This window comes from Actinomyces respiraculi (assembly GCF_014595995.2).
Taxonomy (GTDB): Bacteria; Actinomycetota; Actinomycetes; order Actinomycetales; family Actinomycetaceae; genus Actinomyces; species Actinomyces respiraculi.
In genome coordinates this window covers 2,817,682-2,875,352 of the sequence record NZ_CP063989.1, presented here as the reverse complement: position 1 = coordinate 2,875,352, position 57,671 = coordinate 2,817,682, and the positions used below count along the sequence as shown (strand labels likewise).

At 69.6% G+C, this 57,671-nt stretch carries 48 protein-coding genes, 1 tRNA gene and 1 pseudogene (2 of these 50 only partly in view); 33 read left to right on the top strand and 17 right to left on the bottom strand.

The window, feature by feature from the left end:
* The 3 genes from ID810_RS12060 to ID810_RS12050 all read left to right on the top strand — a co-directional run.
* Window positions 1–801, top strand: partial view of a phosphoglycerate dehydrogenase gene (locus tag ID810_RS12060; protein ID WP_166858086.1) — the 3' portion only. It extends 387 nt beyond the left edge of the window; only the last 801 of its 1,188 coding nucleotides appear in the window; its start codon lies off the left edge, out of view; it ends in the stop codon at window positions 799–801.
* Window positions 802–896: 95 nt separating this feature from the next.
* Window positions 897–3,008, top strand: coding sequence for a beta-galactosidase (locus tag ID810_RS12055; protein ID WP_166858088.1), 2,112 nt, complete (start codon window positions 897–899; stop codon window positions 3,006–3,008).
* A 164-nt stretch (window positions 3,009–3,172) separates the two neighbouring features.
* Entirely contained in the window at window positions 3,173–4,561 is a 1,389-nt protein-coding gene (locus ID810_RS12050; RefSeq protein ID WP_166858090.1) for a glycoside hydrolase family 30 protein, read from the top strand.
* 20 nt (window positions 4,562–4,581) lie between these two features.
* Here ID810_RS12050 and ID810_RS12045 read toward each other — a convergent pair whose 3' ends face one another.
* Together ID810_RS12045 and ID810_RS12040 are read right to left on the bottom strand one after the other, a co-directional pair.
* Window positions 4,582–6,045: a DUF4832 domain-containing protein gene (locus ID810_RS12045; RefSeq protein WP_166858092.1), complete on the bottom strand. Its 1,464-nt coding sequence runs from the start codon at window positions 6,043–6,045 to the stop codon at window positions 4,582–4,584.
* 76 nt (window positions 6,046–6,121) lie between these two features.
* On the bottom strand, window positions 6,122–6,766 hold the full coding sequence (locus ID810_RS12040) for a TetR/AcrR family transcriptional regulator (protein WP_166858094.1): 645 nt from the start codon (window positions 6,764–6,766) through the stop codon (window positions 6,122–6,124).
* A 107-nt stretch (window positions 6,767–6,873) separates the two neighbouring features.
* Here ID810_RS12040 and ID810_RS12035 point away from each other — a divergent pair, with 107 nt between their 5' ends.
* The gene (locus ID810_RS12035; RefSeq protein WP_166858096.1) at window positions 6,874–8,214 is read left to right on the top strand and encodes an MFS transporter; all 1,341 of its coding nucleotides are present in this window, start codon (window positions 6,874–6,876) and stop codon (window positions 8,212–8,214) included.
* 113 nt (window positions 8,215–8,327) lie between these two features.
* Here ID810_RS12035 and ID810_RS12030 read toward each other — a convergent pair whose 3' ends face one another.
* Window positions 8,328–9,041 carry a DUF4352 domain-containing protein gene (locus ID810_RS12030; RefSeq protein WP_166858098.1) on the bottom strand — a complete coding sequence of 238 codons (714 nt, stop codon included), beginning with the start codon at window positions 9,039–9,041 and terminating at the stop codon, window positions 8,328–8,330.
* A gap of 400 nt (window positions 9,042–9,441) precedes the next feature.
* On the opposite strand from ID810_RS12030, the gene ID810_RS12025 reads away from it, so the two are divergent.
* Together ID810_RS12025 and ID810_RS12020 are read left to right on the top strand one after the other, a co-directional pair.
* Complete coding sequence (locus ID810_RS12025) at window positions 9,442–10,674, top strand: sensor histidine kinase (protein WP_235931537.1); 1,233 nt, start codon at window positions 9,442–9,444, stop codon at window positions 10,672–10,674.
* A gap of 28 nt (window positions 10,675–10,702) precedes the next feature.
* Complete coding sequence (locus tag ID810_RS12020) at window positions 10,703–11,470, top strand: response regulator (protein ID WP_235931536.1); 768 nt, start codon at window positions 10,703–10,705, stop codon at window positions 11,468–11,470.
* A 530-nt stretch (window positions 11,471–12,000) separates the two neighbouring features.
* Here ID810_RS12020 and ID810_RS12015 read toward each other — a convergent pair.
* On the bottom strand, window positions 12,001–14,892 hold the full coding sequence (locus ID810_RS12015) for a cation-translocating P-type ATPase (RefSeq protein WP_166858105.1): 2,892 nt from the start codon (window positions 14,890–14,892) through the stop codon (window positions 12,001–12,003).
* A 394-nt stretch (window positions 14,893–15,286) separates the two neighbouring features.
* On the opposite strand from ID810_RS12015, the gene ID810_RS12010 reads away from it, so the two are divergent.
* From ID810_RS12010 to rplI, 5 genes are all read left to right on the top strand, one after another.
* A complete protein-coding gene (locus ID810_RS12010) occupies window positions 15,287–17,359 on the top strand; it encodes a transglycosylase domain-containing protein (protein ID WP_413227876.1) in 2,073 nt (690 codons plus the stop codon).
* 207 nt (window positions 17,360–17,566) lie between these two features.
* On the top strand, window positions 17,567–17,854 hold the full coding sequence (gene rpsF / locus ID810_RS12005) for a 30S ribosomal protein S6 (RefSeq protein ID WP_166858109.1): 288 nt from the start codon (window positions 17,567–17,569) through the stop codon (window positions 17,852–17,854).
* A 27-nt stretch (window positions 17,855–17,881) separates the two neighbouring features.
* Entirely contained in the window at window positions 17,882–18,436 is a 555-nt protein-coding gene (locus tag ID810_RS12000; RefSeq protein ID WP_166858111.1) for a single-stranded DNA-binding protein, read from the top strand.
* An 87-nt stretch (window positions 18,437–18,523) separates the two neighbouring features.
* Window positions 18,524–18,760, top strand: coding sequence for a 30S ribosomal protein S18 (gene rpsR / locus ID810_RS11995; RefSeq protein WP_166858113.1), 237 nt, complete (start codon window positions 18,524–18,526; stop codon window positions 18,758–18,760).
* Window positions 18,761–18,775: 15 nt separating this feature from the next.
* Window positions 18,776–19,231, top strand: coding sequence for a 50S ribosomal protein L9 (gene rplI / locus ID810_RS11990; protein ID WP_166858114.1), 456 nt, complete (start codon window positions 18,776–18,778; stop codon window positions 19,229–19,231).
* A 544-nt stretch (window positions 19,232–19,775) separates the two neighbouring features.
* Here rplI and ID810_RS11985 read toward each other — a convergent pair.
* Together ID810_RS11985 and ID810_RS11980 are read right to left on the bottom strand one after the other, a co-directional pair.
* A complete protein-coding gene (locus ID810_RS11985; protein WP_235931535.1) occupies window positions 19,776–20,774 on the bottom strand; it encodes a hypothetical protein in 999 nt (332 codons plus the stop codon).
* Between the two features lie 576 nt (window positions 20,775–21,350).
* Window positions 21,351–22,817 (bottom strand): MATE family efflux transporter, encoded by a 1,467-nt coding sequence (locus ID810_RS11980; protein WP_166858225.1) that lies wholly within the window; start codon window positions 22,815–22,817, stop codon window positions 21,351–21,353.
* Between the two features lie 674 nt (window positions 22,818–23,491).
* Here ID810_RS11980 and dnaB point away from each other — a divergent pair.
* Window positions 23,492–25,021 carry a replicative DNA helicase gene (dnaB, locus tag ID810_RS11975; RefSeq protein WP_166858116.1) on the top strand — a complete coding sequence of 510 codons (1,530 nt, stop codon included), beginning with the start codon at window positions 23,492–23,494 and terminating at the stop codon, window positions 25,019–25,021.
* A 126-nt stretch (window positions 25,022–25,147) separates the two neighbouring features.
* On the opposite strand, the gene ID810_RS11970 is transcribed toward dnaB, so the two are convergent.
* On the bottom strand, window positions 25,148–25,966 hold the full coding sequence (locus ID810_RS11970; protein WP_166858118.1) for a bifunctional hydroxymethylpyrimidine kinase/phosphomethylpyrimidine kinase: 819 nt from the start codon (window positions 25,964–25,966) through the stop codon (window positions 25,148–25,150).
* Window positions 25,967–26,056: 90 nt separating this feature from the next.
* Here ID810_RS11970 and ID810_RS11965 point away from each other — a divergent pair, with 90 nt between their 5' ends.
* On the top strand, window positions 26,057–28,108 hold the full coding sequence (locus ID810_RS11965) for an alpha-amylase family protein (RefSeq protein WP_166858120.1): 2,052 nt from the start codon (window positions 26,057–26,059) through the stop codon (window positions 28,106–28,108).
* Between the two features lie 175 nt (window positions 28,109–28,283).
* On the opposite strand, the gene ID810_RS11960 is transcribed toward ID810_RS11965, so the two are convergent.
* Window positions 28,284–29,528 carry an MFS transporter gene (locus ID810_RS11960; protein ID WP_166858122.1) on the bottom strand — a complete coding sequence of 415 codons (1,245 nt, stop codon included), beginning with the start codon at window positions 29,526–29,528 and terminating at the stop codon, window positions 28,284–28,286.
* Window positions 29,529–29,612: 84 nt separating this feature from the next.
* Between ID810_RS11960 and ID810_RS11955 the strand changes: the two genes are divergently transcribed.
* Window positions 29,613–30,368, top strand: a complete 756-nt coding sequence (locus tag ID810_RS11955) for a TetR/AcrR family transcriptional regulator (RefSeq protein ID WP_166858124.1) — start codon at window positions 29,613–29,615, stop codon at window positions 30,366–30,368.
* Between the two features lie 95 nt (window positions 30,369–30,463).
* Window positions 30,464–32,164: an L-serine ammonia-lyase gene (locus ID810_RS11950; RefSeq protein ID WP_166858127.1), complete on the top strand. Its 1,701-nt coding sequence runs from the start codon at window positions 30,464–30,466 to the stop codon at window positions 32,162–32,164.
* Between the two features lie 136 nt (window positions 32,165–32,300).
* On the opposite strand, the gene ID810_RS11945 is transcribed toward ID810_RS11950, so the two are convergent.
* On the bottom strand, window positions 32,301–32,885 hold the full coding sequence (locus tag ID810_RS11945) for a PadR family transcriptional regulator (RefSeq protein WP_166858129.1): 585 nt from the start codon (window positions 32,883–32,885) through the stop codon (window positions 32,301–32,303).
* Between the two features lie 12 nt (window positions 32,886–32,897).
* Complete coding sequence (locus ID810_RS11940) at window positions 32,898–34,073, bottom strand: family 20 glycosylhydrolase (RefSeq protein ID WP_166858131.1); 1,176 nt, start codon at window positions 34,071–34,073, stop codon at window positions 32,898–32,900.
* 193 nt (window positions 34,074–34,266) lie between these two features.
* Here ID810_RS11940 and ID810_RS11935 point away from each other — a divergent pair, with 193 nt between their 5' ends.
* From ID810_RS11935 to ID810_RS11920, 4 genes are all read left to right on the top strand, one after another.
* Window positions 34,267–35,571 (top strand): extracellular solute-binding protein, encoded by a 1,305-nt coding sequence (locus ID810_RS11935; protein ID WP_235931534.1) that lies wholly within the window; start codon window positions 34,267–34,269, stop codon window positions 35,569–35,571.
* A gap of 52 nt (window positions 35,572–35,623) precedes the next feature.
* A complete protein-coding gene (locus ID810_RS11930) occupies window positions 35,624–36,547 on the top strand; it encodes a carbohydrate ABC transporter permease (protein ID WP_235931533.1) in 924 nt (307 codons plus the stop codon).
* The gene (locus tag ID810_RS11925) at window positions 36,547–37,380 is read left to right on the top strand and encodes a carbohydrate ABC transporter permease (protein ID WP_166858135.1); all 834 of its coding nucleotides are present in this window, start codon (window positions 36,547–36,549) and stop codon (window positions 37,378–37,380) included. The genes ID810_RS11930 and ID810_RS11925 overlap by 1 nt, the downstream gene beginning before the upstream one ends.
* Before the next feature lie 270 nt (window positions 37,381–37,650).
* Window positions 37,651–39,501 carry an alpha-amylase family glycosyl hydrolase gene (locus ID810_RS11920; protein ID WP_166858137.1) on the top strand — a complete coding sequence of 617 codons (1,851 nt, stop codon included), beginning with the start codon at window positions 37,651–37,653 and terminating at the stop codon, window positions 39,499–39,501.
* 75 nt (window positions 39,502–39,576) lie between these two features.
* Here the strand turns inward: ID810_RS11920 and ID810_RS11915 are convergent, their stop codons facing one another.
* The gene (locus tag ID810_RS11915) at window positions 39,577–40,656 is read right to left on the bottom strand and encodes a PTS sugar transporter subunit IIC (protein ID WP_235931532.1); all 1,080 of its coding nucleotides are present in this window, start codon (window positions 40,654–40,656) and stop codon (window positions 39,577–39,579) included.
* Window positions 40,657–40,724: 68 nt separating this feature from the next.
* Entirely contained in the window at window positions 40,725–41,234 is a 510-nt protein-coding gene (locus ID810_RS11910; RefSeq protein ID WP_166858139.1) for a transcription repressor NadR, read from the bottom strand.
* A gap of 632 nt (window positions 41,235–41,866) precedes the next feature.
* Here ID810_RS11910 and nrdH point away from each other — a divergent pair.
* The 6 genes from nrdH to ID810_RS11880 all read left to right on the top strand — a co-directional run bounded on the left by nrdH (window position 41,867) and on the right by ID810_RS11880 (window position 48,012).
* Entirely contained in the window at window positions 41,867–42,112 is a 246-nt protein-coding gene (gene nrdH / locus ID810_RS11905) for a glutaredoxin-like protein NrdH (RefSeq protein ID WP_166858141.1), read from the top strand.
* Window positions 42,113–42,126: 14 nt separating this feature from the next.
* Window positions 42,127–42,552 (top strand): class Ib ribonucleoside-diphosphate reductase assembly flavoprotein NrdI, encoded by a 426-nt coding sequence (gene nrdI, locus ID810_RS11900; protein ID WP_235931531.1) that lies wholly within the window; start codon window positions 42,127–42,129, stop codon window positions 42,550–42,552.
* Window positions 42,537–44,690 (top strand): class 1b ribonucleoside-diphosphate reductase subunit alpha, encoded by a 2,154-nt coding sequence (gene nrdE / locus ID810_RS11895; RefSeq protein WP_166858143.1) that lies wholly within the window; start codon window positions 42,537–42,539, stop codon window positions 44,688–44,690. Before nrdI ends, nrdE begins: the two co-directional genes overlap by 16 nt.
* Window positions 44,687–45,775 (top strand): hypothetical protein, encoded by a 1,089-nt coding sequence (locus ID810_RS11890; RefSeq protein WP_166858144.1) that lies wholly within the window; start codon window positions 44,687–44,689, stop codon window positions 45,773–45,775. Before nrdE ends, ID810_RS11890 begins: the two co-directional genes overlap by 4 nt.
* A gap of 174 nt (window positions 45,776–45,949) precedes the next feature.
* Complete coding sequence (locus ID810_RS11885; protein ID WP_166858146.1) at window positions 45,950–46,942, top strand: hypothetical protein; 993 nt, start codon at window positions 45,950–45,952, stop codon at window positions 46,940–46,942.
* Window positions 46,939–48,012 carry a hypothetical protein gene (locus tag ID810_RS11880; protein ID WP_166858148.1) on the top strand — a complete coding sequence of 358 codons (1,074 nt, stop codon included), beginning with the start codon at window positions 46,939–46,941 and terminating at the stop codon, window positions 48,010–48,012. The genes ID810_RS11885 and ID810_RS11880 overlap by 4 nt, the downstream gene beginning before the upstream one ends.
* A gap of 17 nt (window positions 48,013–48,029) precedes the next feature.
* Here ID810_RS11880 and ID810_RS12860 read toward each other — a convergent pair.
* Window positions 48,030–48,226, bottom strand: a pseudogene (locus ID810_RS12860) (phosphoribulokinase); the annotation flags it as partial.
* A gap of 75 nt (window positions 48,227–48,301) precedes the next feature.
* Here ID810_RS12860 and ID810_RS11875 point away from each other — a divergent pair.
* From ID810_RS11875 to ID810_RS11855, 5 genes are all read left to right on the top strand, one after another.
* The gene (locus tag ID810_RS11875; protein WP_166858150.1) at window positions 48,302–48,697 is read left to right on the top strand and encodes a rhodanese-like domain-containing protein; all 396 of its coding nucleotides are present in this window, start codon (window positions 48,302–48,304) and stop codon (window positions 48,695–48,697) included.
* A 165-nt stretch (window positions 48,698–48,862) separates the two neighbouring features.
* Complete coding sequence (gene nrdF, locus ID810_RS11870) at window positions 48,863–49,837, top strand: class 1b ribonucleoside-diphosphate reductase subunit beta (RefSeq protein ID WP_166858152.1); 975 nt, start codon at window positions 48,863–48,865, stop codon at window positions 49,835–49,837.
* A gap of 168 nt (window positions 49,838–50,005) precedes the next feature.
* Entirely contained in the window at window positions 50,006–51,205 is a 1,200-nt protein-coding gene (locus tag ID810_RS11865; RefSeq protein WP_243856696.1) for a Fic family protein, read from the top strand.
* Window positions 51,206–51,247: 42 nt separating this feature from the next.
* A complete protein-coding gene (locus tag ID810_RS11860; RefSeq protein WP_243856699.1) occupies window positions 51,248–52,111 on the top strand; it encodes a hypothetical protein in 864 nt (287 codons plus the stop codon).
* Between the two features lie 69 nt (window positions 52,112–52,180).
* Window positions 52,181–53,005: a formate/nitrite transporter family protein gene (locus tag ID810_RS11855; RefSeq protein ID WP_166858154.1), complete on the top strand. Its 825-nt coding sequence runs from the start codon at window positions 52,181–52,183 to the stop codon at window positions 53,003–53,005.
* Between the two features lie 135 nt (window positions 53,006–53,140).
* Here the strand turns inward: ID810_RS11855 and ID810_RS11850 are convergent.
* Window positions 53,141–53,229 (bottom strand) — tRNA-Ser (locus tag ID810_RS11850).
* Between the two features lie 70 nt (window positions 53,230–53,299).
* Window positions 53,300–53,893: a DapH/DapD/GlmU-related protein gene (locus tag ID810_RS11845; protein ID WP_243856701.1), complete on the bottom strand. Its 594-nt coding sequence runs from the start codon at window positions 53,891–53,893 to the stop codon at window positions 53,300–53,302.
* A 155-nt stretch (window positions 53,894–54,048) separates the two neighbouring features.
* On the opposite strand from ID810_RS11845, the gene ID810_RS11840 reads away from it, so the two are divergent.
* The 3 genes from ID810_RS11840 (at window position 54,049) to ID810_RS11830 (ending at window position 56,573) form a co-directional block, all read left to right on the top strand.
* Window positions 54,049–54,480 (top strand): nucleoside deaminase, encoded by a 432-nt coding sequence (locus tag ID810_RS11840; RefSeq protein ID WP_235931542.1) that lies wholly within the window; start codon window positions 54,049–54,051, stop codon window positions 54,478–54,480.
* A gap of 61 nt (window positions 54,481–54,541) precedes the next feature.
* Complete coding sequence (upp, locus tag ID810_RS11835) at window positions 54,542–55,180, top strand: uracil phosphoribosyltransferase (protein ID WP_166858158.1); 639 nt, start codon at window positions 54,542–54,544, stop codon at window positions 55,178–55,180.
* Window positions 55,181–55,238: 58 nt separating this feature from the next.
* Entirely contained in the window at window positions 55,239–56,573 is a 1,335-nt protein-coding gene (locus tag ID810_RS11830; protein WP_166858160.1) for a hypothetical protein, read from the top strand.
* Between the two features lie 86 nt (window positions 56,574–56,659).
* Here ID810_RS11830 and ID810_RS11825 read toward each other — a convergent pair whose 3' ends face one another.
* Both ID810_RS11825 and ID810_RS11820 read right to left on the bottom strand, forming a co-directional pair.
* Window positions 56,660–57,538 carry a MetQ/NlpA family ABC transporter substrate-binding protein gene (locus ID810_RS11825; protein ID WP_166858162.1) on the bottom strand — a complete coding sequence of 293 codons (879 nt, stop codon included), beginning with the start codon at window positions 57,536–57,538 and terminating at the stop codon, window positions 56,660–56,662.
* Between the two features lie 60 nt (window positions 57,539–57,598).
* Window positions 57,599–57,671 carry the 3' end of a methionine ABC transporter permease gene (locus ID810_RS11820; RefSeq protein ID WP_166858163.1) on the bottom strand. Its footprint extends 683 nt past the window's final position, so only the last 73 of its 756 coding nucleotides appear in the window; the start codon falls outside the window, past its right edge; the stop codon is at window positions 57,599–57,601.

Here is a 57,671-nt window from a genome sequence, read left to right as displayed (position 1 = left end):
AAGAAGCAGTTCGTCGGCTTCGAGCTGCCCGGCAAGACCCTCGGCGTCATCGGCCTGGGGGCCATCGGCGTCCAGGTCGCCAACGCCGCCCTGGGACTGGGCCTCAAGGTCATCGGCTTCGACCCGGCCATCAGCGTGGACCACGCCTGGAACCTGTCGTCGGAGGTCGAGCGCGCCCGCACCATCGAGGACGTTTTCCGGCAGGCGGACATCCTGACCGTCCACGTGCCCCTCATTGAGGCGACCCGGGGCCTCGTGTCCACCCAGCACCTGGCGATGATGAAGCACTCCGCCGTCATCCTGAACTTCGCCCGTGCCGAGATCGTTGACGAGGCCGCCGTCGTCTCCGCCCTCGACCAGGGATACCTGCGCGGCTACGTCTGCGACTTCCCGTCGACGGCGGTGCACAAGCACCCCCGGTGCATCTCCCTGCCGCACCTGGGTGCCTCGACGAAGGAGGCGGAGCGCAACTGCGCGGTCATGGCCGTCGACGAGCTGCGCGGCTTCCTCGAGGACGGGCAGGTGCGCAACTCGGTCAACTTCCCCGAGGCCGTCATGGAGCGTGAGTCGGGCACGCACCGCCTCGTCATCGTCAACCGCAACGTGCCGAACATGGTCGGTCAGGTCTCGACCATCGTCGCGCAGGCCGGCCTCAACATCGCCAACCTCCTCAACCGCTCGCGCGGTGAGATCGCGGTGACGCTCGCCGACATCGACGGTGAGGTGGCCGGCCGCGTCCTGGAGCAGCTGACCGCCATCGAGGGCGTCATCTCCGCGCGGGCCATCCCGTCGAAGGCCTGAGGCCGCCTCGCCCTGCCCCTTCCCTGCGGCACCCTCGCTGACCTACCATCTAGTAAATACTAGATAGGCGGCAAGGGTGCCGCAGGAGGTCAAGGATGACAGGGCACACGCAGCGTCTCATATTCGGAGCCGCCTACTACGACGAATACACCCCCGCCTCCGCGGGCCCCGACCGCCTCGAGCGCGACATGCAGATGATGGTCGACGCCGGCTTCACCACCATCCGCATCGCCGAGTTCACCTGGGGCACCTGGAACCCCGCCCCCGGCATCTTCGACTGGCACCACATCGACCGCGCCATCGACGCCGCCGCCGCCCATAGCCTCGACGTCATCATCGGCACCCCCACCGCCGCCGTACCCACCTGGCTCGCCGCCCGCCACCCCGAGATCATGGGCGTATCCGCCTCCGGCCAACCCAACCAGTACGGCCCCCGCCAGAACATGGACATCACGGCCCCCGCCTACCGCTACTACGGCGAGCAGGCCATCCGCGCCCTCGTCGAGCACACCGCGCCGCGAGCCAACGTCGTCGGCTTCCAGCTCGACAACGAGACCAAGTACTACGACGCCTACAACCCCGACATCCAACGCGCCTTCATCGACTGGCTCAAAGCCCGCTTCAACGGCGACCTCGACGCCCTCAACGCCGCCTACGGCCTGAACTACTGGGCCAACCGCGTGGGCGCCTGGGAGGAGTTCCCGGACGTGAGCGCCACGATCAACGGCTCGCTCGGTGCCGCCTTCGATGAGTTCCGCCGCAGCCTCGTCACCGACTTCCTCGCCTGGCAGCGCGCCATCGTCGACGACTACCGCCGCGAGGACCAGTTCGTCACCCACAACTTCGACTACGAGTGGCGCGGGCACTCCTTCGGCATCCAAGGCGCCGTCGACCACTTCACAGCCGCCGACGCCCTGACCCTGGCCGGCGTCGACATCTACCACCCCGGTGAGGACCGGCTCACCGGCAAGGAGATCGCCTTCGGCGGCGACATCAGCCGCTGCCTCAAAGACGGCGCCCCCTACCTCGTCCTTGAGACCCAGGCCCAGGGCCAGATGGGCTGGCTGCCCTACCCCGGCCAGCTGCGCCTGCAGGGCTACTCCCACCTGGCCAGCGGCGCCTTGGGCCTCATGTACTGGCACTGGGGCTCCACCCACAACGCCTTCGAGACCTACTGGAAGGGCCTGCTCTCCCAGGACTACTCGCCCAACCCCACCTACCGCGAGGCCTGCGTCCTCGGCCAGGAGATGCGCGAGCACGCCGCCAGCCTGAGCCTGACCAAGACCAACAGGATCGCCATCATGGTCTCCAACGAGGCCTACACCGCCCTGGAGTGGTTCTCCATCGCCAGCGGCTTCCCCCGCACGTACGCCGGTGGCGGGGTCAACTACAACGACGTCTTCCGCTGGGTCTACGACGCCCTCTTCGATCTCAACCTCGAGGCCGACGTCGTGCCCGCCGACACCCCCCTGGAGCGGCTGGAGCGCTACGACGCCCTCATCACCCCCGCGCTGTACGCGGCCCCGCAGACCACCATCGACACCCTGCGCGCCTACACCACCGGCGGCGGCCACCTCGTGACCACCTTCCGCACCGCCGTCGCCGACGAGAACGTCCAGGTGTGGGCGGACCGCCAGCCCCACGGCCTGTCCGGCCTCCTGGGACTGGGCACCGACCAGTTCACCACGCCCGACGGCGTGCGTCTGGCCCCGGTCGGCGCCCTCGCCGAGCGCCTGGGCCAGGGGACGGACCTGGGCCTGAGCCACGTCCTTGAGCTCCTCACCCCCGTCGAGGCCCCCGAGGCCGGATCCGACGTCGAGGTCCTGGCCACCTACGACCACCACGCCTGGTCCGGTCCCGCCATCGCCACCCGCAGCGTCGGGGCCGGCACCATCACCCACCTGGGCGCCTGGGCCTCAGCCGAGGTCCTGCGCGCCGTCCTCGCCCTCGTGGCCGAGCGGGCCGGCGTGACCGACTGGGCCGGCGACCTCGCCGGCACCATCACCGTGCGCAAGGGCGTCAACGCCGTCGACAACCCCCTGGCCTACCTCCTCAACTACTCCAAGGACGACGTCGAGCTCACCCTCCCGGTGTCCGGCACCGACGTCCTGGGCACCACCGGCCAGGCGGGCAGCGCGCTCGCGGCCGGCCAGACGGTCACCGTCCCCGCCTGGGGCGTCCTCGTCCTCGAAGGCACCCGGGCCTGAGGGCCGCGCCCGTGAGTGACGGGGTGTGCCCTCGCTCGTCCTCGAAGGCACCCGGGCCTGAGCCCTTCTGTCCGACGGCGGTGCGCCCGGCCCGTGCACCGCCGTCGGACCACCACCCACACACCACCCGAGCACCGCAACGACGCACCACACAGGAGCCCCCCATGACCGCCACCCCCACCTGGATCGTCACCACCGAGACCTCCCCCTGGCAGAAGCAGGAGGCAGTCACCGTCCGCGACATGGACGTCTTCCCCAAGGCCCTGCTCCAGACGGAGTCGCCGCTGCAGGAGGTCGACGGCTTCGGCGTGTGCTTCAACGAGCTCGGCTGGATGAGCCTGTCGCGCCTGACCGAGGCCGAGCGCGCCGAGATCATGACGGAGATCTTCTCCCCCGAGGGCGCCAACGCCCACGTATGCCGCATGCCCGTGGGCGCCAACGACTTCTCCGTCGACTGGTACTCCTACGACGAGACCCCCGGTGACCTTGAGCTCAGGGACTTCTCCATCGAGCACGATGAGGCCACCCTCGTGCCCTTCATCAAGGCCGCCCAGGCCGTGCGGCCGGACCTCAGGCTGTGGGCCTCCCCGTGGTGCCCGCCCACCTGGATGAAGACCAACCACCACTACGCCTGCGCCGTGCCCTCCCCCATGGCCCAGCAGACCAGGTACGACAACGGCCTGACCCCCGAGCGCGCCATCGCCGAGGGCACGGACGGCTTCATTCTCGATGACGCCCACCTGGACGCCTACGCCCGCTACTTCGGCAAGTTCATCGACGCCTACGCCGAGCGCGGCATCGACATCTCCATGGTGATGCCGCAGAACGAGTTCAACTCCGACCAGGTCTTCCCCTCCTGCACCTGGACCCCGGCGGGCCTGGCCCGGTTCCTGCGACACCTCGTGCCCCAGATGGAGGCGCGCGGCGTCGAGGTCTTCCTCGGCACCATGGAGCGCGCCAACGAGCGCCTGGTCGAGGAGGTCCTGGCAGACGAGGAGATCGGCGGACGCATCGGCGGCGTCGGCTTCCAGTGGGCCGGCAAGGGCGCGGTCGCCAAGATCCACTGGCACCACCCCGAGCTCAAGATCTACCAGTCCGAGCAGGAGTGCGGCGACGGCGCAAACGACTGGCGCTACGCCCGCTACGCCTGGTCCATGATGCGCCACTACTTCCGTCACGGGGCCAACGTCTATGACTACTGGAACCTCTCGCTCGACGAGGGCGGCGTCTCACGCTGGGGCTGGAGCCAGAACTCCTTCGTCACCGTCAACCCGGAGGCGGGCACGTACCGGTTCAACCACGAGTACTACGTCTTCAAGCACCTGTCCCACTTCGTGCAGCGCGGCGCGCGCTTCGTTGAGACCCTGTCCTACACCGGCTACGAGAACATCCTGTCCTTCCTCAACCCCGACGGCTCAGTGGTCATCGCCGCCCAGAACGACATGTCGGTGCCCATGCCGATCTCCTTCGCCGCCAGGGGCAAGATCATTGAGGCGACCCTGCCCGCGGACTCCTTCTCCACCATCGCTCTCCCCGCCGAGTTGCTCGCCTGAGGCCCCTCGCCTGGGGCTGCTCAGCCGGTCGGCGGCCCCAGGGTCAGGTAGCCCGGCAGCACCGTGTCCTGCTCGGCGTTGGCGAAGCGCAGCGCCACCCCGCCCTCCAGCGGGTTGACGACCCGCAGCAGCAGGTTCGTCGTTCCCGACGGCGGGGCCACGGTCCCCGACCAGATAGAGGTCTGCCCCGGCAGGAGCGTGCGCAGGTCCCCCTCGAGCACCGTCCTGGCCAGCACCTGGCCGCCGCCGTCCAACGCGACGGCCTCCAGGTCCCAGTCGTAGGAGAAGGGGGCGACGCCGGTGTTGGTCACCTCGACGTCCAGCGTCGAGGTCTCCGCCTCGTAGCGCCAGCGCGGGACGGTGAACGTGTAGCCCATCTGCGCGTTGAGGGCGCGGGCGCGCTCGCGGGCGCGCCCGGTCAGGCCCGGGTCGAAGACCTCCTCGGCCAGCAGCCAGGTGGCGTGCGTCAGCCCGACCGCTTCGGTGAGGTCCTGGGCCGCCAGCCCCGTTGCCTGCTCGCAGCGCCCGGGGCCGTCAAAGATGCAGGACTGAAGCGGCGGGTAGATCTCACCGCCCATGGGGCGCCGACGCCAGGCCTCGGTCGCCGCCGGCCCCTGGGCGCTCATGAGGCTCCAGAAGTGCCAGTCGAGCTCGGGCAGGGTCGCATAGCCGAAGGAGTCGTCGTGGTAGCCCAGGTCGTGGGCAGTGCTCAGGGCCGTGGGGTAGCGCACCTGGGTGGGGGTGGTGTCGAAGGCCTCGTCCCAGACCTGCAGCAGCAGGGCCTGATGGGCCTCGGACGGCATCCAGTCCTCGCCCGTCGGGTTGTCCGCCGACACCTCCCCGTCGAAAGGCCAGGTGTGCCCCTCCCCCCAGAAGCCCACAAGACCCTGGGTGATGAAGCCCAGCCGTGAGTCGCCGTCGTAAGCGGCCCCGAAGGCACGCACGAGACCGGTGAGCATGTCCATGACCCGCGGGTCGTCGTAATCGGGACTGACGGAGGTGCCGACGGCGCCGGGCCCGTTGCCGTGCACCGTGTACGGGCGGGTCTCGACCCCCTGGTCGAGCAGGTAGCCGGGCAGCCCGCTGGGCCGCCCCGGGAAGTCGAGGTAGAGGCGCAGCACCACCTGGTGGCCGCGGGAGGCAACGGCCTCCAGCCGCTCCTCCAGGGCGCCCCAGTCATGGGCGCCGGGACCAGTCACGACGGCGGAGACCGGCAGGTACACCCACTCCATCGTCACCTCCACGGCCGCATCGGACCAGGCGGGGGCCTGCGCGGGGTCCTCGGGTGCGTAGGGCAGCATCCCCTTGAGCGGGTTGGCAACTGGTGCGGGCGCCCGGGTCATCCGGGTCCACGCGGACTCCGGCGCGCAGGCCGTCAGCGCAAGCGGCGCCGTGGCCAGGAGCGCCAGCGCGGGCAGCACCGCGAGCAGGGCCAGCAGCCCGGCGGTCCGGGCGTGGCGTCGGGGACGCGCAGCCACTCGCATACGCGGGACTATAGGCGCGGTGCCTGACGCCCGCACCGGCCGCCTCCCGGCCTTACCGGGATCAGCCAGCAGCGCCTCAGCGGTAGCCGTCCCAGACGGGCGAGGGGAAGAGGACCGCCTCCCACACCGCCCACAAGGCCGCCAAGGACACGGCGGGACGGCGGAAGAAACGCGTCTGTGCGCCGTCCATCGCCTGGATCGCGAGCTCCACCAGTGGCCGCATGCTCGCCCAGCCGCCGTCGGCCTCAACCTCGGGGGGCAGGCGCCACGTGAACTGCGAGTAGTAGTCCCACACGGCGTCGGGACGGTCGATGAAACGCTCATAGGCCGGGTGGTCGGGGTCGTTGGCGCACTCGGCGCCGAGCGTCATGTACAGGCCCATGAGCGCGGGCCGGGCCTCGTTGTAGGCCACGAGGTAGCGCAAGTAGGCGGGCAGGCTCATGCCATCGGGGTGCGTGGCCGCGGGGTCACCGGAGTCGATGAAGTCCTGCGGGGTGCCCTGGCGGTCGTAGCGCTCCGACAGCAGGAGGGTGAGCAGCCCGTCCTTCGTGCCGATGTAGTGCAGCAGCCCCGCCTGGGTGATGCCGACGGCGTCGGCCACCTCCTGCAGGGCCAGGCCGTTGAAACCCTTGCGGGCGACGAGCTCGGTGGCGGCCTCAACGATCTGCTCGCGCCGCGCCTCAGCGGTGAGACGGACGCGCTTGGCGGTCGTGGGGCTCATGACGGGGATCCTAGCCGCGGGGGTGCCGTGCGCCCGGTGGGGCCGGCTTGGGGACCGGATTGGGGACCGGCTCGCCTGGGCGTCGCCGGGTGCGAGAGGCTGGGCCCATGCGCCTGACCGACGACCTCACGGACCTCGCCACCGTCCGGGCCTTCCGCACGCTGCTGGGTGTGCGTCTGGTCGCCCAGACCGGTGACGGTATGGTCCAGGCCGGTCTGGCCACCCTGTTCTTCTTCCAGCCCCAGAACATGACGACGGCGACCGGGGTCGCCTCCGCCCTCGTCGTCATGCTCCTGCCCTTCAGCCTTGTTGGCCCCTTCACCGGCCCCTTCATCGACCGGTGGCGCCGCCGCCAGACCCTGCTGTGGGGCAACCTGCTGCGCGCCGGACTCATCGCACTCACCGCGCTTGTCCTCCACCACGTCGGTGTCGGGGCGGCCGTCTATGTGCTCGTCCTGCTGGCCCTGGGCGTCAACCGCTTCTTGCTGTCCGTGCTCTCCGCCGGACTGCCGCAGGTCATCGACCACCGGCGCCTGCTCGTCGCCAACTCCCTCGTGCCCACCCTGGGTGGTGCGGCGACGGCGACCGGTGCGCTCATCGGCCTTGCCCTGCGCCTGCTGCTTCCGGCCGGGACCGTCCAGGACACCGCGAGCCTGGTGAGCGCCGTCGTCCTTTACGTGCTCGCGGCCGCAGTTGTCACCCGCCTGGGCCGCGACGAGCTCGGGCCCGTCCGCCCCACGGTCGAGGGCACGGCCCGGGCGCTGGCCGCCACCGTCGGCGAGCTCACCGACGCCGTGCGCTACCTGCGCCGACGCGGCACCCCCGCTCTGGCCCTGACCACCATGGCGCTGCACCGCTTCGTCTACGGCATGCAGCTCATCACCATGATTCTCACCGCCCGCAACCTTATGGCCGCCCCCGAGGACGCGGACCGGGGCCTGGCCCTCTTCGGTGTGTTCATGGGCGCCATGATTGCCGGGCACGGCCTGTCCATTGTGCTCACCCCCCTGGCACACGAGAGGCTCGCCCCCTCCACCTGGATCGTCATGTGCCTGCTGGGCGGGAGCCTGGGCCAGCTCGCGCTTGTCGTCTCCCACGCCCAGCCGGTGATGACGGTGGGGATCTTCGTCTTCGGTGTCGGCGTCCAGGGCGCGAAGATCGCCGTCGACACCATCGTCCAGTCGGACACCGCCGACGCCTACCGCGGGCGTGCCTTCTCCATCTACGACGTCCTGTTCAACACCGCCGAGTGCATCGCGGCGGGCGTGGCCGTGCTGGTGCTGCCCGACGTCGGCTGGTCGCGCCCCGTCCAGGTGCTCCTCGTGGTCTTTGTCTGGTGCGTGGCCACCTGGTACCTGCGCGGCGTGCGCCGACTGGGCGACCGGCCGCGCGAGGTGGCAGACGACGGGGCGGGCGAGCGCGCGGCGGTGGACCTGCCGCCAGCCTGAGCCGGCCCCGCCGCACGCCGCGCAGTGGGGCCGGTCCGGCCGGGTCAGAGCGTGTTGACCCAGGCGACCGGAGCAGGCACCGGCTCCACAGGCTCAGCCGGGGTCCGGCCGGGTCAGAGAGTGTTGACCCAGGCGACGCGGTCCTTGAAGAAGGACAGCGTCGGCTTGTAGAGGACGACGTACTGGCCGCCGCCCGTCAGGTCCTGGTCGAAGCAGACATCGCCGGTGACGGTGCCGCCCGCGATGAGCGTCGAGGACTGCAGGAAGTTGTCGGTACCGGAGAAGGTGGGGTTGATGATCGCACCGGTCGGCGTCTGGAGCGTGAAGTCGAAGGCGTTGACGTCGAGCGGGTTCTTGCTGTTGTTGACGATCGTGACGCTTGTGCACGCCGTCGGGCCCAGCGTCGCGTCACCCGCGGTGAGCGCCGTCGTCGTGATCTGCACGTCGTCGCTCGTCACCGTCTCCCCGCCGCTCGCGACGACGTCGCCGGACTTCATGCCCGGGAAGGTGACCTCGGAGCCTGCCTCCTCAGTCGTCTCCTCGCTGTCCTGGGCGGTGTCGGCCTGGGCGGGATCGGAGGGGGTGGCGGGGGCGCTGGCGACCGTGGTGCCGTCGGCGTGGGGGCCGGCGGTGGAGGATGTGCCGTGACCACCGCCGAGGGCGGAGGCCACGGCACCGATGACGACGACGGCGCCGAGGCCGGTGAGGACCTTGTGACGGGCGAACCAGGAGCGCTTGGGCGCGAAGGGCTGAGGGCCGGGGTTCGAGGGCGGCACAGGGGAGTGCGGGTAGGGGGCGGACGGGGCGGTAGGGGGCGGCGTGGCCATGGTGTGCTCCTTGGGCTGGGAGGGGGCGCTGCGGTGGTGCGGCGCCGATGACGCCTCGACGATGCCGATCGCGCCCCGGTGGTCGCATCGCCCGGACGGGTAGGGCCGGTTGTCCGAGTGGTCAGGCCGTCCGGTCCGACTCCTGCCCGGACGGGGGAGGGGTCGTGTCGCACCCCTGACCTACAGTGACCGCATGTCGTCGTATGCCCGCCCTCCTGCTCCGGTTGCGGGACCGGTGTGGGGGCCGCGCAGGATGCCTCCGCCCGGGCTGCCGCGCTCGACCGTGCCTCCCGGCAGGTCCTCCGGAGTGGTCCTGCGCACTGTGCTCCTCGTCCTGGCGTGCGGACTCGGTGTCATCATCGCTCTCGGCAGCAGGTGGGCGCATGAAGAGGCTCTCGGCATGAATGTGAGCCAACCGACGCTGCTCGACGTCCTCGCCGTGCTCGCCATGTTCGCCACATTCCCCGCCCTCGGCCTGCGCCTGCGGTGGCCGAGACAGGTGACGACCGCCTCCGCGCTCGCGGCCCTCGTCCTCAAGATGGACGTCACCGTCGGCCTCGCGGCCTTCACGACCGTGGTGCGCCGGGCCGCGGGCGTGCGCGACCCGGCGCCGTGGAGCCTTGGGGGCCTGCTGTGGCTCGCGACCACCGTCGCGGTCTGGCGGGACGCGAGCCGGGCGTCGACGGGGAACTCGATGCTCGGCACCCTCCTCTTCTCAGGCAACGACGGGGTCGGGGAGGTCCCGTGGGGCGCCATTCCCATCACCTCCGTGCTCCTCATGGCCGTACCGGTCGTCGTCGGGTTCGTGCTGCGTAGCCGTGATATCGACGTGGAGGCTCGGGTGCGGGCGGCGGCCGCGGTGCGCCAGGCGGAGTACCAGGCCCAGGCGCACGCCCGGACCTCGACGCGCCTGGCGGACAGGGTCGATCTCCAGGAGGAGCGCGAGCGCGTCGCCCGGGAGGTTCATGACGGCCTCGGCCACCGCCTCTCCCTGCTCGCCATGCACGCAGGAGCCCTCGAGGTCGCCGTCGGGGACCCGTCCGACAGGCCCACCCCGGCGTCGGTCCAGGACTCGGCTCGGCTCCTGCGCGAGGAGGCGCAGGGCGCCATGACGGACCTGCGCTCCCTGCTCGCGGTCCTGCGCGAGCCGATGGGCAGCGTGGAGCCGGCCCCGCGACTGCAGGACCTGCGCGACGTGGTTGACCGCGTCCTCGCGGCCCGGCAGCCCCTGAGCTCCTCGATCTACCTCGAGCGCGCCTCCGAGGCGGATGAGGTCCTCTCCCGTGCCGTCTACCGCATCGTCCAGGAGTCGCTGACGAACGCGCGCAAGTACGCCCCGCAGAGCGTCGTGCGCCTGCGCGTCGAGGGCGGTCCGGACACGGGCGTCGACATCACGTGCTCCAACCCGGTCCCGCGGACTGCCGCGATGACCGCCGCACCGGGGGCGGTCGGGGCCGACGCCGGGGCCGGCAACGATCCGGGGACTGGGCCGGCGCCACGGTCCCCGTCAGGTGGCTCCGGCCTCAACGGCATGGCGAAGCGTGCGCAGATCTGCGGCGGCACCTTCCATGCCGACGTCGACGAGCGCGGCGACTTCGTCGTCTCCTGCCACCTGCCGTGGCGCAGCGCATGAGGGCCTGCCCACCCGTAGGCTGGGGCTCGTGTCCTCCAGCACTGACTCCCCGGTCGCCGGCACCTCCTCCTCCCCGCCGGCGGGGCCGATCCGCGTGCTCCTCGTCGACGACGACCCCCTGACCCGTTCGGCCATCCGTCAGTTCCTGCGTCCGCCCGACCGCTTCACCGTCGTCGGCGAGTGTGCCGACGGCGAGCAGGCCGTCGAGGCCGTCGAAGGGCTCCCGGTGGACGTCGTCCTCATGGACCTGGGCATGCCGGTGATGGACGGCGTGGAGGCGACCCGACGTATCTGCGCCGCGCCGACCGCCCCGCAGGTCGTCGTGCTCACGACGTGGGACGTGGACGACGCCGTCGTGCGAGCGATCGAGGCGGGTGCCTCCGGCTACCTGCTCAAGGTCGAGGCGCCGGGGCAGCTGGCGGCGGCGCTCACGCGGGTCGTCACCGGTGAGCCGGTCCTCTCCCCGGGGGCGATGCGCCAGCTCCTCGAGCACGTGCGGACCCAGCAGACCGGCCCCGACGGTCCGTGGCCCCCCACGGACGAGGCGACGCCGTCGACCGGGCTGATGCCCCAGACCGGGCCGACGTCGGGACCGACCGCGGGGGTGGAGCTCACCCCGCGCGAGCGGGAGGCGGTGGCCGGTGCCGCCGAGGGGCTGAGCAACGAGGAGATCGGAGCGCGGCTCTACGTCTCCGCGTCCACCGTCAAGACCCTGCTGAGCAGCGCGCAGGGGCGGCTCGGGGCGCGCAACCGGACCCAGGTGGCCGTCCTCGCGGTACGCGGGGGGCTCATCTGACGGTGCCGGATCACCGCCCGGTCCGGTTCTCCGGCCCCCTTGACCCTCACGTGACGTGAGGGCCCAGGCTCAGGCACGTGAGCACCGCACAGGAGGAGACGGGGACCGTGACGACCCGGCGGCGCGACCGTGACACCGAGGGCGCCGACGACGTCGCCCGCCTTCACCAGGTCCTCGTCTACCGGGAGACCGGGATGAGCCCGGACCGAGGCGCCGGGCGGGGGCTGCACGCTCAAGTTACTGGTGTGATTTGGGCAATTCGGACTTTTCGTTGGTATTCCGCCGTTTGAGCCCTTTCGCCCAAAACCGCTTCTGAGGCTCCCATGTGCATGGGGGTTGCTCATGCACATGGGAGCCGAAGGACGTGAAACCGCCGAGCCAGAAAACCGCAGGATTACGCGGATTCTGTCGCAGACCGATGTGCGTGAGCGTGCATCCCCCGACAGTACCGGCCACCGCGGGAGTCACCACCATGGCTACGGGACTCACCTATGGCCAGCGATCGTGTCCGCTGGGTGCGGCCGCGGTGGTCAGGACCTCGCGCGGGCCCGGCGCACCACCTTGCGCAGCTCGTCGAACCACAGGACAAGCGAACCCATCGCCAGACACACCGCCCAGTGGGTGAGGTCGAGCGACGCCGTCGAGAATGCCGTCTGCAGCAGCGGCACCTCCACAACCGCCACCTGGAGCATGACGCCCAGCGCGATCGCGCCCCACAGCCAGCGGTTGACGAACAGGTGACTGAAGGCGGACACGCTCTCCGAGCGGGAGTTGACCGTGTTGAACAGCTGGGCGAACACCAGGGTGGTAAAGGCGGCCGTGCGTGCCGTCGTCAGGTCATCCACGGACATCCCCGCGACGTCGATGAGGCCACCGGGCAGGAAGATGTCGAGGGTCGCCAGCGTCGCCAAGCCCATGACCGCACCGATCATGATGACGCCCGCCCACATCGAGGCGTCGATGACCCGGTCGGTGGGCTTGCGCGGCGCGCGCCCCATGACGTCCTCCACACTCGGGTCCACACCCATGGCCAGGGCCGGACCGGAGTCGGTCACAAGGTTGATCCACAGGATCTGGGTGGCCACCAGCGGCAGCACCACGCCCGACGTCGAGTGGTCACTCAGCCCCATGACCCCGGCGAGCACCACGCCACCGAAGACGGTGATGACCTCGCCCATGTTCGACGACAGCAGATAGCGCAGGAACTTCTTGATGTTGTCGAAGATGCGCCGCCCCTCGGCGACGGCGGCAACGATCGTGGCGAAGTTGTCGTCCGCCAGGACCATCGTCGCGGCCTCCTTCGTCACCTGAGTGCCGGTGATCCCCATGGCCACCCCGATATCCGCGCGGCGCAGCGCCGGGGCGTCGTTAACGCCGTCACCCGTCATGGAGACCGTGTGACCCTGGGACTTCAGGGCGGCCACGATGCGCATCTTGTGCTCGGGCGCGACGCGCGCGTACACGCTCGTGCGCGCCACCGCCTCGCTCAGGGCGGCGTCGTCCATGGTGGACAGCTCGCGGCCAGTGAGGACGCTCGCCCCGGCCTCGGCGATCCCAAGGTCCGCGGCAATGCGCCCGGCGGTGGCCGGGTGGTCGCCGGTGATCATGAGCACGCGGATGCCCGCACGGTGGGCCTCGGCGACGGCGGCCGCCGCCTCGGGGCGCGGCGGGTCGATGATCCCGACAACGCCCGCCATGACCAGGTCGCGCTCCAGGCCGGAGAAGTCGGCGTCCCCGCCGGCTGCCAGCGCCTTGCTGACCGTGGCGCTCTCCTCGGCCGTCAGCAGACGCGAGGCGACACCGAGAGTGCGCAGCGCCCGCCCCGACATCGCAGCGATGGCATCCGCGAAGTGACGGCGCACGCCGTCGTCCAGCTCCTCCTCACCCGCGCCCCGTCGCACATGCGTGCAGCGCTCAAGCAGGACGTCCGGGGCGCCCTTGGAGATGATCGTCATCCTCCCCTCGTGGTGGGCGTCGGTGTAGATGACGCTCATGAGCTTGCGCTCGGAGGTGAAGGGAACCTCCCCGACGCGCTCGAAGCGGCCCTCGCGGTGACCGTTGGTGCCGAGCTTGCGCTCCGCGACGAGGAAGGCGCCCTCGGTGGGGTCGCCGATGACGGACCACACGCCCGCGTCGGCGGCGAGCTCGGCGTCGGAGGCCATGGCGCCACCGGAGAGCACCACCGTGACCTCGGCGAGGTGGTCGCCGACGAGCTCCTCGACGTCGGGCACGCCGTCGCCGTCGGCGTCGGGGGAGACCTCCCCCTCGGGCACATAACCGATACCGGTGACGACGGCGTCGCCGGAGAGGGTGACGACCTCCTGAATCGTCATCTCCGAGCGGGTGAGCGTGCCGGTCTTGTCCGAGCAGATGACCGAGGCGGAGCCGAGCGTCTCGACGCTCGTGAGCTTCTTGACGACCGCCTGGTGCAGGGCCATGCGCTGCACGCCCAGCGCGAGCACCACCGACAGGATCGCAGGAAGACCCTCGGGCACGGCGGCGACGGCGAGGGACACGCCCAGCAGGAGGGCATCGATGACGGTGTGACTGGTCAGGTCGTCGGCGAGCAGCAGCAGCGTGGCCACGGTGACGACGGCGATGATGACGACGATGAGGCCGAGCATCTTGGAGATCTGGGTGATCTCGCGCGACAGGGGCGTGGGCTCCTCCTCGACCGAGTCGAGCATCTGGGCGATGGCGCCCATCTCCGTGTTCGCGCCGGTGGCGGTGACGACGGCGCGACCCGTGCCCTGGGCGACGGAGGTGCCACGGTAGACCATGCAGGTGCGGTCGGCGAGGTCCGTGTCCGCGCCTACGGCCTGCGAGGTCTTGGCGACGGCGTCGGCCTCTCCGGTGAGGGAGGACTCGATGACGCGCAGCGCCGCCGACTGGGTCAGGCGCGCGTCGGCCCCCACCTGGTCGCCCTCACCCAGGAGCAGGACGTCTCCGACGACGAGCTCGCGGGAGGGCACGAGGACGCGGCTGCCGCCACGCAGCACGGTGGACTGGGCCTCGGTCATGGCGGACAGGGCGGCGACGGCGTCGGCCGCCTTGCTCTCCTGGACGAAGCCGAGGACCGCGTTGAGGGTGATGACGGCCAGGATGACGAGGGAGTCCACCGGCACGCCGTGGGCGCCCTCGAGGACCCAGGCGATGGCCGAGATGAGGATGGCGGCGATGAGTAGGTAGACGAGCGGGTCCTGGAACTGGGCGAGGAAGCGTCGCCAGGCGGGTGTCGGCGGCTTCGAGGGCAGCTCGTTGGGCCCGTCGGCGGTGAGCCGGCGCGCCGCCTCCTCGGGACTCAGGCCGACAGCGGGGTCAGTTCCGACGGCGGAGGTGACCGCCTCGGCGGTCTCGCTCCAGGGGGCGGTGGGTGGGATCGTCATGATCTCACCCTGGCGGACCGAGTGGTCGGATGTCATGTCCTTTCGCCGTCGGCGGGCATCCGAGGCCGGCAGGTCCCAGGAGCCGCCCAGGCACGCGCCGTGACCTGCGTCCTGTCCCTCCCAGCCTACGGCCGCCATACTGGAAGCATTCATACGGTTGCAGGGCCGTAAACCCGACTGGAAACGAACTGGAAACGAGGAGTGCGTGGCTAACACCAGCGCGAGCAGCGGCGGCCGCCCCACCGGGCGACGCCTGGCCGACGTGGCCAGGAGCAGCAGCAAGGGGACCTCCCGTGCCGGCAAGAGCGGGCGCGACACCCGCCGTCGGCCCGCCATGAGCACGTCGGCCAAGAGCCGCGGCACCGCCAAGGGCCACCCCGCCGGGCGCCGTCGGCTCATCAACTACCCCCGTGCGGGCAAGGGCCCCATCATGCGCTGGCTGCCCGGCTGGCGCTTCCTCCTGGGCTCCTTCTTCCTCCTCATCGCCGCCCTGGCCACCACCTTCATCGTCGCCTACAGCGTCATTGACGTCCCCGAGCCCAGTGAGTTCGCCCAGGCCCAGTCCACCACCGTCTACTACGCCGACGGCGTAACCCCGATGGGCACCTTCGCTGAGGTCGACCGCACCATCATCGACACCTCGACCCTGCCGGACTACGTCGGCAACGCCGTCGTCGCCAGTGAGGACCGCACCTTCTGGACCAACAGCGGTGTCGACCCCAAGGGCATCCTCCGCGCCCTGTGGAACAACCTGAGCGGCGGCGGCAGACAGGGCGCCTCCACCCTCACCCAGCAGTACATCAAGAACTACTACGTCGACACGACCAGCTCCTACCTCGGCAAGTTCCAGCAGGCCATCATGGCCATCAAGATCGACCGTGAGCTGCCCAAGGAGCAGATCCTCGACTCCTACCTCAACACCGTCTACTTCGGCCGTGGCGCCTACGGCATTGAGGCCGCCTCTCAGGCCTTCTTCGGCCACCCCGCGAGTGAACTGACGGTCGCCGAGTCCGCCCTGCTCGCCGGCATCCTGCCCGCCCCCAGCGCCTGGGACCCCGCCGTCGACCCCGAGCAGGCCGCCGCGCGCTTCGAGCGCGTCCTCGACCTCATGCTTGAGGACGGCCGCATCACTCAGGCTGAGCGCGACGCCGCCGTCATGCCCGAGACCATCGCCGACAACAACGAGCAGGTCTACGGCGGTCCCAACGGCTACCTCCTGCAGTTGGCACGCGCCGAGCTCCAGGCCGACGCCGGCCTGACCGCCGAGCAGATCGACACCGGCGGCTACACCATCGTCACCACCATCAACAAGACGGATCAGGACGCCGCCGTCGCCGCCGTCAACAACCTCCCCGAGGGGCACTCCGAGAACCTCAGGGTCGCCCTGGTCTCCATCGACTCCGCCACCGGTGGGATCCGCGCCCTCTACGGAGGCTCGGACTACCTCACCAACCAGGTCAACGCCGCCACCGACGCCATCGCCCAGGCCGGCTCGACCTTCAAGCCCTTCGCCCTCGTTGCCGCCCTCGAGAACGGTGCCACCCTCGCCAACGGCTACAGCGGCGCCTCCCCCATGGAGATCGACGGCAACACCTTCAGGAACTACGGCGACGTGTCCTATCCGTGGTCGGACCTGGTGAAGATGACGGCTTACTCGATCAACACCTCCTACGTCCAGCTCAACTATGACCTGGGTGCGCAGGTCACCAACGAGGTCGCCGTGCGCGCCGGCTACCCCAAGGACACCTACGGCCTGGACGCCTACGCCCAGAACGTCCTGGGCTCCGCCGCGCCGCGCACGATCGACATCGCCACCGCCTACGCGACCTTCTCCGCCCAGGGCGTGCGCCATGACACGCACATCGTCGCCTCGGTGACGAACTCCGCGGGCTCGGTCGCCTACCAGCCCTCGACGGACGGTGAGCGGGTCTTCGACACCGGCGTCATGGCGGACGCCACCTACGCGATGCAGCAGGTCGTCCAGTACGGCTCCGGCACGACGGCCCTCGAGCTCGGCCGGCCGGTCGCCGCCAAGACGGGCTCGTCGTCGGACAACAAGTCCGCCCAGTTCGTCGGCTACACCCCCCAGATCACAACGGCCGTCACCCTGTACCAGACGGGCGCGGACGGCTCGGAGGAGTCGATCACCCCCTGGGGCGAGTACGAGGAGATCACCGGCTCCACCTACCCTGCTGACATCTTCACCGAGTACATGGCCACCGCGCTCGCGGACCTGCCTGTGGTGGGCTTCCCCGACCGCACCGCGGGCTCCTACAAGCGCGGCGGCCTGTTCGGCACTCCCCAGCCCGAGGCGACGCTGACGCCGACCCCCGCCGAGGAGCCCATCCCGGTCCAGACGGCTGAGGTGCCCGCCGAGCCTGAGCAGACGGCGCCGCCGACCCAGCCTGTCGGGCCACCGCCCGCGCCGGAGCCGACGCAGCAGGTGCCGACGCAGCCGTCGGATGAGGGGTCCGAGGCCCCCACCCGGGGCCCGGGGGGATAGTCGCCCTGCGGGCTGAGGGGTCGTCGTCGGCGTGCTGGATCCCACGCGCTGAGGCGGCCCCTCGCCTTCCCCTGTCCCGCGGCACTCCGGTAAGGTTGTGGCTCGGTTGCGCCGTCGGGCACCCGCCTGGACGGCACGGCTTACGCATCACCCTCCTGTCACGGAAAGACCGTGACCGCCACAGACCAGAGGAGGTGGGTACCAAGCATGCGTCATTACGAGATCATGATCATTCTCGAGCCCGAGACCGACGAGCGCACCGTCGCCGCGTCTCTCGAGAAGCTGCTGCAGGTCGTTCCCAGCAACGGGGGCACCGTCGACAAGGTCGACGTCTGGGGCAAGCGCCGTCTTGCGTACGACATCAAGAAGAAGTCCGAGGGCTTCTACGTCGTCGTCGACATGACCACCACGCCGGCCATCGCCCAGGAGCTCGACCGCCAGCTCGGCCTCAACGAGTCCGTCCTGCGCACGAAGCTGCTGCGTCCCGAGGCCTGAGCCTTGGACGGGAAACGGTAGAGAACTATGGCTGGCGACACCGTCATCACAATCATCGGCAACCTCACGGCCAAGCCGGAGATCCGCTACACCAACTCCGGCGCGCCGGTGGCGTCCTTCACCATCGCGTCGACGCCGCGGACCTTCAACCGCCAGGCGAACGAGTGGCAGGAGGGCCAGACGCTGTTCATGCGCTGCTCTGCCTGGCGCGATATGGCGGAGAACGTTGCTGACAGCCTGGACAAGGGCATGCGCGTCATCGCCCAGGGCCGCCTGCAGCAGCGTTCCTACACGGACCGCGAGGGCGCCCAGCGCACCGTCGTGGAGATGCAGGTCGACGAGATCGGCCCGTCCCTGTGGCGCGCCAAGGCTCAGGTCACCCGCACTCCGGGTGGCGGCCAGGGTGGCGGCCACGGAGGCTACAACCAGGGTGGCGGCCAGCAGGGCGGCTACCAGGGTGGTGGCCAGGGTGGCTACGGCGGAGGCCAGCAGGCCTCGTATAACGCCCCCTCCGGTGGCGCCACGGATGACCCGTGGGCCACGGGCGGTGCCACCAACTTCGGCGACGAGCCCCCGTTCTGATCGTTTCCCTCGGCGCCGCGCCCGCGCGCAGTGCCCCCACCCCATCTCGTATGAGCGCCTCGGGCGCTCGAACCAAGGAGTACCACTATGGCGAAGCCTCAGCTTCGTAAGCCGAAGAAGAAGCTCGGCCCGGTCAAGGCGATCAGGGTCGGCACTATCGACTACAAGGACACCGCCACCCTGCGGAAGTTCATCTCGGACCGCGGCAAGATCCGCGCCCGCCGCGTCACCGGCGTCTCCGTCCAGGACCAGCGCAAGATCGCCAAGGCCGTCAAGAACGCCCGCGAGATGGCCCTGCTGCCCTACTCGAGCTCTGCTCGTTGATCGGAGGACACCGACATGACCACCAAGCTCATCCTCACGCACGACGTGGCCAAGCTCGGCTCCGCCGGTGACGTGGTCGAGGTCAAGGACGGCTACGCCCGCAACTACCTCGTCCCCCGCAAGCTGGCCACGCCGTGGACCAAGGGCGCCCAGCGCCAGATCGACCAGATGGCCGAGGCCCGCCGCAAGCGCACCATCGAGTCGCTCGAGCAGGCCCAGGCCGGCCGCGCCTGGCTGCAGGAGAACGTCATCACGGTGACCGCCACCGCGGGCGCCAACGGCCGCCTCTTCGGCGCCGTCACCACCGCCGAGCTCGCCGAGGCCGTCAAGGCCGCTGGCGGCCCCGCCATCGACCGCCGCAAGATCGAGGTCGTTCCTCCGATCAAGTCGACCGGTCGCCACTCGGCCTCCGTGCGCCTGCACGCCGACGTCGTCGCCCCCCTCGAGGTCAGCGTCGTCGCCGCGCGCTGAGCGGGGCGCGGCGTGCGCTGAGCGGCGTGCGGCGCGCGCTGGGCGGCGAGCGCTGAGCGTCTCCGACTCCTCAACGCCCGTGGGGCCCGCTACCTGGCGAGGTAGCGGGCCCCACGGGTGTTGTGCTGACCGGGTTGGCGGGGCGTCGGCGGTGGGGTGGCGGGCTTCATGGGTGTTGTGCTGACCGGGTTGGCGGGGCGTCGGCGGTGGGGTGGCGGGCTTCATGGGTGTTGTGCTGACCGGGTTGGCGGGGCGTTGGTGGTGGGGTGGCGGGCCCATGGGCGTTCTCGCGGCCAGGATCGGTGCCGTGCCGGGGTCGCGTCGGTCGGCCGCTGACCTCGTCCCTGCTGCCTTGATCTCGTTCGCTCTGCTTGACCTCGTTCCTTCTTGCTCGACCTCGTTCGTTTAAGGGACGAGGTGGACCCGCGAGGGACGAGATGAACGTGGAGGGTACGAGGCGGACTCGGTGGGCGCGGTCGTCGGTGGGCGCGCGGTCGTTGGCGAGGGCTCCGGCCTGCGGTGCGGCGGAGCGTCGTCGGATTCGTCAGGACCACAGGAGGGGCTCGGGGTGTGCGGCCCGTAGCACCTGCGGCGGGAAGAGCCGGAAGATCCTGGACCTGAGGGAACCGAGGTCCTGAAGGTCGCCCCAGGTCACGTGCTCACAACGCCATCCCAGCCGATTCAGAGCGTCGCGGCGCTGCTTCTCCCGCCACAGCGCCTCCGGGGACGTGTACTTGAGGCGGCCATCGAACTCCAGGGAGACGAGGACCTCGGGCCAGGCGAGGTCGGGGAAGACGGTGCGCCCCTCCTCGAGGACGATACCGTGCTGCAGCTGCGGTGTCGGTAGCCCGAGCGCCGCGACGAAGCACCGGAGGACGGACTCGCCCGGTGACTCGGACAGGGGTGAGGCGATGGAGGCCACTGCCCTGGCTCGCCGGGCACCGCGCCGACGGCCGCAGGCCGCGATCATGGTGGTGAGACGGTGGCGCAGCACCTGCGTCAGCCGGGCCGCCTCGTCGGGGCGACGCCGATCGGGCTGGCAGATCCGTCGCAGCGCCGCGTCCACTACGCAGATCGCCTCCTGCGCCGGCAGGTCAAAGGCGCAGTCGACGGCGGTGCGAAGCACGGTGGTGACGGGCAGGCCGTCGACGACGGTGATGTCCTCCGCCGAGATCCGCAGGGTGCGTCGTCGCAGCTGGACCTGGGGGCCGCCGCCCGGTGCGGTGGGGAGGGGAACCGAGGAGCGGCTGGGCCAGGTGGGCAGGATGAGGCTGATATCCGGTTCCGCGCGGGCGACGGCGAGGCCGTGCACGAGGGCCGCCGCCTCGTGGCTGAGGCACCGGGCTGAGGGCACGCGCAGCACGGCGGCCGAGCAGCGGGCGAGGCTGAGGCGTCTGCTGCTCTCCCAGGGGGACAGGCCAGTGGGGTCGAGGTCCGCGAATAGTCCCCGGCCCAGCCTGATGGGATGGTCCATGAAGCGCGGCGGCCCTGCATTGACCAGAACAACGGGCAGAGGTTCGTGCTGGTGGTCGATGGCGTCCATGCCAGCATCCTGACGGGTGGGCGGGCGGCCCTATCGGGTCCCTGTGGACGAGGGTGCGGTGGCGCAGGCCTGTGCAGCCCGGGGGTGTGCGCTGTGACAGGGGCCCCTCCTCGTGTTCCCGGGTGTGGCGGACGGACAGGCGGGCGTGGTCGGGCCTGGTCGGGCTTGCTTGAGCGCGGCTGGTGTGTTGGCGTGGTCGGGCTTGGTGAGTGCGGCGGGCATGGTTGGTGTGGTCGGGCTTGGTGAGTGCGGCTGGCGTCCGTCGTGGCCCACAGAGGACTCGACTACTGCCGTTGATCTCGTTCCTCAGGTTCTGATCTCGTTCCCCACAAGTCGATCTCGTTCCTTAACCGAACGAGGTCGAGCGCTGGCGAACGAGATGGACGGGCGGGGAACGAGGTGGACGGGCGGGTGGAGCGCTGGGGAACGAGATGGACGGGCGGGGAACGAGGTGGACGGGCGGGTGGAGCGCTGGGGAACGAGGTGGACGGGCGGGTGGAGCGCTGGGGAACGAGATGGACGGACGGGAGATCCCCACTCAGGACGACGACGCCGAGGTGAGCATGCCTAGGAGCCCTAGGAGCGCCAGGCGTCGGTGCGGGTGCGCAGGCCCGTCGTCACCAGGCGCGCGCCCATGAACACCCACGCGAAGGCCACCCACAACCACACCAGGCCTGCGGCGCCGCCCGCCGGCCACCCGGCATGGACCGCCACCGCCAGCGGCAGGTACGGCATGAGGGTGACGACCCCCGCCTTCGCCAGGTACACCCCGTCCCCGGCACCCATGAGCACGCCGTCAAAAAGGAAGACGGCGCCGGCCAGCGGCAGGGCGGATGCCGCCACGAGCAGTACGGGCACGGCTGCGTCGACGACCTGCGTGTCGGAGCTGAACAGTCGCGGTAGCCACGGGGCGAGGGCTGCCAGGACGACGCCGATGAGAGCGCCGGTGCCCACGCCCCACGCCAGCGACCGGCGCAGCACCGCATCAATCGACAGAGGAGGTTCGGGAGTTGGCTCTCCGACGCCGCCCAGCAGCGCCCCGGCCCTGCCCGGCTGTGAGGGGACCTCGCCGAGCTTCACGGAGCCCCGCTGCGACGACGAGGCCTCGCCCGGCTGCGACGACGAGGCCTTGTCCGGCTGCGACGTGGCCTCCCCCGTCCGGCCTTCGCTCGCCACGGCGTCCGCCTGCCCCAGGGCTGTGCCAATGAGCGCCTGCGCCGCGATCGCCAGCGCGTCCAGGCAGAAGGCGGTGAAGCCCCACAGGGAGTTCACGACCTGGTGGGCGGCGAGCGGCACCTCACCCAGCGCCGTCGCCGTCCACACGGTCGCGAGGATCGCGATCCGGAGCGTGAGTGTGCGCACGAGCAACGGCGCCCCGGCACCGAGAGACGCCCCCAGCCCCGCGCGCCGCGGCGCCAGGCTCACGCCCTCCGTGCGGGCGGTGAGCACCACCGGCAGGGTAAGGGCCGCCGCCATGAGCGTCTGGGTGATGGCCGTGCCCAGGCCCGAGCCCGCCACCCCCATGCCGACGGCGTACAGGAAGATCGCGTTGAGACCCACGTTGACCACCGCGCCGGCTGTGGCGACGACGAAGGGCGTGCGCGTGTCCAGCAGTCCTCGCAAGGTCCCCGTGGCGGCGTAGACCACGAGCATGCCCGGCAGACCTGGTGCGGAGGCACGCAGGTAGGCGACCGACGCGCGCGCCACCTCGGCGTCGGCCCCGAGCGCAGCTGCGACCCAGGGGGCCGTTGACCACAGCAGGACCGCGGCAGCAACTCCGAGAAGCGCGGCGAGCCACAGGCCGTCGACGCCGGCGCGCAGGCCACCCCCACGGTCTCCAGCGCCGAAGAGCCGGGAGGTGGTGGCCGTGGTGGCGTAGGCGAGGAAGACGAACAGGCCGACGACGGTGGTGAGCACCGTCGAGGCCAGGGACAGGCCGGCCAGGCTTGTCGCGCCCAGGTGCCCAACCATCGCGGAGTCGATGATGACGAAGAGGGGCTCGGCCACCAGCGCGCCGAGCGCGGGGAGGGCCAGGGACAGGATGCGCCGGTCGAGCGCGCGAGTGGGGCGGGCCGACGGGCCCGGGGCGGTGCCGTGCCTCGACGGGCCCGTGGCGGTGCTGTCCGTCGACGGGTTCGCGGCGGTGCCGTCCGTCGACGGGCCCGGGGCGGTGCCGTCCGTCGACGGGTTCGCGGCGGCGCCGTCCGGAGGATGGGGTCCTGAGGGTGCTGGCGGCACGGGTCTCTCCACGGGTCGGGGGCGGACAGTGTCTCATGCGCTGAAGAGGCCCAGGACCACCGCACGCGGGTCCACATATACCCGTAAGAGGCCGGGCGGGCTGTCTTCCCAGGACCACCGCACGCGGGTCCACATCTCAGGGACTGGTTGAGGTTCATCCACAGGTCGGCAGACTTGTCCACAGATTGTCTCTGCTGCTCCCACAGCTTCATCCGGGCCCGGAAAACGTTGGAATCATAAGGGTCAGTACGCCATGTGTTTCTCGTCATGCGAGTTCGTCACACGGTTGTCCACATGCCTTGTGCGTGTCGGACACAAGACTTCTCCGCCCTTCCACAGGCTGTTCCCCGTTGTCCACATGATGCCGTCCCCGAGCGTTTGCCCGTGATGCCGACGATGGTTAAGGTGCGCGCGCACGGGCCTGAACGACGGTGTGGGGGACCACCCCCGCCGAGTCCACGGACCGCCAGGAGGAGCGCATGACGGACATCGACCCGGGGGACGCCCCCTCCTACGAGCCCGGCCACCCGGACGCGGTCGGCACCCGTGCCGGAGGTGAGGACTGGGGCGGCCGCCGTCGGGACACACACGAGCGCAACGACCGCCGCAACTCGCGGGGCGCCCGATTCGACGGCGTCTTCGACCGCGTCCCCCCACAGGACCTCGCCGCGGAGATGGCCACGCTCGGCGGCATGCTCATGAGCAAGGAGGCCGTTACCGACGTCATCGAGGTCCTGCGCGGACCCGAGTTCTACAAGCCCGCGCACGAGATGATCTTCGACGCCATCGTCGAGGTCTATAACCGCTCTGAGCCGGCTGACGCCCTCATCGTCGCCGATGAACTGGCCAAGCGCGGCGAGCTCGAGATCGTCGGCGGCGCCTCCTACCTCACCGACCTCATCGCCGGCGTCCAGGTTGCCGCCAACGCCGCCTACTACGCGCGCATCGTCAAGGAGAAGTCCCTCATGCGCGGGCTCGTCCAGGCGGGCACACGCATCACCCAGCTCGGCTTCTCCACCGACGCGGGGGACATCGACGAGCTCGTCACCATGGCGGAGGCCGAGGTCTACGCCGTCGCCCACCGCGAGGGCGACCGTGAGGACTACATCGCCGTCGGACAGCTCCTCAACGAGACCAATCTCGAGATCGAGGCCGGCCAGTCCCAGGACCGAGGCGCCTCCTTCGGCGTCCCCACGGGCTTCATCGAGCTGGATGACCTCTTCACCGGCGGACTCAAGGGCGGGCAGATGGTCATCATCGCGGCGCGCCCCGCCATGGGAAAGTCCACGCTCGCCGTCGACATCTGCCGCTCGGCCTCGATCCACTCGCGTGACGAGAGTGGCAGGGCCATCACCTCCTGCTACTTCTCGCTCGAGATGGGCCGCAGCGAGCTCATGATGCGTGTGCTGGCCGCCGAGTCCGGCGTCGAGATGACCAAGTTGCGCGGCGGCAAGAAGATGAATGACCGCGACTGGACGGACGTCGCCCTCGCCTACAACCCCGTGAGCGAGGCGCCTCTGTTCATCGACGACTCCCCGAACCTCACCATGCCTGAGATCCGCTCGAAGGCGCTGCGTCTCAAGCAGCAGCACAACCTGGGCCTCATGGTCATCGACTATCTGCAGCTCATGAGCTCGGGCAAGCGTGTGGAGTCGCGTCAGCAGGAGGTCTCCGAGTTCTCGCGCTCGCTCAAGCTGCTCGCCAAGGAGCTCGAGATTCCACTGATCGCCGTGGCACAGCTCAACCGCGGGCCCGAGCAGCGCACGGGCAACAAACCGCAGATGTCCGACCTGCGTGAGTCGGGCTCACTGGAGCAGGACGCGGACATCATCATGCTGCTGCACCGCCCGGAGTACTACCAGCCGGAGGACCGGCCCGGCGAGGCCGACATCATCGTTGCCAAGCACCGCAATGGGCGCACCCAGACGATCCCGGTCGCCTTCCAGGGCCACCTGTCGCGTTTTGCGAACATGGCCCGCGACATCGCCCCGGCCGAGCCGGAGTACTGAGCGGGCGCCTGCGGGGCTGTGCGGGGCCGGCCGAGCCGGAGTACTGAGCGGGGGCGGGCGGGGCCGTGCGGGTGCGCCCGCCCGCCCACACCCGCCCGCCCCCGGCTCCGCTGGCGCTGCAGCTCCTCAGGCCTGGTACCAGCCCTGCCAGACGTAGGTGAAGGGAATGTTCCCGCGCATGCCGATGGAGGCGTTGACGACGTTCTTCGCCGTCACGGCCGCCTCAAGCGGCGTCGCGCCCTTGGCGAGCTCGGCCGTCACAGCCGCGGCGAGCGTGCAGCCCGCGCCGTGCACGCGCACATTGCCGACGACCTCCGTCTCCAGGACCTCGAGGTTCGTACCGTCGTAGAAGACGTCGAGCGCGGTGCCCGTGCCCAGGCTCGGGCCGGCCTTCGCCAGCACGTTCGGCACACCGTGGTCGTGGATGCGCTTAGCCGCGTCCTTGAGCTGCGCGACGGTCGTGATCTCCTCCATGCCGGCGAGGGTGGCCGACTCGAAGAGGTTCGGCGTCGTCATCCGCGCGCGCGGCAGGATGCGGGCGCGCAGCTCGTCGTCGACAGCCTTCGCCTCGGCGAACTCCTGACCCTTGCACACCAGCACCGGGTCAAGCACCACGTTGGTGAAGCCGTGAGTCTCCAGCGCCCGGTCCACGGCGTCGATCGTCGGCAGGGAGCCGAGCATGCCGATCTTGACCGCGTCAATGCGGGGGTTGACCCCCACGCAGGCCTCCACCTGGTCCAGGATCACCTGCGGCTCGACGCCGACGACGCGGTGGTTGAAGTCGTGGGCGGGGTCCATGGAGACGATGCAGGTCAGGGCCACGCAGCCGTACACGCCGAGCTGGGTGAAGGTCTTGAGGTCCGTCTGCGCACCGGCGCCGCCGGAGGCCTCCGTCCCTGCGATGGCGAGGGCGATGGGCGGGAGTGACGTGTCAGTGCTGGTCATGGGATGAAGCGTGCCCTGGCCAGGGGCTCGGTGCAAACGGTGCACCCCTAGTCCTTCCCTCCGGCAGGCGGGATTTGCGACCATTACCCTATGAGCGCCATCACATCCTCCCGCAGCCCCTGGTCCACGGACAGCGTCGTCCCCGAGCAGGTCCGCAGCGCCGTCGACGCCGTTCTCGACGACGCCGCCCTGCCGGAGCCCGAGCGCGAGGTCCTCACCACCCGCGTCGAGCGCTGGTACCCCGACGTCATCGACGGTCTGGTCACCCTCTACGGTGAGCGCGGCGACGACGTCGTACGCGCTACCGCGGTCCACCTCCTCACCGAGGCGGCCACCGCCTGGGTCGCGCGCGACCCGCAGCTGCGCCGCCTCGACCTCGCCCGCACCCTCGACCCCACCTGGGTCCAGGACTCCTCCCGCATCGGCTACGCCGCCTACACCGAGCGCTTCGCCGGGGACCTGCGCGGCGTCGAGGAGCGCATCGGCTACCTGCGTGAGCTGGGCGTGACCTACCTGCACCTCATGCCTCTGCTCACCCCGCGCCCCGGCGACTCCGACGGCGGCTACGCCGTCGCCGACTACCGCTCGGTCCGCCCGGACCTGGGCGACATGGAGGACCTCGCCCACCTGGCAGGGCAGTTGCGCGCCCGCGGCATCAGCCTCGTCATCGACCTCGTGCTCAACCACGTCGCACGCGAGCACGAGTGGGCGGTGCGCGCCCGCGCCGGTGAGCAGCGCTACCGCGACTACTTCCACATCTTCCCCGACCGCACTGAGCCGGACGAGTACGAGCGGACCCTGCCCGAGATCTTCCCCGACTTCGCCCCGGGCAACTTCACCTGGGAGGAGGAGGCCGGCGGCTGGGTGTGGACCACCTTCAACTCCTTCCAGTGGGACATCAACTGGCGCAACCCCCACGTCATGGAGGAGTACGCCTCGATCGTGCTCGACCTGGCCAACCGGGGCGTCGAGGTGCTGCGCCTGGACGCCATCGCCTTCACCATCAAGCGCAAGGGCACCGACTGCCAGGGCCAGCCCGAGGTCCACGCCATCACCCAGGTCCTGCGCGCCCTCACCCGCATCGCCTGCCCTGCGGTGGACCTCAAGGCCGAGGCGATCGTCGCCCCCACCGAGCTCCTGCAGTACCTGGGCCAGGGCCGCTACACGGGCAAGGTCTCCGACCTCGCCTACCACAACTCCCTCATGGTCCAGGTCTGGTCCATGCTCGCCTCGCGCAACGTCCGCCTCGCGGCCCGGGCCCTGTCCTGCCTGCCGGTCGAGCCGGCCACGGCCACGTGGATCACCTACATCCGCTGCCACGACGACATCGGCTGGGCCATTGACGACGCCGACGCCGAGTCGGTGGGCCTCAACGGCTTCTGGCACCGCCAGTTCCTCGCCGACTGGTACCGCGGCGTCTACCCCATGAGTGACGCACGGGGGCTGGTCTTCCAGTACAACCCCGTCACCCAGGACCGCCGCATCAGTGGCACATCCGCCTCCCTCATCGGCATCGAGGCGGCCGCGGAGGCCGTCGAGGGGATCACGGACGATACGCCCCAGTGGCGGGAGGAGGAACTGCGCACCTGGCTCGCCCAGCGCCTGGACGCGCTGCGCCTGGCCAACGCCATCATCTACGGCTGGGGCGGTGTGCCCGTCCTGTGGAGCGGCGACGAGCTCGGCCAGTACAACGACCCCAACTGGGACACCGAGCCCGGGCACGAGGCCGACTCGCGGTGGGCCGGCCGCCCGGTCCTGTCCGACGCCCTGGTGGCCCAGCGCCATGATCCGACGACGGTCACCGGCCGCGTCTTTGGCGACCTCGTGAGGATGGGACGGGTGCGGGCCTTGCTGCCGCAGCTGCGTGCGGACGTGCGCACCCTCGTCGCGCCGGTCGACGACGACGGCGTCCTCGTCACCTTCCGCGACCACCCACGGGGCAGCTTCGTGGGCGTCTACAACGTGACGCCCGACTGGCGCTCAGTGCCGGCCTCGCGTCTGGCCGAGTACGGGGTGCTGGGCGCCATCGACGTGCTGACAGACACGATCCCGGAGTGGTCGACGACGCTGGAGGGCGCGGGCGATGGGCTCGTCCCGGTGCCCCCGTATGCCGCCTGGTGGCTTGTGCGCCCCACCGACTGAGGGCCGACGGCGGCACCACCGTCGGACCCGTCCGCCCGCAGGGTGCTCGCCCGCGTGGGGTGGGCCGCCCGAAGAATGAGTCCCGCTGGGCGGCTGCTGGACTGGCTCGCCCGCGTCGGGTGGGCCGCCCACCTGGGGCCCCGCCGTCGACCCCCACCCGCCCCGGGTCGAGGCCTCAGGCCTGGCGGCGAACCCGCAGTGCGGGATGCAGGAGACTGAAGACGGCCGCGGTGCCCATGAGTGCGAGGATCCCCACGAATGGTGCGGCGGGGTCCCATCCATAGGCCGCCGTGGAGGCGATGGGGGCGATGGCGTACGTGACGCCGTTGTTGGCGTTGATGAGCCCGGCGACGGACCCCTGCTCCTCCTTGCTCATCTCCAGGGTGGGGCCGGTGTTGTAGCCGGGGATGGCCATGCCGAGACCGAGTCCGGTCAGGACGCAGCCTGCCACGAGCAGCACGTACGAGGCGGTCGGCAGGAGGCAGGCGGTTGCGACGACCAGGACCACAAGACCTGTGCGCAGCAGGCGTCGAGAGCTCCAGCCGAGCCGGGGAACCACCACGCCCTGGGTAATCACCATGGACACCGACATTGCCACCATGACCGCGGAGGTCAGCCCTGCCGTGCCGGAGTCGGACAGCCCGAAGCGGTCCTGGACGGCGAAGCCGAGGAGCGTCTGAAGGGCGGCGAAGGACAGGAACATCATGAAGCCGGTGAGCAGGAAGGGGAGCACGCGCGGGTCGGTGTAGGAGATCGTGGCCGGGCGATCGATCAGCGCGGTCGGCTTCTCCGGCTTCAGGGCAACCAGGACAACGGCGATGGCGCAGACCATGAGCAGAGGCATGACCGTCACCGGCAGGAGGAGACCGCCGACGGTGGCCAATGCCCCGCCGAGGACCGCCCCGAGGATGGTGGCCAGGCCCTGGGCGGCACCCGTGGCCCCCAGGAGCTTGACGCGCTCGTTCTCGCTTCGGGCGCGCGTGACGAAGTAGGTCTGCGCCGTCGGCAGGATCGCGGAGATTCCTGAACCGTAGAGGATCCCCCGGGTCAGAATGACCCCGAGCGCGAGCCCGGTGCCCGTCCAGATGCCGCGCACGCCCAGCCACGCCAGGCCGGCGAAGGAGGCCAGAGCGACGGCTCCGACGGTCATGGAGGTCGTGAGCACCACCCTGACTCCGCTCTTCTGGGAGCGTCGTCCCCAGAACTGGCTGAGGGAGGCCAGGGTGAGGGCCGCGAGGGACACCGCGGCGCCGATATGCCACTCTCGCAGTCCCATGCTGCGGGAGAGTGGAGCGATGATCGGGTTGAGCATCATCTGTCCCATGAAGGCCAGGAAGACGGTCATGAGGATGAGCCGGGACTGGGTGGAGCCGGATGTCTGGGCGTCCTCGACGTCGGCAAGTGGGGCAGATGCGGTCATGGTGATCCTCTCGCGCTAGAACGCTGGTCTAGCAAGGAAACTAGAACGGTGACCTAGTACTGTCAAGGTCACTATGGTGGGTCTATGGCAAGGGCACGGGAAGCAATGACGCAGGCGACGGCCGCACGGGACGTAGAGCCGAAGGGCACGACGGCACGGCGGGTCGGCCTCACGGCCGAGCTCGTGGTCGACCGAGCCCAGGAGCTCACCGAACAGCTGGGCCTCGACGGCTGGTCTCTGCGCCGGTTGGCGGAGGAGCTCGACGTTGTCCCCTCGGTCGTCTACCACTACTACCCGACGAAGGGGGACATTTGCGACGCCATCGTCGAGCGCGTCAGCACCCTCATCGAACTGCCCGACCCGGAGCTGGGGTGGAAGGAGTGGTTCATGACCATGCTCCTCAACGCCCGGCCGGTCCTGCTGACGTACCACGGAGTGGCCGACCGGATCATGCGCGGGGAGCTCACCCGGGGCTTCACACCCATGATCGACACCGCCGTCGCCAAGCTCCAGGAGGCCGGATTCGCCGACTTCGCCCCCATCGCCTACGCGATGATCAGCAACTCGGCAGTGTCCGCCATCGCGGCGCGCAACCGTCGGTCCGCCCAGCAAGGTGAGCGTCGGCACGACCTGGCCCGAATGATCGACCACATGGAGCCCCTCGCCCGGCAGTCGCCGGGCACGCGCCTGATGATCGAGCACCTGTTCGGCCCCCTGAGCTCGGGCGACCACGAGGACAGGGTGAGTGACGAGTACTTCGAGCTCCTCATCGCCTCGCTGCTCGATGGGGTTGAGCACGTGGTTCTTCCCCGGGCGCAGGCCCCGGGCGAGGTCGACTAACTGCGTGAGGGATCGTCAGGCGATGAGGACGGGGCAACCAACCGCTGCGTCCGTCAGGTGTGGGCGAGGCCACCAATTCAGGGCATCATGTCCCTATGACCAGTGACCTTGTGGGGACCGGACCGGGCGCCGTCGGAACCGCCGTCGGCACTGTCGGTGCGGCCAGCGCCGTGAGCGACCGGCCCGCGGCCCTGCCCACGCCGAGCGCTGTCTCCGCCCTCTCCGCGGACGACTGCGCCGGCACCACCCTGCACCGCGCGACCTTGGACGCCACCACGCCCGCCGCGCTCCTGGCAGGTGAGATCTCCGCAGAGCAGGCCTCACGGCCCCTGAGCGTCTTCGATCTCATGCGCATCGGCATCGGCCCCTCCTCCTCCCACACCGTGGGCCCCATGCGGGCCGGGCGGGCCTTTGCCGACGAGCTGGCCGCCGTCGTCGTCCCCGACGACGTCGTGCACCTGGCCGTGGAGCCCACGGAACCCGGTGGCGCCGAGCGGGTCGCCCGCCTGACCGTCGAGCTCTACGGCTCGCTCGGCGCCACCGGCCGCGGCCACGCCACCGACCGGGCCGTCGTCATGGGCCTGGCGGGCTACGAGCCCGAGACGGTGCCCGCCGAGGTCTGCGCCCGCCAGATCGAGGAGGTCGCCGCCGTCGGGACGCTCACGGTCGACGGCGTTGGTGACGTCCCCTTCGACCCGGCCACCGACATCCACTTCCTTCCCGGCCGCGTCCTGCCCTACCACGTCAACGGCATGACGATCAGCGCCTACCGCTCCGAGGGCCAGGAGGTCCTGTGTCGCACCTACTACTCGGTGGGCGGCGGCTTCGTCATGGAGGACGTCGGCGTGCCCGGCGCCCCGTCCATCCGCGCGCTCGCCACCGTCTCAAGCGCCGAGGCGCACGCGACGCCCGCCCCCTTCCCCTTCTCCTCCTCTGCGGAGCTGCTGGCCATCTGCGAGCGCGAGGGGCTGCGGGTCTCCGACGTCGTGCGCGCCAATGAGGTCTCCGCCCGCAGCGAGGAGGAGGTCGACGCCTACCTCGACCGTCTGCGCGCGACAATGAACGCCTGCATCGAGGCGGGGATGAGGACCGACGGCGTCCTGCCCGGCGGCCTCGGCGTCCGGCGTCGCGCCAAGGCCCTGCGTGAGCGGCTGCTCGCCCAGGCCGCCGGCCCCGCTGCCGCCTACACCCAGGCCGACCCCCTGCGCGGCATGGACTGGGTGGACCTGTTCGCCCTGGCCGTCAACGAGGAGAACGCGGCCGGGCGTCGCGTCGTCACCGCCCCGACCAACGGGGCGGCCGGCATCGTCCCGGCGGTCCTGCGCTACTACCAGGACTTCGTCCCCGGGGCCGACGACGACGGGGCGCGCCGTTTCCTGCTGGCGGCGACCGCCGTCGGCTCCCTCATCAAGATCAACGCCTCCATCGCCGGGGCGGAGGTCGGCTGCCAGGGGGAGGTGGGCTCGGCGTCGTCGATGGCGGCGGCGGGGCTTGCCGAGGCCCTGGGTGGCGCGCCCGCTCAGGTGGAGAACGCCGCGGAGATCGCGATGGAGCACAACCTGGGGCTCACCTGCGACCCGGTGGGCGGGCTCGTTCAGATCCCGTGCATCGAGCGCAACGCGGTGGCGGCGGTCAAGGCGATCAACGCCGCGCGCATGGCGCTGTGGGGGGAGGGCCGGCACGCCGTGTCCCTGGACACGGTGATCGAGACGATGCGTCAGACCGGCGAGGACATGCTCGCCAAGTACAAGGAGACGAGCCGCGGCGGCCTGGCCGTCAACGTCGTCGAGTGCTGACGACGGGGCGGGCCGGCGCCTGTCACCCCCACCCCCACCCGGCTCGCCCGCTGAGCTCCTCGATGTGCGCTCGAACGTACGCCGAATCGCCGTTGTCATGTCCTGAGGTTCAACGTGGCACCGATGTCCTGAGACATCACGCGGTGGTGGCCTGCTGTCGCTGGATGAGTCGTTTCAGGTAGCGCTCGGTGGTTTCGAGCCACGAGATCAGCAGCGAGGTGTTCTGCCACCCGCGGTCCTCTGTGAGGTGGTAGATCTCCTCCAACCATGCTGCGTCAATCTCTGGGATCGGGTCGATGTCGTGGCTGGGAGAAGGGTTGGAGAGCTCCTGCTCCCTCTGATGCCTGCGGAAGGCCAGCTCCGTCTGGACGATCGGCAGTGCATACTCGGGGCCGAGCTGCCCAGCAAAGTTGAGCTTCACCATGAAGTCGACATCCATCGGCCGTGCGGTCGGGGTGTGGGGAGTTTTGGCCCACACAACGAGCGCTTCCCGCCCCTCGGGGGTGAGTCTGTGCACGTTCGCCGCTGGCCCCTGATCGGACTCGATGCGCGACACCGTGACCCATCCGCGTGCCTCGAAATCCGCCAGCGCCCGATAGATCGGGCTCATCGAGCTTTTGCGTCCGAGGAACCGGCCGTCGCCCTGCAACCACTTTCCGAGGTCGTAGCCCGACGCGGGACGCCTCGCCAACAGTCCCAGCAAGGGGAAGTCCGGCTTCATCGCAACGCTCCTTCATCCGTAGGCGTCCATCGAGATTGATCGACCGCCGATGCCCAACTCATGGAGGACCTTCATCTCATGTGCCAGTGCGGGGGCGAAGGTGTGCCAGGAGGTGGACGGCCCGTTCCACGCCAACTCTGCCACAGCGAGCAATCTGGGGAACAGGTGGTAGTGCAGGCCGGCCCTGTCCGTGATGAACTCAGTCCAGCAGGCTGCCTGCACGCCGACGGCACTGTCGGGGACCGGTGCTTCGAGCACGTCGCGGGCTGTGATGATCTCACGCATCCCGGCGGGCTCATCCTCCTCCGGCCCGGACAGGTGATTGAGGTACAGGTACGAGGCCTCCGCGAAAACCCATGGGTTGCCTGAGTGCGCTGCGGCGAGGACCCTCTGCTCGTCTCGCCAGGCGAAGACGAGTTCGTCGCCCGCGAGACCACTGTCCACAGCCTCGTCCCAGACCGCGGTACGCCGACCAAGGCCACGGAGATGGGTGCGGGCGAACTGCATGAAGTGCCGGTGCAGGGCAAGTGGGTCACCGTCGACTGTGCGCATGAGCGCCTCATCCGCACGCCATGCGCTGTGATTGCATTCGTCTCCGCCGACGTGCACGTACTCGAAGCTGAAGAGCGTGGCCACGTGGTCGAGTACTGCGCGGAGGAAGGCTTCCGAGCGCTCACCGGGCCAGAGCAGGTCGTTGCGGTGGGGCCACGTGTCCGGCTCAACGCCGACCAAGGACGGGTCGCCCAGCTCGGGATACGCGCGGATGGCGGCCGCCATGTGCCCGGGCAGGTCGACCTCCGGCATGATCTCGATGCCCACGTCCTTCGCGTGGGCGACGATTCGCCGGATGTCCTCGTCGCGGTACCAGCCACGGGTGGAGCTGTCGGGTGCTGCGTCGAGCGCGGCGCGACGCTTGTCGTGGTTCACGTTCGTGTACCAGGAGAAGCGTTCGCGCGGGAGCTGTGCGGCCACGGTGAGCAGCAGCGGGTAGTCCGGCACGGCGAAGCGCCAGCCCGCGTCGTCGGTGAGATGCCAGTGCAGCCGATTCAGACGGTAGCGCGCCATGACGTCGAGGAGTTCGAGCACGACGTCGGGCGGCCAGAAGGTCCGGGCGCTGTCCAAGTGCAGGCCTCGCCACCTGTGGCGGGCGGGTGTGGAGCCCGTGGGGATCAACGGTGGGGTGACCACGATTCCTCCTTCCAAGCCATGCTCGCGCTATGCCCAGGAGAGTATAGTTCTATCGCGAATGGGACGGTGAACACGCCCTATTGCAGGGTCTTCGCGCGGTGTTACTATCACCTTAACGTAGTACCCAGTGGGTCATCGATCGACCCGCGCCTTGACCGAGGCTCGCGGGTACCACCTTCTGAAGGAGACAAAGATGTCGAACACGTTCTCTCGTCGCGGGATGCTCGCCGTCTCGACGGCGGCGCTCGCGGCCATGGGTTTGTCGGCTTGCGGCGACGATGCGAAGCCCACGAGCGCAACGACCTCGGATGGCACAGGCGTGACGGGCCAGACCGTCCGGGTGTGGTTCATGGAGGGCTCCATCAGCGACGAGGCGATCTCCCTGCTTGAGACGACCTTCGCACAGGAGAACGAGGGCAACGTGCTCAAGGTCGAGATCCAGCCGTGGGATGGCATCGTCGCGAAGATGCAGACCGCGCTGGCCTCTGACAAGGAGTGTCCGGATCTCATCGAGACGGGCAACACCCAGTCCTCCATCTTCTCCAGTGTCGGTGCATTCGCGCAGGTGGACGACATGTACGACACGCTGGGCGGTGCCGACCTGATCCCGAGCTTCATCGAGGCCGGCACATGGGACGGCAAGCTCTACGCCCTGCCGCTCTACGCGGGTGCCAGAGGGGTCTTCTACCGCAAGGACCTGATTGAGGCCGCCGGGCTCAGCGAGCCCAAGACCCTCGACGAGTTCGCCGACACGGTCATCGAGCTCGGCAAGGCGAACCCCGAGAACGTTCCTGGGTTCTCCGGCATGTACTTGGCCGCAGTGGATCAGCACAGCGCCAACTCCCTCTTCTTCGCCGGCGGCGGCGAGTTCGCGACAATGGACGGCGGCACGTGGGTGCAGCAGCTCACTGCGCCGCAGAGCATCTCGGCAATCAAGCGCATCCAGCGGCTGTTCAACGAGGGCACGGCCTACGCGCTCGACAGCCAGGCCGCGCAGACCGCCTTCGAGAAGTACTTCAACGACGCCAAGGTCGGCGTTCTGGTCGCCACCGACAACGTGGGCGGCAAGATCAGCGACGAGCTGTGGGACGCGGACAAGGTCGGCGTCATGGCCATCCCCGGCTTGAAGGAGGGCGAGATCGGGCACTCGTTCGCGGGCGGCTCCAACATCTCCCTGCCGACGAAGTCTCAAAACCCCGAGCTCGCCCGCAAGGCGCTGGAGATCATCTTCGCCGAGGACTTCCAAATCCTCGTCGCAAAGGACGGCTGGGTGCCCGGCAACGTCACCTACGGCAAGGAGGCCACCGGAAGGATGGGCCCGCTGCAGGCCGAGATCGTCGCCGACGCCAAGCTGACGCCGAACACGCCGCAGTGGGGTGTTGCCACGAGCAACAACCTCATCCGGGACTTCTACACGGCCCTCGCCCAAGGCAATGAGGTCGAGGCCACCGCGGCCGAGTACGGCCAGAAGATCGAGGACATCCTCAACTCGAAGTGACCCATGAAGCGGGCGGGGGCTCACGCCCCCGCCCGACCCGGGAGAGGACACCATGGCCCGAACACCAAGAAAGTCGGCTACGCTCTCGCGTCAGACGACCCCGTACCTGCTCATGCTGCCCGCGGCAGCCCTGGTGCTGGTTGCGCTCGGATGGCCGATGCTGCGGCAGTTCATCATGTCGTTCCAGGAGTTCGGCCTCGCCCAGCAGTTCGGGCAGCCGCCGACATGGGTGTTCCTTGACAACTACGCGACCATTGTCAAGGATCCCTACTTCTGGGCTGTGCTGGCGAAGTCGCTCGGCTTCTGCGCGTGGACCGCCGGCTGGACGATGATCCTTGCGGTCCTCTTCGCATTGTTGATGCGCGCCGCGTCACCGGTGGTGCGCACCGCGATGAACGTCGTGCTCATCATCGTGTGGGCGATGCCGCTTATGGCCTCGCTGACGCTGTGGCAGTGGCTCGTCGACCCCAACTTCGGCCTTGTGAACCACGCGCTTGTCAGCATGGGGCTTGAACAGTTCGCGGGCTTCTCGTGGCTCGCGAACAGCTTCTGGACCTTCTACCTGATCGCCTCCGCCGTGATCGTGTGGGCGTCGATGCCGCTGGCGACGATCTCGATCTACGCTGCGCTCACCCAGGTCGATGAAGCGCAGATCGAGGCCGCGCAGCTCGACGGTGCCGGCTACCTCCAGCGGTTGCGCCACGTGATCATGCCGACGATCGCACCTGTCATCTCGCTCATCGGCGTCCTGCAGGTGATCTGGGACCTGCGCGTGTTCACTCACATCTACGTCCTCCAGGGGGCAGGAGGCATCTCGACAGAGACCAACCTGCTCGGCACGTACGTCTACCAGGTGGGCATCGCCGAAGGCGACTACGGCATGGCCTCGGCGCTCGCCACGATCATCCTGCTCATCACCTTGGTGATCACGGGCAAGTACATCCACATGCTGTTCACCCGCGGGGAGGTCAACTGATGACGCGCAAGACCACGGGGCGAATCGCGGTCAACGTCCTGCTCTCGTTCGTGGCGCTGCTGTGGGCGGTTCCGGTGTACTGGATGCTCAACTCGGCCTTCCAGCCCGAGCGCGACCTGCTCTCCGTGCCGCCCAACGTCGTGCCCGTGCACGTCACGGTCGACAACTTCGTCACGGTCCTCACCGATCCGACCTACTGGTCCGCGCTCCGCGTCTCGCTCACCGCCGCGGTTATCACCGTGGTGGCCACGACGTCGTGCGCGCTGCTCGCGGCGTGGGCGCTGTCGCGCTACCGCTTCTTCGGCCGTCGCACGCTCATCGTGCTCGTGCTCCTGATCCAGATGGTCCCGGCCGAGGCCCTCTTCATCTCGCAGTACCGGATGCTCGACAGCTGGAACCTGCTGAACTCCGTCCTCGGCCTGTCGCTGCTCTACGTCGGTGGTGTGCTGCCCTTCGTGATCTGGATGATGCGCGGTTACGTCGACGGTGTGCCCACTGAGCTCGAGGACGCCGCCACCGTCGACGGGTGCTCGAAGTTTCAAGCGTTCGTCCGGATCACGCTGCCGCTACTGGCTCCGGGCCTCGTCGCGACAAGCATCTTCGGCTTCCTGCACGCGTGGAACGAGTACACCCTCGCGCTGATCATCCTCTCCAGGGACAGTGCCGTCACGCTGCCGTTGTGGCTTCAGGGCTTCCTCCAGGGGTTGCGTGGAGCCGACTGGGGTGGGGTGATGGCGGGTTCGACGCTCATCGCCCTACCGGTGATGTTCCTGTTCATCTTCGTCCAGAACCGAATGACCTCGGGCCTGGTCTCCGGCGCAGTCAAGGGTTGACCGGTTGACCGCGCGCCTTCCAAGGACGAGCCGCGGCGGCCTGGCTGTCCACGTCGTCGAGTGCTGAGAAGTGCTGAGAGTGCTGAGAAGTGCTGAGTTTGGACCATCATCGGTCGGTTCGGACCACTGTCCCGCATGTGGACCACCTGGAACGCGTTCGTAGGTGGTCCACATGCGGAGCAGTGGTCCTGAACGCACTGTGGTGGTCCAAGCGGAGCGGGACCCGGCCCCGATTCGGTGCTCTCCGACGCTTGTGGCACGCTGACGCGCGTGACTGACCACACCTCCCGCGACGACGCCGTCGTACAGCCCACCACCCGGGCCGACGCCGCCCGCCAGTGGTGGCACGACGCCGTCATCTACCAGGTCTACCCCCGCTCCTTCGCGGACCTCGACGGCAACGGCATCGGAGACCTCAAGGGCGTCACCAGCCGCGTGCCCTACCTGCGCGCGCTCGGCGTCGACGCCGTGTGGCTCTCCCCCTTCTACCCCTCCGCCCTCGCCGACGGCGGCTACGACGTCGACGACCACCGCGACGTCGCCCCCGAGATCGGCACGATGGCCGATTTCGATGAGATGGTCGCCGCGCTCCACGGCGCCGGCATCCGCGTTCTGGTCGACATCGTCCCCAACCACACCTCCGACCGACACGCCTGGTTCCGCGCGGCCCTGGCCGGAGGCCCCGACGCCCCCGAACGGCGCCACTACGTCATCCGCGAGGGCACGGGCGCCGACGGCGAGCTCCCCCCGAACGACTGGCGGTCCCTCTTCGGCGGCTCCATCTGGGAGCGCATCGACGACGTCGACGCCGCTGGCCGCCCCCTCACCGGCCCCGGCACCGGCCGCCCCTACCAGTGGTACATGCACCTCTTCGCGTCCGAACAGCCGGACCTGAACTGGGAGGATCCCGCCGTTCACGCCGACTTCATCGAGACCCTGCGCTTCTGGTGCGACCACGGCGTCGACGGCTTCCGCATCGACGTCGCCTCGGGCCTGGCGAAGGACCTGAGCCAGCTGGACCGCCCGTGGTCCGAGCTGCCCTGGCCGCTGACCGACGACGGCTCCCACCCGCTCCTCGACCGCGACGAGGTCCACGCCATCTACGCCGAGTGGCGCCCGGTCCTGGAGTCCTACGACCCGCCCCGCTTCGCCGTCGCCGAGGCCGGCGTCATGCCGAACCGCCGCGCCGCCTATGCGCGCAGCGTCGGCCAGGCTTTCAACTTCCAGATGCAGGATGCGGACTTCACCTCCGCCTCCTACGAGTGGGCGATCTCCGCGGGGCTCGCGGACCTGGCAAGCAGCGGCTCGACCACCTGGGTCCTGGGCTGCCACGACGTCGTGCGCGTCGCCAGCCGCTACGGCTTCGACCCCACCCACCGGGTGCCCGTCGGGGACGAGGAGTCGGGGGAGAGCGCGGCCCGGACTGCGGGCGTCCAGGAGGCGGTCTTCGGGCGCTCGCTGGACCTGTCGCGCCGTTGGCTGCTGGCCGACGGCGACGACGCCCGCTTCCGCTACGACGCCGACGCGGGTCGGCGCCGGGCCGCGGCCGGCGCGCTGGCGGTCATGGCGCTGCCGGGCTCGATGTACGTGTGGCAGGGCGATGAGCTTGGTCTGCTGGAGGTCCCCGACATCGTGGAGGAGCGGTTGCAGGACCCGATCGCCACGCGCAACCGCGCCGTGGAGAAGGGGCGGGACGGGTGCCGCGTGCCGCTGCCGTGGACGGCTTCCGGCACCTCCTGCGGCTTCGGTCCCGACGGCGGCGCCGAGGCGCACCTTCCGCAGCCCGGCTGGTGGGGCGGCCTGTCCGTCGAGCGCCAGGAGGCCGAGGACGACTCCTTCCTCTCCTTCTACCGCCGGGCGCTCGCGGCTCGCCGGGCGCTGGTGGCCAACAGTGTCGGCGGTGTCGGCGACGATTTCACGTGGGTGCGGCGCGAAGAGGGCGTGCTCGCCTTCGCTCGCTCCGCCGTGCAGTCATGGACCGCCTTCGGTGCGGAGGTTGAGCTGCCGGACGGGCGCGTCCTCGTCTCCTCCGCCCCCGTCGAGGAGCGCGTGGCAGATGACGGGCGCAGCGTGCGGGTCCTGCCCGCCGACGCCACCGCCTGGGTACGCGTCGAGCCCTGATCCGGCGGTCGACGGGCGTTGGTGGCCGACGGCGGTTGGTGGGCGTCGTCGTCGGCTCAGCCGGAGATTGCTGCCTCAGGCCTTGGCGAGGCGCATGTCTCCGGGCTTGATCCATCCGCGCCGACGCATCGCCTCGCTCAGGACCAGCGTGAGTGCCGCCGGGGCGAGGATCTGGAAGCCGAGGATGATCGCCCAGAGCGTGGCGGGCGTCGTCGTCGGCGACATGGTCTGCCACGTCATGATCTGGCCAACCAGTCCGGCCGAGCCCATACCGGAGCCGACGGCGTTGGACTCCATGCCGATGAGGGTGGTGGAGACGGGGCCGAGGATCGCCGAGGCCAGTGTCGGGGGCAGCCAGATGAGGGGATGGCGCACGATGTTGGGCACTTGGAGCATGGAGGTGCCCAGGCCCTGTGCGAGCAGTCCGGACCAGCGGTTCTCGCGGAAGGAGGCGACGGCGAAGCCGACCATCTGACTGGTGCAGCCAATGGTGGCGGCGCCAGCGGCAAGCCCCGACAGGCCGAGGATGATGCCCAGCGCGGCCGAGGAGATCGGCAGGGTCAGGACCATGCCCATGACGACGGCGACGACGGCCCCCATGAGCAGGGGCTGACGTTCCGTGCCCCAGTTGACGACCTCGCCGAGCGCGGTCATGGCCGTGGAGATCGGGGGGCCGATGAGCAGGCCGACGCCGCCTCCGGCGAGGACGGTGGCCAGTGGCGTGGCGAGGAGGTCGACGGGGGTGCGGCCGGAGACGAGGCGGCCGACCTCGATGGCCGTGTAGGCGGCGATGAAGGCGCCGAGGGGCTCTCCGGGGCCGCGCAGGAGCAGGGCCGCCCCGATGTCGTCGGTGTGCAGGGCGCTGCCGGACAGGAGGGCACCGGCCTGAGCGCCGATCTGTCCGACGACGGCCGCGCTGACGGTGGTGAAGGTGGAGGCCTTGAGCCGCAGGGCGGTGCCGAGCCCGATGCCGGCGCCCGTGATGCTGGCGGCCACGCGGCCGAGCAGGACGACGGTGGTGCCGATGCTGTCGGGCAGGAAGCCGCCGAGCTGGGTGAGGATCGTCCCGATGATGAGGGTGGCGAAGAGGCCGTGTGCCATGCCGGTCAGGCCCTCGACGAAGATCCTGCCGACGAGTGCGCGCAGGTGGTTCACGGGGCCTCCTGGGGTGGCGACGCGGGAAGACGGGGGTGTCTTGACACGTGGAGTCAAGGGTGCGGGACTTAATCCTCGTGAACGAGGATCCCGAGCGCGTCGAGAGCCGTGTGCACGGCGTCGAGAGTGGCTTCGTCGTCGGCCTCCACCGTGTGGGAGTGGTAGCCGTTGGTGAGCTCGGACAGCAGGGGAGAGCGGCCCAGCTGCTCGAGCAGCTGGGCGATGTCCTCCTGGTCGCGCACGAGCAGGTCCACCGTGACTCGGCCGTAGGCGGCGTGCGGGATGCTCAGGTCCACCATGGTTCCGCCGGCGTCGATGATGGCGCTCAGCTCCGCGTCGAGCAGATCGCGGTCGTGCGTGACGTGGAAGGAGCGGCGTGCGCGTGTGGTGGGGTGTGCGAGGACGTAGCCGCGGTTGGTCGCCCGGATCGCCTGGCCCGCCGCGCGCAGCAGGGCGACGTCGCCGACGACGATCTGGCGCGAGACGCCGAGCTCGCTGCCCAGGGTGGAGGCCGGGACGGGGGTGCCGGCTGCGTTGAGGCGCTCGAGGATTCGCTCACGACGTCGCGCGGCTTCCATGGTCCTCCTTGTGAAGAGGGCGGGTTGCCGGGACCGTAACACGTCCGACGTCGTGCGGACGGGTGCTGGGCGGGTGTGGCGGGAGAGGTGCTGGGCGGGTGTGGCGGGAGAGGTGCTGGGCGGGTGTGGCAGGAGGGATGCTGCGGGGTGAGTGCGACACGCCGGGGCGGGGGTGCGACACGCCGGAGCGTGCGGGTGCTTGGGATGAATGTGCCGACGGTCGTCCCCAGCCTGGGGACCCGCGCCGCTGACCTCCTGGGGAGTGATGGAGAGTCGACGCCGAATTCGTGTCACACCCTTGCGTGACCATGTTTCTGCCGATCCGACGTCTCTCATCGGGCCCCACCCGGTGGCGTTCTGGAGAGGTGCCCGCGAGCTCGTCCACAGTCCTCGCGGGCCTGTCCACAGGGAAGGAGCGCGCCATGCACAGGCGAGGGCGAAACACAGCATGTTGGGGTGCTGGCAGGCGCCGACCCCTAGGGGTAGTGTCTTACCTCGTAAGGCACCTCTGCCCTCCCGAGAACTACATCCGTGTGCTTACACGACTGAGATCCCCCCGCGCGGGGCCTTGGTCGCCACCGCGCACAGACACAGGGACCGGCACCGATCACGACAGCCAGGAAGCGACTGACATGGCCATCACCGTCTACAGCAAGCCCAACTGCGTCCAGTGCAACGCCACCTACCGTGCTCTGGACAAGGCCGGCCTGGACTACAACACGGTGGACGTCTCTGTCGACGCTGAGGCGCTTGCGCAGGTCAAGTCCCTCGGTTACGCCCAGGCGCCCGTCGTCGTCGCGGGCGGGGACCACTGGTCCGGCTTCCGCCCGGACAAGATCAAGTCCCTTGCCGCCGCCGTCGAGGCCGTCGCCATCTGAGCGCACGTCACCCCGTGACTTGCATCCAGGAGACCGACGGACCCTTCGTCGTCTACTTCTCCTCCGTCTCGGAGAACACGCACCGGTTCGTGGCCAAGCTCGGCTTCCCCAGCGCGCGCATCCCGCTGCGCCCCACGCAGGAGCCGCTCGTCGTCGACCGCGAGTACGTGCTGTTCGTGCCGACCTACGGCGGAGGCAACCACAAGGGCGCCGTGCCCAAGCAGGTCATCAAGTTCCTCAATAACGAGCACAACCGCGCGCTGTGCCGCGGGGTCATCTCTTCCGGCAACACCAACTTCGGCGAGGCCTACTGCATCGCCGGAGACATCATCTCCGCCAAGCTCGGCGTGCCCCACATGTACCGCTACGAGCTCCTTGGCACTCCCACCGACGTCGCACGCGTCAGAGAAGGATTGGACACGTTTTGGCAGACACGCTGACGGACACCGGCTCCGAGTCGGTCCCCCTGGGCCTGGACTACCACGCCCTCAACGCCAAGCTGAACCTGTACGACGCGAACGGCAGGATCCAGTTCGACGCGGACCACGAGGCCGCGCGCCAGTACTTCCTCCAGCACGTCAACCAGAACACCGTCTTCTTCCACGACCTTGAGGAGAAGCTGGAGTACCTGGTTGAGGAGGGCTACTACGAGAAGCATGTCCTGGACTACTACGAGCCCGACTTCATCAAGTCGGTCTTCAAGGCGGCCTACGCGCACAAGTACCGCTTCGAGACCTTCCTCGGCGCCTTCAAGTACTACACCTCGTACACGCTCAAGACCTTCGACGGCAAGCGTTACCTCGAGCGCTTCGAGGACCGCGTCGTCATGGTGGCCCTCGCCCTCGCCGCCGGCGACAAGCAGCTCGCCCTCGACCTCGTTGAGGAGATGATGACGGGCCGCTTCCAGCCGGCCACTCCCACCTTCCTCAACGAGGGCAAGGCTCAGCGCGGTGAGCCCGTCTCCTGCTTCCTGGTGCGCATCGAGGACAACATGGAGTCGATCGCCCGCGGCATCAACTCCGCCCTCCAGCTGTCCAAGCGTGGCGGTGGCGTCGCCCTGCTGCTGACCAACCTGCGTGAGAGGGGTGCGCCCATCAAGCGCATCGAGAACCAGTCCAGCGGCGTCATCCCGGTGATGAAGCTGCTCGAGGACTCCTTCTCCTATGCCAACCAGCTCGGGGCGCGCCAGGGAGCCGGTGCCGTGTACCTGCACGCCCACCACCCCGACATCATGCGGTTCCTCGACACCAAGCGCGAGAACGCCGACGAGAAGATCCGCATCAAGACGCTGTCCCTGGGCGTGGTCATCCCGGACATCACCTTCGAGCTCGCCCGCAACAAGGAGCCGATGTACCTCTTCAGCCCCTACGACGTCGAGCGCGTCTACGGGGTGCCCTTCTCCGACATCTCGGTGACCGAGAAGTACCGCGAGATGGTGGATAACCCGCGCATCAAGAAGACCAAGATCGACGCCCGCCAGTTCTTCCAGACTCTCGCGGAGATCCAGTTCGAGTCCGGCTACCCGTACGTCATGTTCGAGGACACGGTCAACCGGGCCAACCCCGTCAAGGGCAAGGTCATCATGTCCAACCTGTGCTCCGAGATCCTTCAGGTCTCCGAGCCCAGCGTGCTCAATGAGGACCTCAGCTTCGCCCACGTCGGCAAGGACATCTCCTGCAACCTCGGCTCGCTCAACATCGCCAAGACGATGGATTCGCCGGACTTCATGCGCACGGTCCGCACGGCGGTGCGTGGCCTGACCGCCGTCTCCGACCAGGTGGATCTGCCCTCCGTTCCCTCCATCGACCGCGGCAACAAGGAGTCCCACGCCATCGGCCTGGGCCAGATGAACCTTCACGGCTTCCTCGCCCGTGAGCGGATCTTCTACGGTTCTGAGGAGGGCCTGGACTTCACCAACGTCTACTTCGCCTGTGTGCTCTATGCGGCCCTGACGGCCACCAACGAGCTCGCCGTCGAGCGCGGGGAGTCCTTCGTCGGCTTCGAGGAGTCTGATTACTACTCCGGTGCCTTTTTCGAGAAGTACACGACCCAGGACTTCCTGCCGGTGACTGAGCGCGTCAAGGAGATCTTCGAGCGCTCCTCCATCAGCGTCCCCACCCGTGAGGACTGGGCGGCGCTCGCGGCGCGCATCAAGGAGGGCGGCATGTACAACCGCAACCTCCAGGCCGTGCCGCCCACCGGCTCGATCTCCTACATCAACAACTCGACGTCGTCGATCCACCCGATCGTTTCCAAGATCGAGATCCGCAAGGAGGGCAAGATCGGGCGGGTCTACTACCCGGCGCCCTACATGACGAACGAGAACCTGGAGTACTACCAGGACGCGTACGAGATCGGTCCCGAGAAGATCATCGACACCTACGCCGCTGCCACCCAGCACGTGGACCAGGGGCTGAGCCTCACCCTGTTCTTCCCGGACACGGCCACGACGCGAGACGTCAACAAGGCTCAGATCTACGCCTGGCGCAAGGGCATCAAGACGCTCTACTACATCCGTCTGCGCCAGATGGCGCTGGAGGGCACCGAGGTCGAGGGCTGCGTGTCCTGCATGCTGTGAACGACGGCGGTGGCGCCGCCCGCGCGCTGGCAGCCCTCGTGGCGGTGGTCGTCGCGCTCGCCGTCGGCGCCTGCGGTGCCGCGCAGGAGGACCCCTTCGAGGACCTCGAGATGTCCTTCGACTGGCGGTCCTCCCCGGCCACCGCCAGCCCGGCGCCGGGGCGAGTGCCGGATGAGACGATGGGCCAGACCCTCGAGGACGCCCTGGCCGAGCACGCGGACGAGCTCACCTTCTCCCGTGTCCGCAGCGCCGGAGGATCCTCCACCTTCAGCGTGCGCCTGGCCCCGCGCAAGGACCTGAGCACCGACGACGTCCTCTCCCTCGTCGACGACGTCCAGACCGCTTTCGCCCGGAACCTGCCCCGTGAGGCGGTTGGTGAGAACCCGAGCGTCAGAGCGGTCCTCACGGTCATCGTCGAGATCGCGGGCGTGACGGACGTGCCCACGGCCCTGGTCATCACCAGTTCCGGGCAGCCCAGTGACCACGAGGCCGAGGCGCGGTTCATCGACGCCGTGCGGAGCGTCGACACCCGCGGCGCCGAGCGCGTCCTTCTGATCTCGCCGGACGTCCTCGCCCTGACGTACCCGGACGAGGACTCCCTGCACGAGGGGATGGTTGCCGTCGCCGCCGCTGCGCCCGCCGACGTGAGCGGCGTCGGCTTCCGCGCCGAGACACGACGGTGGAACGTCAACATCACTTTTCAGCCCGGGGACCCGGTGTCCGAGGCCCTGCCGGGCCTGGTGGGCAGGATCCTCGACGCCCACGACCCGTGGATCTCCTACCTCACCAACGAGCTCGAGCTCCACTCGGAGGGCCACGCCCTCACAGTGAGCAATCTGCCCGGTGGCGAGGAGGGGCCCGACGCGGACGCGGCCGTGGACATCCTGCGCGCTGCCGACGACTGCGGCCAGACCCCTGTCATCCTGCACGCGGGTGACGCCACCCACCCGACCGGGTACGTCGCCTACACCTGCACGGGCGGGCACCTGGAGGTCAACGAGGATGCCGTGCTCAGCGGCGCCTTCACCGATCCTGTCAACAACACCCGGCTGGCCGCGGAGCTGTTGGAGGAGGTGCGCCGGTAGCTCCGACGGCGCCCGGCCCGTGCGAGTCCGGACCACCTTCACGCGTGTGGACAACCTTCGCGAGTACGGATCCCCTGGTTGAAGTAACGAGGTGGTCCGGACCGCGCGCCGGGCGGGAACCGCAGGGGGAGAACTGCCGATTGCCCTGCACTGTCAGGTCGTTAACCTGCTGCTATGAGAATCCGACGTCGTAGCGCCTTGCTCCTGGGCGGCCTGCTCGCACTGACACCCGCGCTCGTCTCCTGCGCGGTGGCCCGGGACACGCGGACGGTCGCCAACTACTTCACGGACCGGCCCCGCGTGCGCAGTGTCAAGGACTCCTTCAACACCGCCGACGCCGCCGACCAGGTCATCATCGACCTCGAGCTCGAGGAGGACGTGAGCGCCGACGACGTCGCCGCCCTCTTCGCCGACGCCGAGCCCGTCCTGCGCGAGGAAACGACGTTCCCCGTCTACGTGACCGCCTCCTGGTCCCACCACGGGGTCCGCATGGACAAGTGCGCCCAGGCGGTCTTCAACGCGCCCAGCGCCTCCATGGTCTACGACGGTAACCTGCTGCGCGCCGGTGTCGAGGGGGCTCTGACGGTGGCCACCGGGACCGCCCGGACGGTGGGGTGCGGGCGGATCACGGATCGGGTCGACGGCGAGGCCCCGGCCCTGAGCTACACCGTGGACCACGGCTCCGCGGACACCCTGCCGGACGACGTCGCCCTCACCCTGCCGCAGGACCTGGCCCGCGGCGGCTACGACGTGCTCCTGGAGCAGAAGGTGGTGCTCGCCGACTGGGAGGTGAGCGTGGCGGTGACCTCGCGGGAGGGGGCTGCGAGCGCCAAGGGTGTCCCGGTGGACGGGCTGGTGGCGGCCCTGCCGCAGCCGAGCAGGTACTCGTGGCTCACCGTCGGCGATAGCCCGCTCCTGCCCGAGGATGTGGCGATCGGGGTGGGGATGGAGGTCTCCGACGAGGACGGGCTCGTCAGCCTGGGGGCCGCTGCGGTGCGGGCTCTGGAGAAGAACGGGTGGCACGGCATCGTCCGTGTGCGCGGTACGGGTGGCGGCACTGTGCGGGACGTTCTCCTCGACACCTCGACGTCACCGGCAACAGTGGTCTCGGAGTCGGAGACCGCGACGGGCCTCGGTGAGCAGATGCGTGAGGGAGCGCGCGCATGAGGCCCCGATGGAGCCATGCCCCCCGGAGCGCTCTCACGCGCCGTTCGCTCCTGCGCCTGGGCGCGCTGGTCGCCGTTGCCCCGGCCCTCACGGCCTGCGCGGGCGCGCAGGCTGAGCGCGCGGTGGAGCGCTACCTGAACGGCCAGGACCTGGTGACGAGCTTCTCCACGGACGCCAGGCCGAACTGGGGCAAGACGCCGGTCGTGAGGGCGCACGCCACGCTGCGCGACGGGGCCGCCGTCGATGAGGTGCTGGCCTTGTGCCTCTCGGCCCAGGAGGAGCTCTCCAGCGTCTTCGGGGAGATCGACCTCTCCCTGGCCTGGGCGTTCGCGGACGGCGGGCGCTGCGAGGTCACCGACCTTGAGATGGGCAAGGGCCGGGAGCTGAAGACGGAGGAGCTCCTGCGCGAGTGCCTGGAGTGCACCCAGTACGCAGCCACCACCCTGCGTCGCACCGCCGTGTGCCACAGGCCGTCCCCGGTCGGCTCCTCCCTCACGGTCGACTGGGGCCAGGTCGATGCCGTCCCGGCTGACGTCCTCATGACGACGCCCGCGCAGCTGGCACCGAGCGCGCTGGACCTGGCGTTCACGCAGACCATGGTGCTCGGGGGGTGGCCGGTCCTCGTGAGCCCGATCGTCGGCGAGAGCATGGAGTCCGCCCCTCTGGCGGAGATCGTGGGCGTCCTGGGCGAGCGGCCGGACGACCCGGGCACGCTCGCCACGGCCTCCCCCTCCGATGAGAATCGGTCCTCCGTCCGGGTCGAGTGGAGCGCCCCCTCCGGCCTCCATCAGGTGACGGCCGACATGACGATCTCTGTCCGCTACAACGACGGTATGGACCCCGGTCCCCTCAGCGGCAGCGGCTCCACCTTCGATGACCGCGCCGCGGAGGTCATCAGGGTCGTGGACCGCTCCCGGTGGCGTCACCTTCTCTCACTCGCCCACGACGGCGCGCAGGCCTACCACTCGACCTCCATCGACGCCTCCGTGCGCCCCCTGCGCCCGGACCCTGAGATGACGGATGCCGAGGACCTCAGCATGGCTGAGAGGCTTCTCGACGCCGCCTCCTGAGGTGCGGCGGGCGCGTCGTCGGTGACCTGCCACACCTCGTCGCAGCGCGACGCCGTCGCCGCCACCAGCTCGGCGTTGGGCACGTCCACCGTGCGCACCCAGTGGGTCGCGTCGGCGGCCTCGCGCCCGAAGGCCCGGTGGCGCGCCACGAGCCGGCCGCGACCGGCTCGTGCAGGTCGCGCCGGTAGACCGGGACGAGGACCTCGGCGGGGCGGCCACCCATGAGCGATCCTCGTCGGTTCTGGCACACTGGTCGTACGAATCTTATGGATCACCCGAGAGGACCCACGTGTCAACCCTTTCCCGGCGCACCCTCGCCACGCTCGTCGTCTCCACCGCTGCTGCCGTCACGCTCAGTGCCTGCGGGGCGGACGAGTCCTCCTCCGGGGACGCGGCCTCGGAGCCCATGGCGGCCCCCAACGTCATCATCGATGTGCGCACCCCCGAGGAGTTCGCCGAGGGGCACATCGAGGGCGCCGTCAACATCGACGTCTCCTCCGACTCCTTCGGCGAGGCCATCGCCGCCCTCGACATGACCAACTCCTACGGCGTCTACTGCCGCAGCGGCAACCGCTCGGCTCAGGCGGTCGCCCGCATGGAGGAGGCCGGCTTCACGGACGTCCACGACCTCGGTGGCCTCAAGGACGCCGCCGAGACGCTGGGGCTGGAGATCGTCACCACGTAGACGCCCGGGCTGGGCTCGCGCAAGGCGGGACGCCGCCAACGCCGGGTGGAGCGTGTCGATTCGGCCGCCGCGTTGGAGGCGCCTGGGGCTCGCCGTCGTTAGCATGAGGGGTAGCTCGCCCGACCCCGCGCAGGCGACTCGCGAACCCGACTGGAGGAGCCCCTTATGCCCGAGCCGATCAAGCTCATTGACCGTGTCCAGGCCATCAACTGGAACCGTCTCGATGATGACAAGGACCTCGAGGTCTGGGACCGTCTCACCGGCAACTTCTGGCTGCCCGAGAAGGTGCCGCTGTCCAACGACGTGCAGTCCTGGGCCACGCTCAACGCGGCCGAGCAGAACATGACGACGCGGGTCTTCACGGGCCTGACCCTGCTGGACACGATCCAGGGCACGGTCGGCGCGGTCTCCCTCATCCCTGACGCGCGCACCCCGCACGAGGAGGCCGTGCTCACCAACATCGCCTTCATGGAGAGCGTGCACGCGCGCTCCTACTCCTCGATCTTCTCCACCCTCATCTCCACCGCGGAGATCGACGAGGCTTTCCGCTGGAGCGAGGAGAACGAGCACCTGCAGCGCAAGGCGCACATCATCCTCGACTACTACCGCGGCGACGACCCGCTCAAGCGCAAGGTCGCCTCGACCATGCTCGAGTCCTTCCTCTTCTACTCCGGCTTCTATGCGCCGATGTACTGGTCCAGCCACGCCAAGCTGACGAACACGGCCGACCTCATCCGCCTCATCATCCGTGACGAGGCCGTGCACGGCTACTACATCGGCTACAAGTACCAGCTGGCCGTGCGCGAGTCCTCCGAGGCCCGTCAGGCCGAGCTCAAGGACTACACCTTCGACCTGCTCATGGAGCTGTACGACAACGAGGAGTCCTATACCGAGAGCCTCTACGACGAGCTGGGTCTGACCGAGGACGTCAAGAAGTTCCTGCGTTACAACGCGAACAAGGCCCTGATGAACCTCGGCTACGAGGCGCTGTTCCCGGCCGAGACCACGGACGTCAACCCGGCGATCATCGCCTCCCTGTCCCCGAACGCGGACGAGAACCACGACTTCTTCTCCGGCTCGGGCTCCTCCTACGTCATCGGTACCGCCGAGGCGACCGAGGACGAGGACTGGGACTTCTGAGCCCCCGTGGGTCGGCGTCCGACGGCGCCGACCAACGCCGTCGGCACCACCCACCAACGTTCGCCACATCTGTTAGCGGACATGCCGAGGGCCTCGATGTCACACAACGGCCCCTTGTGTGACATCGAGGCCCTCGGCATGTCACACAACACCCGTTAGACTGACGGCGTGGATGCGGCGATGTTCAGGAACCCTGCGATGGGGCAGCTCGTCACCATCTCGGGCTCCGACCCCCTGCGCGGGTCGTGGGAGCACAAGGCCTTCGTTCCCACCCCCTTGCCTCACGCGGAGCCGGAGCTGGGTGGCGCCACGTACCGGGCTGTGGCCGCAGCCGGCCGCGCCCTCGCCGCGCTCGACGCCACGGCCCGTCGGCTCCCCAATCCCTACCTGCTGCGTATGCCCTCCCTGCGCACGGAGGCGCAGGCCACCTCCGCCCTTGAGGGCACGTATGCGCCGCTTGCAGACGTCCTGACCGCCGACGACGAGTCCCCGATGACGGTGGAGATGCGCGAGATCCTCAACTATGTCGCCATGGCGAAGCTCGGCTTCGAGTGGGTGGACGAGGAGCGCCCCCTGACCCTCGGGCTCCTGGAGGACCTTCACGGTCGGCTCATGCGCGGCACCGCGCTCGAGGCGGAGTCGGGGCGGCTGCGCACCAGCCAGGTCGTCATCGGCTGGCAGCCGGGCGCCGGACGCGATCTGACCCCTGTTGAGGCGGCACGATTCGTCCCGGCGCCCCCGGGGGACCAACTGCGCGCGGGCGTGGAGGACCTGCTCACCTGGGTCGGCACCGACCACACCGACCGCATCGACCCGGTTGTCGTCGTCGGCATGGCCCACTACCAGTTCGAGATGCTCCACCCCTTCCGTGACGGCAACGGGCGGCTTGGGCGCTACCTCATCGTCCTGACCCTGCTGCGTCACGGCCTGCTGACCGAACCGGCACTCACGGTCTCCCCCTGGTTCGAGGCTCGTCGCGCGGAGTATGACGACGCCCTGCTGGGGGTGAGCACCGACGGCGACTGGGACACCTTCCTCACCTTCTTCGCCCACGGGCTCGCGGAGGCGGCCACCACGACCCGTCGGCAGATGCTCGAGCTCGTCAAGGTCCAGGAGACACTGAGCGAACGGGTACGGGGCTCCCGCCTGCGCTCGGCCCACGCCCTGTCCGTTGTCGACCTCGCCATCGCCCACCCGTCGTTCACGGTCCGGACGGTCGCGGGCGAGCTCGGAGTGTCCTACGGACGGGCCAACGTGCTGGTCGGCCAGCTCGTGGATCTCGGCATCCTTCACGAGGTGGGCCGAGGATCGGGCACGCGGCGCTTCGCGGCACCGGAGGTGCTTCGCGTCCTGCTGGGCAGGGCCTGAGGCCCAGGCCGACGACGGCCCGCGCGTTGGTAGCCTGCCTGCGTGAGCGAGTACTTCGTGGGCAGGCCCGGCACCGGCGACGTCGAGGATCCGATGGAACCGCTGCCGCCCGGGACGGTTCCCGACGGCGCCTCCCCGCGGCCTGAGACGCCAACCGGTTCCCGCCACGTCCGCTTCGGTATGCCCTTCAACGGCGTCGTGCCGCTATGGCACGACGGCACCGAGATCGAGTGGTACCGCCCCACTGACGATACGGACCTCGCTCACGTCCTCGGCCTCGGGCACGTCGAGACCGAGCCGGGGCCCTCGCCGACGCCGTCCGGCTGGGTGGAGCACGTCGAGACCGGCACGCTTCTTCCCGCCCGGGACGGCGAGGAGGGCCCAGTCCTGCTGCTCAGGGCGGTGACGCCGTCGGGACCCCGGGCCGTCAACGACCCACGGGACGGTGCACCCGTGCCGCTAGGACCGCCGCTGACCGTCCAGGAGGCGATGGGGGCCACCGCCGCCGACTTCGACATCACCGGGTTCAGCGTGCACGTCGCCCGGCTCATGCTGCGGGCCGCCCGCGACGGCGCCATCCTCCTGTTCACGCTACGCGCCCCGCGCGACCCGGAGGCCCACCACCTGCTGTCCGTCCCCAGCGAGGTCGATGCCGACTCCGTCATGCGCTTCCACCTGGGGACCCTGCTCGACGTCGACACCTCGGCCTGGGCGGAGGCGACCCACCAGGACGGTATGACCCTGCTGGACCTCGAGGTGCCCTACTCGACCCTGGTGACCCGGACAGGCGACGAGGAGGGGCTCGACGTCGAGCGGCTGGTTGAGATGGCCCAGCCCGTTGTGGATGCGGTCCTGGCCCCCGGCTTCCCCTTCGCGCTCGGCTGCTCCTTCATCCTGCCGGAATGAGGCGCGCACCACGGCGACGATGAGCTGTTGAGCCCGGCGCCGCAGTGGTGTGGGAGAGAGGATCTGCCCATGCTCTCCCTCACCCAGAACATCGACTACCACGCCGGCTACGCCGTGACCCGCACCGGCGAGGCGCGTCGTCCCCTTCCCTTCCTTGTCTCCTCCATGCTCGGGGGCGCCTTCATCGGCCTGGCTGACGTCTTCATGTTCACCGCGGCCGGCCCCTTGCGTGAGGCCCATGACCCGTGGTTCTCCCTCGTCTCCGGTGCCGTGTTCGGCATGGGCCTCATCCTGTGCGTCTTCGCCGGCGGAGAGCTCGCGACGAGCGCGATGATGGTCTTCACCGTCGGGGCCGTGCGCCAGACGATCACCTGGGTTCGTGCGGGTGGTGTCCTGCTGTTCATGCTGCTGGGCAACCTGCTGGGGGCCATCGTGCTGTCGCTGCTCGTGCACTGGGCGGGTGTCGTGGAGCCCGGGACCGCTGCGGGAGCCTTCGTCGAGTACGCCGTCCACCACAAGGGGGTCGACTACTCGGTGCTTGAGATGCTCGCGCGGGGGATCCTGTGCAACATCCTCGTGTGCCTGGCGATCTGGTGGGCCACCCGCTCGACGAGCGAGGGCTCGAAGATCGTCGCGATGGCCTGGTGCATGGCTGCCTTCGTCACCAGCGGCTTCGAGCACGTGGTGGCGAACATGACGACCTTCTCCCTGGGCATGTTCGAGGGCTACGAGGCGGCGACGCTGGCGCACGCGGCGCGCAACCTCCTCGTGGTCGGGCTGGGCAACGTCGTCGGAGGCGCGATCTTCGTCGGCTGCGCGTACCTCGTCGCCCACAAGACGGAGGTGGGGGCCGACGAGGCCCGCGTCGAGGTCGGTCTGCCTATCGCGCACTGAGCACAACACAGGAGGCAGCCGCACCCGCCGAGACCCGAGTGCGAGACTCGCCTCGCAACGTTCCACGTGCGTTCCACGCGGTGCGTACGAGAGGCCCGACACTCCATCTTTTCGTTGGGATGCCGGGCCTTCTGCTGGCGGTAGTGCTGGGATTCGAACCCAGGGTGGCTATGAACCACACAGACTTTCGAGATCTGTACCTTCGGCCGCTCGGACACACTACCTCGCAGACCGAGGGTACACGGACGAGCCACTCACTCCCAATCCCGCATCCCTGCGACCTCGCTCACGCGCCTACTCCTCAGGCACCTCACGCACCACCCGCGCCGGCACGCCGGCGACCACGGTCCGCGCAGGCACATCCTTGGTGACAACCGCCCCTGCGGCCACCACAGCGGCGTCACCGATGGTCACGCCCGCCAGCACGGTGGCATTCGCCCCGATCCACACGTCCTGGCCGATGCGGATCGGTGCGGGCACCGTGTCACCGCGCCGGGCCACGGACAGGTCGTGGTTGAGGGTCGCGAGCACGACGTTGTGCCCGATGAGGCTGCGCGCTCCGATCCAGATGCCGCCCTGGTCCTGGAAGCGGCACCCCGAGTTGATGAACACACCTTCAGAGACGTGGATGTTGCGGCCGAAGTCCGTCGTGAAGGGCGGGAAGACCTGGAACCCTTCCGGTGCTCCTTCCCCGGTGATCCGCCCGAAGAGCTCGGCCCTCTCAGTCGGCTCCAGGTACTCGGAGTTCAGGCGGGCGGTCAGGCGTCGGCTCTCCTCTCCCACGGCCACCATGAAGGCGTGCACCTCCTCGTCGTGAGGCAGGGCCTGGTTGCGGGCCGTCATCTCAAGGAACCGGTCAAGGGTCATCGTTTCTGCCGTGTCCGCCATACGGGAAGGATATCGACCGCATGAGGCCTCGAACAGCCACTCCTGTCGGTCGGCGCCCTTGGCCCACCCGGGCCACTGTCGCCGACCGCCACCAAAGGTCACCGACGTGCAAGGCTGGCTCCGTGAGCCTGACCGACGAGCGCTACGGCGCCGCCATGGACCGCGCCCTCACCCTCGCCCGGACCGCCGGCGAGCAGGGCGAGGTACCCGTCGGCGCCGTCGTCCTCGCCCCCGACGGCCGGATCCTGGCCGAGGCCGCCAACGCCCGCGAGGCCGAGCACGACCCCACCGCCCACGCGGAGGTGCGGGCGCTGAGGGCCGCCGGCGCCGCCCTGGGCCGCTCCCACCTGGACGGCTGCACGCTCGTCGTCACCCTGGAGCCCTGCACGATGTGCGCGGGCGCCATCCAGCTCGCCCGCCTGGCCACCGTCGTCCTGGGTGCGTGGGAGCCGCGCACCGGCGCCTGCGGCAGCGTGCGCGACATCCTGCGCGATCCGCGCGCCAACCACCGCGTCGAGGTCCGAGCCGGCCTGCGCGCCGCCGAGTCCGAGGCCCTGCTCCGCTCATTCTTCGCCGAGCGACGCTGACTCCGCCCCGACGTCTTCCGGGACGACGGCGTGAGCCCGGCCCGCGCCGTAGTCTGTGCCTATGCGCCTGCACGTTGCCGACCACCCGCTCATCGACCACAAGCTCTCCGTCCTGCGCGACGAGAAGACCCCCTCCGCGGTCTTCCGCCAGCTCGTCGATGAGCTCGTCACCCTCCTGGCCTATGAGGCCACCCGCGAGGTGAGAACCGAGGAGGTCAGCATCAAGACCCCGGTCGCCGTCGCCCAGTGTCGCCACTTGGCGGACCCCCGCCCCATCGTCGTGCCGATCCTGCGCGCCGGGCTCGGCATGCTCGAGGGGATGACCCGCCTCCTGCCGACCGCCGAGGTCGGCTTCCTCGGAATGAAGCGCGACGAGGACACTCTTGAGATCGAGACCTACGCCAACCGCCTCCCGGACGACCTCTCCGGCCGCCAGTGCTTCATCGTCGACCCGATGCTCGCCACGGGCCACACGCTCATCGCCGCCGTCGAGTACCTGCTGGCCCACGGCGCCCGTGACGTCACCGCCCTGTGCCTCATCGCCGCCCCCGAGGGCCTGAAGACCCTTGAGGAGGCCATCGGCGGTCGCGCGAACGTCACGATCGTCACCGCCCACGTGGACGAGCGCCTCAACGATAAGGCCTACATCGTCCCCGGCCTCGGCGACGCCGGCGACCGCCTCTACGGCATCGTCGACTGAATGGGCCGTCCCACCCGAGGCCTCTGCCCGACGGCGCCGACCCCCGTAGCATCACACCATGACCTCATCGTCCGCCTCACCTGCGCGTCGCCCTGACAGACCTGGGACGCCGGCGGTCCTCGCCGCCATCCTGGCCGGGGCCCTCACCCTCGCGGGCGTTGTCGGCCTTGGGTGGGCCACCTCAGCCGACCAGCGCACGGCGATGAGCGCCACCAACGTTCGCCCCTACGTCATGCCGGAGGGAGGCTGGGCCGAGGGTGCGACCCAGGCCTGGTCCGCCCAGATCCCCGCGAATGCCGAGGTTGTCGTCGCCGAGAACTATCTGGTGGCCGTTGAGAGCGAGGGTCCCACGGACACGGCCGCCACGCTCACCGGATACACGGTCAGCGCCTCAGGTGTCACCCGGGTGTGGACCGCGACGGCCGACCTTTCGGCGGGTACCGTGGGACAGGCGCCCTTCCAGGTGTGGGACTCGACCACGCTCGTGCACGGCAGCACGCTCATCGACCTCGCTACGGGGACCGTCTCCAGTGCTCCGTGGACGGCGGCGAACCGCCCCATCGTCCTGGAGGACCGGGTCATCACCTGCTCCGTCTCCGATCACTGCGACGGCTGGGCACCCGGCTCCAGCGCACCGCTGTGGACCGCCGACGTCATCAACGGCCACCGTGACCTCGAGGCCGTGAACCAGCCCTTCATCGTCCTCCACCGCGACGGCGCCCGCTACACCCTCATCGGCCTCTACACGGCAATCGACATCGACACGGGCGAGGTCGTCTCCTTCACGATGCCCGCGCTGCAGAACTGGGCGGTTGCGTCGGCCGCCGACGGCTGGCTCGTCACCTCCTGGGACACGAGCAACGAGTACTGGCACATCTACTCCTACAGGCTCGCGGGCGGCGAGGCGACGGAGGACTACCAGGGCACCCTGCCGTGGAAGGAGAACGAGACTCCGCAGTACGGCTTCCAGCCGCGTACCCGTGCGCAGTTCAAGGACCTGTGGACCGATGGCGACCTCGGCAGCGTCGTCGGCTGGAGCCACCACCCGAAGGACAGCGACTGCCTCGACCGGGTGTGGGCGATCGACGGTCCCACCATCGAGATCCCCACGATCGCGATCGGCGGCTCCGACACCGTGATCGCCCAGACCAGTTTCTCCTGCGCCACGTGGGTGACGATGACCCGCGAGCACCCCGTCATGACGGTCCGCCTCGCGGACCGCCCGACCGACAACGCCTTTGCCTTCATGTACAACACCTCCACGGGTGAGGCCATCACCTTCGAGGGCACGGACGTCGCGGACGGGGACCAGTTGTCGATGGTGACCGAGAGCCTCGCCGTCGGCTACGACCTCGACACCGGCACCCTGTACGGATATGTCCCGGCCCGCTGAGCCATCACGCACAAGGACCCCGCCTCACGATGAGGCGGGGTCCTCGCACATGCTCGCGCCCCGGGTCGCCGGGGTCGCGGCCGTGCTCAGAAGGCGGCGATGACGGAGCCGTCCGTCCAGCGCTCAGCGATCCAGGCGCCGAACTCGGGGGCGTTCATGAGGCCGGCAAGGGTCTTGAGGGCCTCGTTGTCCTTGTCGGCGGTGCGCACGACGAGCTGGTTGACGTGGGGCGAGCCCGCGGCCTTCTCGAGGACGAGGGCGTCCTTGGAGGGGGTCAGGCCCGCGTCGATGGCGTAGTTGCCGTTGAGGACGACGGCACCGACGTTCGCGTCCGCCATGGTCGTGGCAACCTGCTCACCGGCGACCGTGACGATCTTGAGGTTCTTCGGGTTGTCGGTGATGTCAAGGTCGGAGGGCAGCTCGACGGAGGCGTCGAGGGTGATGAGGCCGGCGGCCTCGAGCAGCCTGAGACCACGGGCGGTGTTCGCCGGGTCGTTGTTGAGGGTGATGGAGGAGCCGTCAGCGATCTCCTCAAGACCCTTGGCTGTGGCGGAGTAGATGCCCATCGGCTCGATGTGCACGTCGGCGACGGCGACGAAGTCGTAGCCCTTCTCGTCGATCTGCTGGGCGAGGAAGTTGGGCGTCTGGTAGAAGTTCGCGGCCAGGGAGCCGTCCGCGAGGGAGGAGTTGGGCGTCTGGTAGTCGGTGATCTCGACGATGTCGAGCGTGAGCCCGGCGTCGGCGGCCAGGTTGTCCTGGATCCACTGCAGCATCTCGACGTGCGGGTTCGGGGTGGCACCGATCTTGATGGTGGTGGTCTCGCCGTCGACGCTGATGCCGTCGACCGCGCCGGACTCGCCGGAGCTCATGGAGGAGTCGGAGCCGCCGCAGGCGGCGAGGGTGAGCGCAAGCGCGGAGGCGAGTCCGCCGACGATGACCGAGCGACGGGTGAGGGTGGAGGCCATAGTGGTGTCCTTACTTCTCTGTGGGGGTGGGGGTGCGAGAGCCGTGCTGCAGCGGGGCTGTCAGCGACGGCGGTGGTCGACGACGCGGGCGAGGAGGTCACCCGCGACCTGGATGACGGCGACGATGATCGCG

Excerpts from the sequence above, each read along its gene's own strand:
- ID810_RS12015 (WP_166858105.1), bottom strand. The coding sequence starts at position 14,892 with ATGACATCCGACCACTCGGTCCGCCAGGGTGAGATCATGACGATCCCA.
- ID810_RS11855 (WP_166858154.1), top strand. The coding sequence starts at position 52,181 with ATGCTCTCCCTCACCCAGAACATCGACTACCACGCCGGCTACGCCGTG.
- ID810_RS11985 (WP_235931535.1), bottom strand. The coding sequence starts at position 20,774 with ATGGACGCCATCGACCACCAGCACGAACCTCTGCCCGTTGTTCTGGTC.
- ID810_RS11825 (WP_166858162.1), bottom strand. The coding sequence starts at position 57,538 with ATGGCCTCCACCCTCACCCGTCGCTCGGTCATCGTCGGCGGACTCGCC.
- ID810_RS11840 (WP_235931542.1), top strand. The coding sequence starts at position 54,049 with ATGGACCGCGCCCTCACCCTCGCCCGGACCGCCGGCGAGCAGGGCGAG.
- ID810_RS11925 (WP_166858135.1), top strand. The coding sequence starts at position 36,547 with ATGACGCGCAAGACCACGGGGCGAATCGCGGTCAACGTCCTGCTCTCG.
- ID810_RS11970 (WP_166858118.1), bottom strand. The coding sequence starts at position 25,966 with ATGACCAGCACTGACACGTCACTCCCGCCCATCGCCCTCGCCATCGCA.
- ID810_RS12025 (WP_235931537.1), top strand. The coding sequence starts at position 9,442 with ATGAATGTGAGCCAACCGACGCTGCTCGACGTCCTCGCCGTGCTCGCC.
- ID810_RS11880 (WP_166858148.1), top strand. The coding sequence starts at position 46,939 with ATGAGGCCCCGATGGAGCCATGCCCCCCGGAGCGCTCTCACGCGCCGT.
- ID810_RS12050 (WP_166858090.1), top strand. The coding sequence starts at position 3,173 with ATGACCGCCACCCCCACCTGGATCGTCACCACCGAGACCTCCCCCTGG.
- rplI (WP_166858114.1), top strand. The coding sequence starts at position 18,776 with ATGACCACCAAGCTCATCCTCACGCACGACGTGGCCAAGCTCGGCTCC.
- ID810_RS12045 (WP_166858092.1), bottom strand. The coding sequence starts at position 6,045 with ATGCGAGTGGCTGCGCGTCCCCGACGCCACGCCCGGACCGCCGGGCTG.
- ID810_RS11930 (WP_235931533.1), top strand. The coding sequence starts at position 35,624 with ATGGCCCGAACACCAAGAAAGTCGGCTACGCTCTCGCGTCAGACGACC.
- ID810_RS11885 (WP_166858146.1), top strand. The coding sequence starts at position 45,950 with ATGAGAATCCGACGTCGTAGCGCCTTGCTCCTGGGCGGCCTGCTCGCA.
- rpsR (WP_166858113.1), top strand. The coding sequence starts at position 18,524 with ATGGCGAAGCCTCAGCTTCGTAAGCCGAAGAAGAAGCTCGGCCCGGTC.
- nrdF (WP_166858152.1), top strand. The coding sequence starts at position 48,863 with ATGCCCGAGCCGATCAAGCTCATTGACCGTGTCCAGGCCATCAACTGG.
- ID810_RS11965 (WP_166858120.1), top strand. The coding sequence starts at position 26,057 with ATGAGCGCCATCACATCCTCCCGCAGCCCCTGGTCCACGGACAGCGTC.
- nrdH (WP_166858141.1), top strand. The coding sequence starts at position 41,867 with ATGGCCATCACCGTCTACAGCAAGCCCAACTGCGTCCAGTGCAACGCC.
- ID810_RS11955 (WP_166858124.1), top strand. The coding sequence starts at position 29,613 with ATGGCAAGGGCACGGGAAGCAATGACGCAGGCGACGGCCGCACGGGAC.
- dnaB (WP_166858116.1), top strand. The coding sequence starts at position 23,492 with ATGACGGACATCGACCCGGGGGACGCCCCCTCCTACGAGCCCGGCCAC.
- ID810_RS12055 (WP_166858088.1), top strand. The coding sequence starts at position 897 with ATGACAGGGCACACGCAGCGTCTCATATTCGGAGCCGCCTACTACGAC.
- upp (WP_166858158.1), top strand. The coding sequence starts at position 54,542 with ATGCGCCTGCACGTTGCCGACCACCCGCTCATCGACCACAAGCTCTCC.
- ID810_RS11950 (WP_166858127.1), top strand. The coding sequence starts at position 30,464 with ATGACCAGTGACCTTGTGGGGACCGGACCGGGCGCCGTCGGAACCGCC.
- ID810_RS11935 (WP_235931534.1), top strand. The coding sequence starts at position 34,267 with ATGTCGAACACGTTCTCTCGTCGCGGGATGCTCGCCGTCTCGACGGCG.
- ID810_RS11845 (WP_243856701.1), bottom strand. The coding sequence starts at position 53,893 with ATGGCGGACACGGCAGAAACGATGACCCTTGACCGGTTCCTTGAGATG.
- ID810_RS11830 (WP_166858160.1), top strand. The coding sequence starts at position 55,239 with ATGACCTCATCGTCCGCCTCACCTGCGCGTCGCCCTGACAGACCTGGG.
- ID810_RS11910 (WP_166858139.1), bottom strand. The coding sequence starts at position 41,234 with ATGGAAGCCGCGCGACGTCGTGAGCGAATCCTCGAGCGCCTCAACGCA.
- ID810_RS12030 (WP_166858098.1), bottom strand. The coding sequence starts at position 9,041 with ATGGCCACGCCGCCCCCTACCGCCCCGTCCGCCCCCTACCCGCACTCC.
- ID810_RS12010 (WP_413227876.1), top strand. The coding sequence starts at position 15,287 with ATGCGCTGGCTGCCCGGCTGGCGCTTCCTCCTGGGCTCCTTCTTCCTC.
- rpsF (WP_166858109.1), top strand. The coding sequence starts at position 17,567 with ATGCGTCATTACGAGATCATGATCATTCTCGAGCCCGAGACCGACGAG.
- ID810_RS12000 (WP_166858111.1), top strand. The coding sequence starts at position 17,882 with ATGGCTGGCGACACCGTCATCACAATCATCGGCAACCTCACGGCCAAG.
- ID810_RS12035 (WP_166858096.1), top strand. The coding sequence starts at position 6,874 with ATGCGCCTGACCGACGACCTCACGGACCTCGCCACCGTCCGGGCCTTC.
- ID810_RS11945 (WP_166858129.1), bottom strand. The coding sequence starts at position 32,885 with ATGAAGCCGGACTTCCCCTTGCTGGGACTGTTGGCGAGGCGTCCCGCG.
- ID810_RS11960 (WP_166858122.1), bottom strand. The coding sequence starts at position 29,528 with ATGACCGCATCTGCCCCACTTGCCGACGTCGAGGACGCCCAGACATCC.
- ID810_RS12040 (WP_166858094.1), bottom strand. The coding sequence starts at position 6,766 with ATGAGCCCCACGACCGCCAAGCGCGTCCGTCTCACCGCTGAGGCGCGG.